At 72.6% G+C, this 57,671-nt stretch carries 46 protein-coding genes and 1 tRNA gene (1 of these 47 running past the window's edge); 16 read left to right on the top strand and 31 right to left on the bottom strand.

The features are described from left to right. On the top strand, positions 1-1,562 hold the 3' portion of the coding sequence (locus ACFWV2_RS01865; RefSeq protein ID WP_384400143.1) for a bifunctional 3'-5' exonuclease/DNA polymerase. The gene continues 130 nt to the left of window position 1, outside the view; 1,562 of the gene's 1,692 nt are visible here — the last part of the coding sequence; its start codon lies off the left edge, out of view; it ends in the stop codon at positions 1,560-1,562. An 80-nt stretch (positions 1,563-1,642) separates the two neighbouring features. Here the strand turns inward: ACFWV2_RS01865 and ACFWV2_RS01860 are convergent, their stop codons facing one another. Further along, the gene (locus tag ACFWV2_RS01860) at positions 1,643-2,953 is read right to left on the bottom strand and encodes a hypothetical protein (protein ID WP_384400140.1); all 1,311 of its coding nucleotides are present in this window, start codon (positions 2,951-2,953) and stop codon (positions 1,643-1,645) included. A gap of 259 nt (positions 2,954-3,212) precedes the next feature. Beyond that, entirely contained in the window at positions 3,213-3,722 is a 510-nt protein-coding gene (locus tag ACFWV2_RS01855) for a SigE family RNA polymerase sigma factor (RefSeq protein WP_384400137.1), read from the bottom strand. A gap of 151 nt (positions 3,723-3,873) precedes the next feature. Between ACFWV2_RS01855 and ACFWV2_RS01850 the strand changes: the two genes are divergently transcribed. From ACFWV2_RS01850 to ACFWV2_RS01840, 3 genes are all read left to right on the top strand, one after another. After that, positions 3,874-4,266 (top strand): DUF6479 family protein, encoded by a 393-nt coding sequence (locus tag ACFWV2_RS01850; protein ID WP_360795560.1) that lies wholly within the window; start codon positions 3,874-3,876, stop codon positions 4,264-4,266. Between the two features lie 53 nt (positions 4,267-4,319). After that, positions 4,320-4,739, top strand: a complete 420-nt coding sequence (locus ACFWV2_RS01845; RefSeq protein ID WP_384400133.1) for a hypothetical protein — start codon at positions 4,320-4,322, stop codon at positions 4,737-4,739. Between the two features lie 376 nt (positions 4,740-5,115). Continuing rightward, positions 5,116-5,589, top strand: a complete 474-nt coding sequence (locus tag ACFWV2_RS01840; RefSeq protein WP_384400130.1) for a DUF3052 domain-containing protein — start codon at positions 5,116-5,118, stop codon at positions 5,587-5,589. A 17-nt stretch (positions 5,590-5,606) separates the two neighbouring features. On the opposite strand, the gene ACFWV2_RS01835 is transcribed toward ACFWV2_RS01840, so the two are convergent. From ACFWV2_RS01835 to ACFWV2_RS01785, 11 genes are all read right to left on the bottom strand, one after another. Then, positions 5,607-5,680, bottom strand: a tRNA-Thr gene (locus ACFWV2_RS01835). Positions 5,681-5,759: 79 nt separating this feature from the next. Then, entirely contained in the window at positions 5,760-7,313 is a 1,554-nt protein-coding gene (locus tag ACFWV2_RS01830; protein ID WP_384400126.1) for an alpha/beta hydrolase, read from the bottom strand. A 224-nt stretch (positions 7,314-7,537) separates the two neighbouring features. Next, positions 7,538-8,740 (bottom strand): DNA polymerase III subunit delta', encoded by a 1,203-nt coding sequence (locus ACFWV2_RS01825; RefSeq protein WP_384400123.1) that lies wholly within the window; start codon positions 8,738-8,740, stop codon positions 7,538-7,540. A gap of 303 nt (positions 8,741-9,043) precedes the next feature. Then, entirely contained in the window at positions 9,044-12,673 is a 3,630-nt protein-coding gene (gene tmk / locus ACFWV2_RS01820) for a dTMP kinase (RefSeq protein WP_384400120.1), read from the bottom strand. A gap of 137 nt (positions 12,674-12,810) precedes the next feature. Further along, entirely contained in the window at positions 12,811-15,663 is a 2,853-nt protein-coding gene (topA, locus tag ACFWV2_RS01815) for a type I DNA topoisomerase (protein ID WP_384400117.1), read from the bottom strand. A 269-nt stretch (positions 15,664-15,932) separates the two neighbouring features. Continuing rightward, positions 15,933-16,130, bottom strand: a complete 198-nt coding sequence (locus ACFWV2_RS01810) for a hypothetical protein (RefSeq protein WP_384400114.1) — start codon at positions 16,128-16,130, stop codon at positions 15,933-15,935. A gap of 475 nt (positions 16,131-16,605) precedes the next feature. Next, positions 16,606-18,129: a methyltransferase gene (locus tag ACFWV2_RS01805; RefSeq protein ID WP_384400111.1), complete on the bottom strand. Its 1,524-nt coding sequence runs from the start codon at positions 18,127-18,129 to the stop codon at positions 16,606-16,608. A gap of 346 nt (positions 18,130-18,475) precedes the next feature. Beyond that, entirely contained in the window at positions 18,476-19,171 is a 696-nt protein-coding gene (locus ACFWV2_RS01800) for a small secreted protein (protein ID WP_384400108.1), read from the bottom strand. Between the two features lie 176 nt (positions 19,172-19,347). Next, positions 19,348-21,657, bottom strand: coding sequence for a sodium-translocating pyrophosphatase (locus ACFWV2_RS01795; protein WP_384400105.1), 2,310 nt, complete (start codon positions 21,655-21,657; stop codon positions 19,348-19,350). A gap of 248 nt (positions 21,658-21,905) precedes the next feature. After that, positions 21,906-22,364: an ATP-binding protein gene (locus ACFWV2_RS01790; protein ID WP_360795594.1), complete on the bottom strand. Its 459-nt coding sequence runs from the start codon at positions 22,362-22,364 to the stop codon at positions 21,906-21,908. 15 nt (positions 22,365-22,379) lie between these two features. Continuing rightward, entirely contained in the window at positions 22,380-22,733 is a 354-nt protein-coding gene (locus tag ACFWV2_RS01785; RefSeq protein WP_015034520.1) for an STAS domain-containing protein, read from the bottom strand. An 80-nt stretch (positions 22,734-22,813) separates the two neighbouring features. Here ACFWV2_RS01785 and ACFWV2_RS01780 point away from each other — a divergent pair, with 80 nt between their 5' ends. After that, entirely contained in the window at positions 22,814-25,297 is a 2,484-nt protein-coding gene (locus ACFWV2_RS01780; protein WP_384400102.1) for a DEAD/DEAH box helicase, read from the top strand. On the opposite strand, the gene ACFWV2_RS01775 is transcribed toward ACFWV2_RS01780, so the two are convergent. The 7 genes from ACFWV2_RS01775 to ssd form a co-directional block, all read right to left on the bottom strand. Next, positions 25,233-25,604, bottom strand: a complete 372-nt coding sequence (locus tag ACFWV2_RS01775) for an Rv3654c family TadE-like protein (protein WP_384400331.1) — start codon at positions 25,602-25,604, stop codon at positions 25,233-25,235. The two genes, ACFWV2_RS01780 and ACFWV2_RS01775, sit on opposite strands and share 65 nt — an antisense overlap. Before the next feature lie 155 nt (positions 25,605-25,759). Then, the gene (locus ACFWV2_RS01770; RefSeq protein ID WP_384400099.1) at positions 25,760-26,287 is read right to left on the bottom strand and encodes a TadE family type IV pilus minor pilin; all 528 of its coding nucleotides are present in this window, start codon (positions 26,285-26,287) and stop codon (positions 25,760-25,762) included. Continuing rightward, on the bottom strand, positions 26,274-26,480 hold the full coding sequence (locus tag ACFWV2_RS01765; protein WP_360795606.1) for a DUF4244 domain-containing protein: 207 nt from the start codon (positions 26,478-26,480) through the stop codon (positions 26,274-26,276). The genes ACFWV2_RS01770 and ACFWV2_RS01765 overlap by 14 nt, the downstream gene beginning before the upstream one ends. A gap of 80 nt (positions 26,481-26,560) precedes the next feature. Next, positions 26,561-27,325: a type II secretion system F family protein gene (locus tag ACFWV2_RS01760; RefSeq protein ID WP_384400096.1), complete on the bottom strand. Its 765-nt coding sequence runs from the start codon at positions 27,323-27,325 to the stop codon at positions 26,561-26,563. Next, entirely contained in the window at positions 27,322-28,218 is an 897-nt protein-coding gene (locus ACFWV2_RS01755) for a type II secretion system F family protein (protein WP_384400093.1), read from the bottom strand. Before ACFWV2_RS01755 ends, ACFWV2_RS01760 begins: the two co-directional genes overlap by 4 nt. Beyond that, positions 28,218-29,378, bottom strand: coding sequence for a TadA family conjugal transfer-associated ATPase (locus ACFWV2_RS01750; protein WP_384400090.1), 1,161 nt, complete (start codon positions 29,376-29,378; stop codon positions 28,218-28,220). The genes ACFWV2_RS01755 and ACFWV2_RS01750 overlap by 1 nt, the downstream gene beginning before the upstream one ends. Further along, complete coding sequence (ssd, locus tag ACFWV2_RS01745) at positions 29,375-30,520, bottom strand: septum site-determining protein Ssd (protein WP_384400087.1); 1,146 nt, start codon at positions 30,518-30,520, stop codon at positions 29,375-29,377. Before ssd ends, ACFWV2_RS01750 begins: the two co-directional genes overlap by 4 nt. A 448-nt stretch (positions 30,521-30,968) precedes the next feature. Between ssd and ACFWV2_RS01740 the strand changes: the two genes are divergently transcribed. Beyond that, on the top strand, positions 30,969-31,835 hold the full coding sequence (locus ACFWV2_RS01740) for an HAD family hydrolase (RefSeq protein WP_384400084.1): 867 nt from the start codon (positions 30,969-30,971) through the stop codon (positions 31,833-31,835). A gap of 493 nt (positions 31,836-32,328) precedes the next feature. Here ACFWV2_RS01740 and ACFWV2_RS01735 read toward each other — a convergent pair whose 3' ends face one another. Next, a complete protein-coding gene (locus tag ACFWV2_RS01735; RefSeq protein WP_384400081.1) occupies positions 32,329-33,147 on the bottom strand; it encodes an oxidoreductase in 819 nt (272 codons plus the stop codon). A gap of 102 nt (positions 33,148-33,249) precedes the next feature. Between ACFWV2_RS01735 and ACFWV2_RS01730 the strand changes: the two genes are divergently transcribed. Further along, positions 33,250-34,236 carry an ATP-binding protein gene (locus ACFWV2_RS01730; protein WP_384400078.1) on the top strand — a complete coding sequence of 329 codons (987 nt, stop codon included), beginning with the start codon at positions 33,250-33,252 and terminating at the stop codon, positions 34,234-34,236. On the opposite strand, the gene ACFWV2_RS01725 is transcribed toward ACFWV2_RS01730, so the two are convergent. Continuing rightward, positions 34,214-35,515 (bottom strand): hypothetical protein, encoded by a 1,302-nt coding sequence (locus ACFWV2_RS01725; RefSeq protein ID WP_384400075.1) that lies wholly within the window; start codon positions 35,513-35,515, stop codon positions 34,214-34,216. The two genes, ACFWV2_RS01730 and ACFWV2_RS01725, sit on opposite strands and share 23 nt — an antisense overlap. Positions 35,516-35,865: 350 nt before the next feature. Here ACFWV2_RS01725 and ACFWV2_RS01720 point away from each other — a divergent pair, with 350 nt between their 5' ends. The 5 genes from ACFWV2_RS01720 to ACFWV2_RS01700 all read left to right on the top strand — a co-directional run bounded on the left by ACFWV2_RS01720 (position 35,866) and on the right by ACFWV2_RS01700 (position 43,574). Beyond that, complete coding sequence (locus ACFWV2_RS01720; protein ID WP_384400072.1) at positions 35,866-38,271, top strand: SulP family inorganic anion transporter; 2,406 nt, start codon at positions 35,866-35,868, stop codon at positions 38,269-38,271. Between the two features lie 205 nt (positions 38,272-38,476). Beyond that, a complete protein-coding gene (gene acs / locus ACFWV2_RS01715) occupies positions 38,477-40,432 on the top strand; it encodes an acetate--CoA ligase (RefSeq protein WP_384400069.1) in 1,956 nt (651 codons plus the stop codon). 236 nt (positions 40,433-40,668) lie between these two features. Then, on the top strand, positions 40,669-42,105 hold the full coding sequence (nhaA, locus tag ACFWV2_RS01710) for a Na+/H+ antiporter NhaA (protein WP_384400066.1): 1,437 nt from the start codon (positions 40,669-40,671) through the stop codon (positions 42,103-42,105). Between the two features lie 36 nt (positions 42,106-42,141). Further along, positions 42,142-42,639: a phage holin family protein gene (locus ACFWV2_RS01705; RefSeq protein WP_384400063.1), complete on the top strand. Its 498-nt coding sequence runs from the start codon at positions 42,142-42,144 to the stop codon at positions 42,637-42,639. After that, a complete protein-coding gene (locus ACFWV2_RS01700) occupies positions 42,636-43,574 on the top strand; it encodes an alpha/beta fold hydrolase (protein ID WP_384400060.1) in 939 nt (312 codons plus the stop codon). The genes ACFWV2_RS01705 and ACFWV2_RS01700 overlap by 4 nt, the downstream gene beginning before the upstream one ends. Before the next feature lie 361 nt (positions 43,575-43,935). On the opposite strand, the gene ACFWV2_RS01695 is transcribed toward ACFWV2_RS01700, so the two are convergent. The 3 genes from ACFWV2_RS01695 to nth all read right to left on the bottom strand — a co-directional run bounded on the left by ACFWV2_RS01695 (position 43,936) and on the right by nth (position 46,842). Next, on the bottom strand, positions 43,936-45,135 hold the full coding sequence (locus ACFWV2_RS01695) for a MarP family serine protease (RefSeq protein ID WP_384400057.1): 1,200 nt from the start codon (positions 45,133-45,135) through the stop codon (positions 43,936-43,938). A 47-nt stretch (positions 45,136-45,182) separates the two neighbouring features. Next, entirely contained in the window at positions 45,183-45,860 is a 678-nt protein-coding gene (locus ACFWV2_RS01690) for an NUDIX hydrolase (protein WP_384400327.1), read from the bottom strand. A gap of 157 nt (positions 45,861-46,017) precedes the next feature. Next, complete coding sequence (nth, locus tag ACFWV2_RS01685; RefSeq protein WP_384400054.1) at positions 46,018-46,842, bottom strand: endonuclease III; 825 nt, start codon at positions 46,840-46,842, stop codon at positions 46,018-46,020. A 252-nt stretch (positions 46,843-47,094) separates the two neighbouring features. On the opposite strand from nth, the gene ACFWV2_RS01680 reads away from it, so the two are divergent. Then, positions 47,095-47,769, top strand: coding sequence for a Crp/Fnr family transcriptional regulator (locus ACFWV2_RS01680; RefSeq protein ID WP_015034542.1), 675 nt, complete (start codon positions 47,095-47,097; stop codon positions 47,767-47,769). 173 nt (positions 47,770-47,942) lie between these two features. Here ACFWV2_RS01680 and ACFWV2_RS01675 read toward each other — a convergent pair whose 3' ends face one another. The 5 genes from ACFWV2_RS01675 to ACFWV2_RS01655 all read right to left on the bottom strand — a co-directional run bounded on the left by ACFWV2_RS01675 (position 47,943) and on the right by ACFWV2_RS01655 (position 51,676). After that, the gene (locus ACFWV2_RS01675; protein WP_384400051.1) at positions 47,943-48,827 is read right to left on the bottom strand and encodes a prohibitin family protein; all 885 of its coding nucleotides are present in this window, start codon (positions 48,825-48,827) and stop codon (positions 47,943-47,945) included. Positions 48,828-48,981: 154 nt separating this feature from the next. Beyond that, positions 48,982-49,818 carry an MBL fold metallo-hydrolase gene (locus ACFWV2_RS01670; RefSeq protein WP_384400048.1) on the bottom strand — a complete coding sequence of 279 codons (837 nt, stop codon included), beginning with the start codon at positions 49,816-49,818 and terminating at the stop codon, positions 48,982-48,984. Beyond that, positions 49,815-50,777 (bottom strand): NUDIX hydrolase, encoded by a 963-nt coding sequence (locus tag ACFWV2_RS01665; protein WP_384400045.1) that lies wholly within the window; start codon positions 50,775-50,777, stop codon positions 49,815-49,817. Before ACFWV2_RS01665 ends, ACFWV2_RS01670 begins: the two co-directional genes overlap by 4 nt. Before the next feature lie 273 nt (positions 50,778-51,050). Beyond that, entirely contained in the window at positions 51,051-51,521 is a 471-nt protein-coding gene (locus tag ACFWV2_RS01660; protein WP_360795665.1) for a RidA family protein, read from the bottom strand. Beyond that, positions 51,518-51,676, bottom strand: coding sequence for a DUF4177 domain-containing protein (locus tag ACFWV2_RS01655; RefSeq protein WP_015034547.1), 159 nt, complete (start codon positions 51,674-51,676; stop codon positions 51,518-51,520). Before ACFWV2_RS01655 ends, ACFWV2_RS01660 begins: the two co-directional genes overlap by 4 nt. A 148-nt stretch (positions 51,677-51,824) precedes the next feature. Between ACFWV2_RS01655 and ACFWV2_RS01650 the strand changes: the two genes are divergently transcribed. Both ACFWV2_RS01650 and ACFWV2_RS01645 read left to right on the top strand, forming a co-directional pair. Continuing rightward, complete coding sequence (locus tag ACFWV2_RS01650) at positions 51,825-52,787, top strand: ArsA family ATPase (protein ID WP_384400041.1); 963 nt, start codon at positions 51,825-51,827, stop codon at positions 52,785-52,787. Positions 52,788-52,984: 197 nt separating this feature from the next. After that, positions 52,985-54,382, top strand: coding sequence for an ArsA family ATPase (locus tag ACFWV2_RS01645; protein WP_384400325.1), 1,398 nt, complete (start codon positions 52,985-52,987; stop codon positions 54,380-54,382). Positions 54,383-54,408: 26 nt separating this feature from the next. Here the strand turns inward: ACFWV2_RS01645 and ACFWV2_RS01640 are convergent, their stop codons facing one another. Then, complete coding sequence (locus ACFWV2_RS01640; RefSeq protein WP_030206027.1) at positions 54,409-54,753, bottom strand: WhiB family transcriptional regulator; 345 nt, start codon at positions 54,751-54,753, stop codon at positions 54,409-54,411. A gap of 416 nt (positions 54,754-55,169) precedes the next feature. Here ACFWV2_RS01640 and ACFWV2_RS01635 point away from each other — a divergent pair, with 416 nt between their 5' ends. Next, positions 55,170-57,416: a transglycosylase domain-containing protein gene (locus tag ACFWV2_RS01635; protein WP_384400036.1), complete on the top strand. Its 2,247-nt coding sequence runs from the start codon at positions 55,170-55,172 to the stop codon at positions 57,414-57,416. Positions 57,417-57,671 lie beyond the last annotated feature (255 nt).

Raw genomic sequence — 57,671 nt, 5'->3', positions numbered from 1 at the left:
GGCCCGAGGTGGCCCGCTGGGTGTGGCGGTCGACGGCCGAGGTGTATCCCCGGCTGCTCGCCGCCGGTGTCCGGGTCGAGCGGTGCTACGACATGGAGGACGCCGAGCAGCTGCTCCTGGGCCACGAGGGACGCCTCGGCGAACCCCGTTCCGCGGCGGCGGCCTGGGCGCGCCTGCGGAACGCGCCGGTGCCCCCCGATCCGCCCCAGCGCGGCGCCGAGCCGGGCTCGCAGGACTCCCTGTTCGAGCCGCGCCCGGTGGTCTCCGTACCGTTCGACGGCCTCCTCGCGGTCTACGCGGAGCAGCTGCGCCGTCACGACCGGGCGGAGCACCCGGGCAGGATGCGGCTGCTCACGGCAGCCGAGTCGGCGGGGATGCTGGTGGCGGCCGAGATGCACCGGGCGGGCCTGCCCTGGCACGCGGATGTGCACCGGGACCTGCTGCACGAGCTGTTGGGCGAGCGGTACGCGGGCGGGGGCGAGCCGCGCCGGCTCGCCGAGCTGGCGGACGAGGTGTCCGCGGCGTTCGGCCGCCGGGTCCGGCCGGATCTGCCCGCCGACGTGGTGAAGGCCTTCGCGCAGGCCGGTGTCCGGCTGCGGTCCACCCGCCGCTGGGAGCTGGAGGAGATCGACCACCCGGCGGTGGAGCCCCTGATCGCGTACAAGAAGCTGTACCGGATCTGGACGGCGCACGGCTGGTCGTGGCTCCAGGACTGGGTCCGCGACGGACGTTTCCGGCCGGAGTACCTGCCGGGGGGCACGGTCAGCGGACGCTGGACGACGAACGGCGGCGGGGCGCTGCAGATCCCGAAGGTGATCCGGCAGGCGGTGGTCGCGGACCGGGGCTGGCGCCTGGTGGTGGCCGACGCCGACCAGATGGAGCCGCGGGTGCTCGCCGCGATCTCGCGGGACCCGGGTCTGATGGAGGTCGCGGGGCACCCCGACGATCTGTACACGCGCCTCTCGGACCGGGCGTTCTCCGGCGACCGCGACCACGCCAAGATCGCGCTCCTGGGCGCGATCTACGGGCAGACCAGTGGCGACGGCCTGAAGAACCTGGCGGCGCTGCGGCGTCGTTTCCCGCGCGCGGTGGCCTATGTCGACGATGCGGCGAAGGCGGGCGAGGAGGGCCGGCTCGTGCGGACCTGGCTGGGCAGGACCAGCCCCCGTGCGGTGGGCGCGGGCGAGGACGAGGAGGCCGGTCTGCCGCAGGAGGGCGGTGAACCAGCCGCGGCGGAGGGTGAGTTCGTCCCCGGGTACGCGTCGGGGAACGCGCGGGCGCGGGGCCGGTTCACGCGTAACTTCGTGGTGCAGGGCAGCGCGGCCGACTGGGCGCTGCTGATGCTGGCGGCGCTGCGGCGGTCCTTGGTGGGGATGCGGGCGGAGCTGGTGTTCTTCCAGCACGACGAGGTGATCGTGCACTGTCCGGCGGGGGAGGCGGAGGCGGTCACCGAAGCGATCCGCACGGCCGGGGACGAGGCGGGGCGGATCGCCTTCGGTGAGACCCCGGTGCGGTTCCCGTTCACGACGACCACGGTCGAACGGTACGCGGACGCCAAGTAGCCGCACCGGCAGGGGAACGGCGGAGGCAGGCTCTCGCCCGCCCCCGCCCCCCGTATCGCCGCCCGTCCCTCCCCGCTCGCCTACTTCGGCGGCTCCTGCAGCCGCAGCCAGTCGGTGCTGAGCGCGATCGTCTTCAGCTGCTCCATGGTCAGAGCGGGCTCGGCGCGCGTCGCGTCCTCGTGCTGGGCGCCGGTGTTGAAGGCGGAGACGACGACCCGGAAGCCGTCCGGCGTGATGGTGTCCACGGTCCACCACACGACGCCCGAGCCGCCCTTCTCACCCGGCTGCTGGGTGAGCTTGACCAGGCGGCCGTCGGGGAGCGTGGTGACGTCCCCGCTGCCGAAGAGGCCCCCGGCCACGTCCCCCATGTTCGGCTGGACGTTGATCTGGACGAGGCTCTTGCCCTTGCCGTCGTCGACGACGGCGAAGCCGTAGCCGGAGTCCGCGCTCTTGTCGGAGACCTTGAGGCCCTTGGGCAGGAGGCGGAGCAGGGTGCTCTGGACGGCGGGGCCGCTCGGTTCGCCCGGCGGCCGGTCGGCGGCGGGCGGCCTCTTGGTCTCGGGCAGGGCGGGGATCCGCTGGAGGAACACCTGCCAGGCGTCGGCGGTGACGAGGGCCTTCAGCTGGGCGGGGCTGAAGGGCGGGTTCTCCCGGCTGATCGCGGCGCCCTTCTCCGCGGGGGCGTTGTACTCGCCGGCGTCGATGAGGAAGCCGTCCTTGGTGAGCAGGACCGCCCGCCAGTGCTTGGTCTCCTCGCGCTTGTCGGGGTACTCGTACCCCTGGAAGACCATCAGCCGGGAGCCGTTCGGCAGCCGCTCGCTGGAGCAGTCGTCGAAGGGGACGTGGGCCTTCGAGGGGCACGTCACCTGGTCCTCCCCCGCCTCGCCGGTGTGGCCGGCACGGTAGAGGGCGACGGAGACGGCCGCCTTGCCCTTGCCGTCGTCGTAGACGCCCCGGACGGACTGGCCCTTGCCGTCCAGGCCGTCGATCTCCCACGTGCCGGGCGGGGTGTTGGCCTGGAGGACGGCCGCGAGGCGCTTGACCGGGATCTGCCCCTGGTTCGGCTTGTTCGGCGTGGTCTCGGCCGAGTCCGTGGCGCCGGCGGTCGGCTTGGCGCCCGTGGGGGCGCCCGCCACGGAGACGCGCTCCGGTGCGCCGGTCGGCGAGAGCACCGAGCCGCCGTACACCCCGCCGAGGCCGACGGCGGCGAGGGCGAGGGCGCCGCCGGTCACCGCGAGGCGGCGGCGGAGCAGGCGGCGCCGGCCGCGCTGGAGGCCGCCCGCGACCAGCTCGCGCCGGTCGTCCACGGCGAAGCCGTCACCGGTGCGGCGCAGGACCGCGCCGAGCTCCTCCTCGAATCCCTCGTGCTGGGGGTCTGCGTTCTGGGGCATGTCGAATTCACCGTCTCCGGTTGATGGAAGGCCAGGGGGGGTGCGGGTGGTGCAGGTGGTGCGGGTGGTGCAGGTGGTGCACGTGGTGCGGGTGGTGCGCGTGGTGCGGCTGGCGCGGGTGGCGCACATGGTGCGGCTGGTGCATGCGATGTGAGTGGTGCGGGAGGTCACGGGCGATGCGGGTGCGTCGGTGGTCGGCGGCCGGTGCGGACGGCGCAGACGCGGCGCGGTCGCGGGCGCGGGCCGTCCGCGTCCGCGATCAGCGGGCGGCGAACTCGGCGATGCTGCCGCCGAGCCGCTGCCGCAGCTTCCCGAGCGCCCGTACCGAGCGGGTGCGTACCGCGGCGGAGCTGACATGCAGGGCGTCGGCGGTCTCCTCGATGCTGCGGTCCTCCCAGTACCGCAGCACCACGACCGCGCGGTCCTTCGGCGCGAGTCCGGCGAGCGCGTCGAGCAGTGCGATCCGGAGCGCCGGATCCTCGCCGGCGTCGGGGGCGCGGTCGGGCAGTTCGCCGAGCGGGCGCTCGGTGGCCGAGCGGCGCCGCTGGTGGCTGAGGAACGTGCGGACGAGCACGGTCTGGGCGTACGCGGCGGGGTTGCCGATCCGGGCGACGCGCCCCCACAGGGCGTACATCCGGCCCAGCGTCTCCTGCGTGAGGTCCTCGGCGAGATGCGTGTCTCCGCTGGTCAGCAGGCACGCCGAGCGGAACAGCTGACCCGAGCGTGCGGAGGCGAACTCCATGAACTCGTCCGCGCGGGACTTTCTCATACCCCTCCATTCCCTCGTGGTCACATGGTGTGGTCGCCGTACACCTCATTGACGCGACGGGGGCGGGGAAATGTTTCAGCACGCGTCCGAGATTTTTCCGACGTGTCCCGCCGAACGCATCCAAAGAAGCGGAATCGGGTAATCCCCTTGTATGAACACTCTCAGCGCAGCCCAGACCCTGGCCGCGGGAGTCTGGCAGTCAGGCCTCGGACAGTTCCTCGCCGGACTCGTCGTCGTCTTCGTACTGATCGGGGCGGTCTGGCTCGGGTTCCGGGTCCGTGACCGCGAGTCCCGTACGCCCAAGCCGGACGAACACCCGCGCCGGCCGGAGACGGACCGGCTGCCCGGTGAGATGTCCGAATACCGCAGGCCGGTAGAGATGCCGCAGAACGACGGCGAGCACCGGCTCATGCCGTACCAGCTCAAGAACGCGGGCACGTCGGGAACGGAGACCTCGCCCGAGCCGCCTAGCGAGGAGAAGCGCAAGTGGGGCGGGATCTCCAGCGGTGGCTTCGGCAGCGGGGGCACCGGCCACGGCGACTGACGGCAGACGCGGGCGCGTCCGCGCCCGTACCGAACCCCTCGAAGGCCACACCCGTGGACGACACAAGCACTCCCACCCCCACCGCTCCGGAGGCGCGCCTCCGGGCGGTGGCGTACCGCCTGCTCGGCACGCTCCCGGAGGCCGACGAGGCGGTGGCCGCCGCGCGGAGGACGCGGCGATGGCCGGAGGATCCGACCCTCGCCGTGGCCGCGGCATGCCTGACCCGCCTCCGCGCCCGAGAGACCCACGGACACGCCCACGCCGAGCCGGTTCCCGGGACCTCACCCTTCGCGGAGGCCGTGGACGGTCTGACACCCCCGGAGCGGCTGGCGTTCGTCCTCCACGACGAGTTCCAGGTGCCGTACGAGAGGATCGCCCCGGTCCTGGAGCACGCCCCGGTCGCCGCCCGTCGCCTGGCGGGCCGCGCCAGACACCGGCTGCGGGACGCGGAGGAGATGCCGGAGGCCGTCTGACCCGGGGTTCACGCCCCCAGGAGGCGCCCCGCGCGCGAGGCCACGTGGGCGGGCGGCGCGGAGTCCGGGGGAAGGACGGGGTGGGTGACCGGTTCACCGAAGATGGTCACGACCGGCAGCACCCCCGCCCACGGACCGAGCGCCGCGTCCTCGGACCCCCGTCGTGGGGCGGGCCGCCGCGGGCCTTGAACGAGGCCTCGGTCAGGTCGAGCGCGATGACCGCCGTCGCGGCCGGCTCCTTGCGGCCCTCCCCGCTGTCGGACGTGACCGTACTGCTCGCACTTCCCCCCGGTTCGTCTGGTTCACGCGTCCCGGGTTCCGGCAGAGTGTTCGGTGAGCGCGGTACGCGCGGGCGTCGTGACAGGGAGAGGACACGATGACAGCAGCTTCCGAGCAGGAGGAGACGCGGGAAGAGCCGTGGCAAGAGAGCGACTACGGCGCCCGGTTGGGGTTCTTGCACGGCCTGGTGGTGCAGGAGCTCGGGGAGGATGACGATGTCGACGACAGCCTGCGGGAGTCGGTCGAGGAGACCATCGGCCAGAGCCTTGTCCGTTACGACCACGAGGGCCCGGTCGATGTCGCGCTCCTGTGGTTCCGGGAGGGGGACGGCGACCTCGTCGACCTCCTGACGGAGGCGGCCGACCCGCTGTCCGCCGACGGCCACATCTGGGTCCTGACGCCGAATCCCGGCAAGCCGGGCCACGCGGACCCCAGCGAGATCGCGGAGGCCGCTCCGGAGGCAGGCCTGTCACAGACCGGCACCGTCACGGCGGGCGCCTGGACCGCCTGGCGGCTGGCTCGCCCCACGGCACCCTCCGGGCATGAAAAAGCCCCAGGTCACGGCGAGTGAGTCCTGGGGCAATTCCGAGCCGCCTTCGGGATTCGAACCCGAGACCTACGCATTACGAGTGCGTTGCTCTGGCCAACTGAGCTAAGGCGGCGTGCCGTGCAGACCCATGGTGGGTGCAGCAGCGCCGCCAAGTCTACACAGTTTCCCAGGGTGCTCCGACCACCCTTGGATCATGCCTGCGAGCAGCGCTTTCCGTCTTGCGGAGGGGTGCCTTCCAGGAGGTAGGTGTTGATCGCCGTGTCGACGCAGTCGCTGCCCCGGCCGTACGCCGTGTGGCCGTCGCCCTCGTAGGTCAGGAGGGTGCCGGAGGAGAGCTGGTCGGCCAGGGACCGGGCCCACTTGTACGGGGTGGCCGGGTCGCGGGTGGTACCGACGACCAGGATCGGGGCGGCGCCCTCGGCGGTGATGCGGTGGGGGCGGCCGGAGGCCGGGGTCGGCCAGGAGGTGCAGTTGAGGGCCGCCCAGGCGAGGCCCTTGCCGAAGATCGGGGAGGCCTTCTCGAAGGACGGGACGGCCTTCTCCACGTCGGCGGGGCCCGTGTAGGCCGGCGGCAGGTCCAGGCAGTTCACGGCGGCGTTAGCGAACATGAGGTTGGCGTACGTGCCGTCCGCCTCGCGCTCGTAGTAGCTGTCGGCCAGGGCCAGGAGGCCGGAGCCCTCGCCGCCCATCGCCCGGGTGAGGGCCTCGCGCAGCTGGGGCCAGGCGCCCTCGTCGTACATCGCCGCGATCACGCCGGTGGTGGCCAGGGACTCGCCGAGCGGGCGGCTTTCGCCGGTGGGCACGGGCTCGGCGTCCACGTCGCGGAAGAACTTCTTCAGCGCCTCGCCCGCCGCCTCGACCGACCCGGTGCCCAGGGGGCAGTCAGGCGTCCGGACGCAGTCGGCGGCGAAGGCCCGGAACGAGGTCTCGAAGCCCGCCGTCTGGTCGCGGTTCAGGTCGATCGCGGACAACGAGGGGTCCATGGCCCCGTCGAGGACGAGGCGCCCGACCCGGTCCGGGAAGAGTTCGGCGTAGGTGGCGCCGAGGAACGTGCCGTACGACGCCCCCACATAGCTGAGCTTCGCGTCGCCGAGCACCGCCCGCAGGATGTCCATGTCCCGGGCCGTCTCGACGGTGGAGACGTGCGGCAGGATCTTCCCCGAGCGCTTCTCGCAGGCGGCCGCGAAGTCCTTGAAGGCGGCGCTGAGCGCGTCCGTCTCCGCACGGTCGTCGGGGGTCTGGTCGACCTGTGTGTACGTGTCCATCCGCGGGCCCGTCAGACATTCGACCGGCTCACTGCGGGCCACTCCGCGGGGGTCGACGGCCACCATGTCGTAGCGGGCCCGGACGGGTGCGGGGTACCCGATGCCCGCGTACCCCTGGAGGTAGCCGACGGCGGAGCCGCCGGGACCGCCCGGGTTGACCAGGAGGGAACCGAGCCGCTTGCCCGGGCCGGTCGCCCGGACCCGGGAGACGGCCAGCTTCACCTCGGGCCCGTCCGGCTTCGCGTAGTCGAGGGGCGCGCGCAGGGTCGCGCACTGGAAACCGGCGACTCCGCAGTCACGCCACATCAGCTTCTGGGAGTAGAACGCCTTCAGGGCCTCCGGCGAGGAGGAGGCGGCGGCCGGCCGGGCCGCCGTGGTGCGGGACGGCGCCGCGTCGCTGCCTCCCGTGCAGCCGGAGAGGATCAGCCCGGCGGCCGCGAGGGCCGTGGCGGACGTACGGAGCAAACGCCTGGAGTCCATCCCCGGAGCGTATCCGGACCGGTACGTACCGTGTCCAATCGCGCCGTCTCCCCCCATCCGCCCGCCCCGTCCACCCCGCGCCTACCCGTCCGGTCGGCGTCCACCTGCCCGCGTGGTCGGCCTCCACCTGCCCGCCCGGTGGGCCCCCGCCTGCCCGCCCGGTGGACCCCCGCCTGCCCGTCCGGTCGGCCGGCCCCGTCAGCCCACCTCCCCAGCCCGGCAGGTCAGCCGCGCAGCTCCATGGTCATCGCCTCCACCGCGAGCAGCGGTGCCACGTTCCGGTCGAGGGCCTCGCGGCACGCCAGGACGGCCTCGATACGGCGGAGGGTGCGCTCGGGAGTGGTGGCGAGGGCGATCCGCTCGATCGCGTCCCGCACGTCCGTGTTCGCGAGGGCCGAACGCGAGCGCAGCTGGAGGGCGAGGACATCGCGGTAGAAGCCGGTCAGGTCGGTGAGCGCGAGGTCCAGGCTGTCGCGCTGCGTACGCGTCCTGCGCCGCTTCTGCCGCTCCTCTAGCTCCTTCATCGCACCGGCCGTGCCGCGCGGCATCCGCCCGCCCTGGGACGCGCCGAGCGCCGTCTTCAGCTCCTCGGTCTCCTTGACGTCGACCTCCTCCGCGGCCTGCTTCGCGTCCTCCGCCGCCGCGTCCACCAGCTCCTGGGCCGCCCTGAGGCAACCGCCGATGTCGTCGACGCGCAGCGGCAGCTTGAGGACGACGGACCGGCGCGCGCGGGCCCGCTCGTCCGTCGCGAGCCGCCGGGCCCGGTCGATGTGGCCCTGCGTGGCACGGGCCACGGCCTGTGCCATCTCCGGCTCGATGCCGTCGCGGCGCACGAGCACGTCCGCGACCGCCTCCACGGGCGGGGTGCGCAGGGTCAGGTGCCGGCAGCGGGAGCGGATCGTGGGCAGCACGTCCTCGAGGGAGGGCGCGCAGAGCAGCCAGACCGTGCGCGGGGCGGGTTCCTCCACGGCCTTCAGGAGGACGTTGCCCGCGCCCTCGGTGAGCCGGTCGGCGTCCTCCAGGACGATGACCTGCCAGCGCCCGCCGGCCGGGGAGAGCTGCGCGCGGCGGACGAGCTCGCGGGTCTCCTTCACGCCGATGGACAGCAGGTCCGTGCGGATGATCTCCACGTCCGCGTGGGTGCCGACGAGGGTGGTGTGGCAGCCGTCGCAGAATCCGCAGCCCGGTGCGCCGCCGAGCGCCCGGTCGGGGCTCACGCACTGCAGCGCGGCGGCGAACGCCCGCGCCGCCGTCGCCCGGCCCGATCCCGGCGGGCCGGTGAAGAGCCAGGCATGGGTCATCCTCGACGCCTCGGGGTCGGGCTCTCCTGCGGCATGGGCGGTCACGCGCGCGTCGGCGTCCCGCGCGGCGGCGGCGAGCTGCTCCTCGACCCGTGTCTGTCCGACCAGGTCGTCCCATACGGACATGTCTGCCCCTCCTCAGGTACGTCCTCCATTGTGGGGCAGCCCTCTGACACGCCCCGCCGGAGTTCGGGCCTGCGGCGCTCTCGGGCCTCACCACGCGCGCGGGTGCGGGTGAACCAGGGGCCGACCGCGGAGCGGAGCACCGCGACCGCCCGTGCCGGCGGCCGCCGTGACGTGGGCGGCGCCGGTCCGGTCGGCGAGGGGGGACGTAGGCGTTGCCGAAAAGCGCAGGTCACGACGGTACGGGGCCGGCTTCCGGAATGGGGGTGGAGCGAGCTCCACCCCCACCGGGCGTCAGCGGCGACCTCAGCGGCGCCGGGGGCCGTCGCCCTCGTCGTCGTGCGGGCCGAACAGCTCGTCCGCCAGGGTCGGCAGATCGTCCAGCGGGGTGTCCTCGGCCCAGTCGGAGCGGCGCGGCCGGCCGTTCTCGTCGAGCTGGGGCAGCTCACGGGTCCGGTCGTTGGCGCCCTGCGGCTCCTGCGGCGCGTCCCGGAAGATGCCCTGCGGCACCCGGTCGACGGGATCGGCCGCCGCGGGGTTCCGTACGGGCGGGAGCACGGCGGTGTCCTCGGCGTCCCTCACGGGCCGGGACACCGCGGAGTCCTCAGCGTCCCGAACGGGCGGGAGCACCGCGGTCTCCTCCGCGTCCCGTACCGGCCGGAGCACCGCGGTCTCCTCCGCGTCCCGTACCGGCCGGAGCACCGCGGTCTCGTCGGCGCCGCGGGTCTCCCGGACACGGGGCAGAGCGGCCGTCTCGGCCTCCGGCTTCGCGATCTCCACGATCGGGGTGGCCACGGTGACCTCGTCGGGCGGGACGGTCGCCGCGTCCGCCGCCGCGCCCCGCGCCCGACGCGCGCGCGGGTCCGGGGAAGGGCCCCCGCTCCGGTCCGGGACACGACCGGCCCTCGGGTCCGACGCACGGTCCCCGCGCGGGTCGGACACCCGGTCGGCCCGCGGGTCCGACGCACCGTCCGCCCGCGGGTCCGACGCACGGTCCGCGGGTGCGTCCATCCTCACGATGGGGGTGGCCACGGTGACCTCGTTCGCGGACACCTCGGCGGCGCGCGCGGCGCGGGCGGCCTGCTCGGCGGCCCGCTCGGCCGTCGCCGTCTCCGCGGCCTTCCTCGCCGCGTCCCGCTCGGCGGCCGCCTTCTCCTCCGCCGCGGCCTTCGCCGCAGCCGCCTTCTCTGCCGCCTTCTTCTCGGCCGCGGCCCGTTCCCTGGCGGCCTTCTCCATCTCGGCCCGCTGAGCCGCCGCCGTCGCCTCCGCGTCCCGCTCGGCCGCCGCGCGCTCCGCCGCGGCCTTGGCGGCGGCCTCGGCCGCGACCTTCTCCGCGGCGGCCTTCGCCGCTGCTTCCTCCGCCGCCTTCGCGGCGGCGGCGGCCTCGGCCATCCGGCGGGCCTCCTCGGCCCGGAGCAGGGCCTCCTCCGCCTTGCGCTGCTTCTCCAGGCGGCGTTCCTCGGCCTCGGCCCGCAGCCGGGCCTCTTCCTCGGCCTCCTTGCGGAGTCGTTCCTGCTCCTCTTGGCGGGCCTTTTCCTCGGCCGCGAGCCGCTTGCGCTCCTCCTCGGCGGCGAGGCGGGCCTCCTCGGCCTTCCGCCGGGCCTCCTCGGCCTGCCGTTCGGCCTCCAGGCGGCGCGCCTCTTCCTCCTCGCGCCGCTTGCGTTCCTCCTCCTCGGCGCGGAGCTTGGCGAGCTGCGCCTGGCGCTCGCGCTCCAGACGCTCCTCCTCGGCCTTGCGGGCCGCTTCCTCCTCGGCCTTCCTGCGCGCCTCCTCCTCGGCCTTGCGGCGGGCCTCCTCGACGGCCTTCACCTCGGCCTCGGAGAGGGGCAGCATCCGGTCGAGCCGGTGGCGTACGACGGTGGTGACGGCCTCGGGCTCCTGCCCGGCGTCGACGACGAGGTAGCGGCCGGGGTCGGCGGCTGCGAGGGCGAGGAATCCGGCCCGTACGCGCGCGTGGAACTCCGGCGGCTCCGACTCCAGACGGTCGGGCGCCTCGGTGAAGCGTTCCCTCGCGGTCTCGGGCGCGACGTCGAGGACCACGGTCAGATGGGGTACGAGGCCGTCCGTCGCCCAGCGCGAGATGCGGGAGATCTCGGTCGGGGACAGGTCACGGCCCGCGCCCTGGTAGGCGACGGACGAGTCGATGTACCGGTCGGAGAGGACGATCGCGCCCCGCTCCAGGGCGGGCCGGACCAGGGAGTCGACGTGCTCGGCGCGGTCGGCCGCGTACAGCAGGGCCTCGGCGCGGTTCGACAGCCCCGCCGACGACACGTCGAGGAGGATCGAGCGGAGCCGCTTGCCGATCGGGGTGGCGCCGGGCTCACGGGTGACGACGACCTCGTGGCCCTTGGCCCTGATCCACTCGGCGAGCGCCTCGACCTGGGTGGACTTGCCGGCCCCGTCGCCGCCCTCCAGGGCGATGAAGAAGCCGGTCGGGGAGGGCGCCTGCGCCGGATCGGAGCCGCGCAGCGCGTCCCGCAGGTCGCGTCGGAGCGGGACGCCCGCCCGGTCGTCGGTCTTCGCGAGGACGAGCGCGGCGACGGGCAGCAGCAGGGCGCCGACGAGGGCGAGGGTGAAGGCCGCGCCGCCGTGGGCGAGGACGAGGTCGCCGGCGGCGAGGCGGTGCGGGCCGATCGCGGCGGCGAGCAGGGGCGCGGCGAGCGCCCCGAGGCCCATGCCGACGCGGGCGGAGGCCTGGAGGTGCTCGGTGGTCCGGGCCCTGCGGGGCTCCTCGGTCTCCTGGTCGACGAGGACGTGGCCGGTGTTCGCGGCGACACCGGCGGCGTATCCGGCGAGGACGGCGAGGAACAGCACGGTCGCCGTGTCCGGCACCAGGCCCATCGCGATCAGGGCGACGCCGGTGACGGCGGTCACGAGCGCGAGCAGCCGGCGCCGGGAGAGCATGGGCAGGACGGAGCCCGCGGTGCGGATGCCGACGGCGGTGGCGCCGCTGAGCACCAGGATCAGCAGGGCGTACGTGACGGGGCCGCCGCCCAGGTCGTACGCGTGGAGGACGGCGACGGACGCGGCCGCGGCGATGGCGCCGGCGACCGTGGCGCAGGTCAGGACCAGGGGCTTGAGCGCGCCCGTACGGCCCTTCTCGGCGGCCGGGCGACGCAGGCCCTCCAGGGGCGAACGGGGTCGGGGCGTCTCCCCGCCGGGCAGCGCCATCGCGTACAGGACGGTGACGGAGGCGGCGAAGAGCCCGGCGGCGACGTACGAGCCGAGGGCGGCCTGGTGGAGCGAGAACCAGTCGATTCCGGCGCCGAGCGCGTTGCCGACGAGTGTGGCGACGAGCAGCACGGCGGCGGCGGCCGGGACGGCGAGGAAGCCGGTGCGCTGGGAGAGCCGCCGCAGCGCGGCGAGGTGGTCGGGCAGCGGTCGTACGGCGCCGCCCTCGATCGGCGGGGCGGGCAGCAGCGCCGGGGCGGCGCCCTCGCGGCTGATCGTCCAGAGCCGCTCGGCGGCGCCGGTGACGAAGACGGTGCCGAGGAGGTACCAGAGGGCGCTGCCGGGGGTCCAGTCGATCCACAGGGGCGCGATGACGAGCAACGCGATCCGGACGCCGTCGGCGCCGAGCATGGTCCAGCGCCGGTCGAGCGCGCCGCCCGGCCCGGTGAGCGCGGTCAGCGGGCCGAGGAGGACGGCCCCGAAGAGGACCGAGGCCAGCAGGCGCGCACCGACGACGGCGGCCACGGCGAAGGCGGCGCCCCGCGCGCCCCCTCCGAACGCGCCCTCGGTCACCGCGGCCTGGAGGCCGAGGAGGACGAGGACCAGGAGGGCGAGGGCGTCTCCGGTGCTGCCCGCGACGTGGGCGCTCCACAGTCTGCGCAATGGCTGATGGCGCAACAGGGCGCGTACGGCACGCTCCCTGGAATCCGCGACGAGTGCGGCGTCGGAATCGCCGAGGCGGTCTGGCTGCTCTGCTCGCGTCATCCGTCCACCCTATCCGGACGGTCTTGCTCCCCGCGGCCTGCGCCCGAACATCAGGACGAGCCTGTGACGAAGGCGGGGGCGGGGGTGCTCACCCCCCGCCCCCGCCCTCTCGCGAGCCGCGTCTGCCGCTCGTGCGCCTACTCCGGCTTCGCCGCCGCCGTCTTCTTGGCGGCGGTCGTCTTCTTCGCGGCGGTCTTCTTGGCGGCCGTCGTCTTCGCGGCCGTCGTCTTGGTGGCGGTGGTCTTCTTCGCCGCCGTCTTCGTGGCCGTCTTCTTCGCGGTGGTCGTCTTCTTCGCGGGGGCCTTCTTGGCGGTCTTCTTCACCGGACCCTTGGCGCGCTTCTCCGCGAGCAGTTCGTAACCGCGCTCCGGCGTGATCGTCTCCACGCTGTCGTCGGTCCGCAGGGTGGCGTTGGTCTCGCCGTCCGTCACGTACGGGCCGAAACGCCCGTCCTTGACGACCACGGGCTTCTCGCTGACCGGGTCGGTGCCCAGCTCCTTCAGCGGCGGCTTGGCCGCGGCCCGGCCCCGCTGCTTCGGCTGGGCGTAGATCGCGAGCGCCTCTTCGAGGGTGATCGTGAAGAGCTGCTCCTCGTCGGTGAGCGACCGCGAGTCCGTGCCCTTCTTCAGGTACGGGCCGTAGCGGCCGTTCTGCGCGGTGATCTCGACGCCCTCGGCGTCGGCGCCGACGACCCGCGGCAGGGACATCAGCCGGAGCGCGTCGTCCAGGGTGACGGTGTCGAGGGTCATCGACTTGAAGAGGGAGGCCGTGCGCGGCTTCACCGCGTTCTTGCCGGTCTTCGGGGTGCCCTCGGGCAGGATCTCCGTGACGTACGGACCGTAGCGGCCGTCCTTCGCGACGATCTGGTTGCCGCTGACCGGGTCGGCGCCCAGCTCGAAGTCGCCGCTCGGCTTGGCGAGCAGCTCCTCGGCGAGCTCGACGGTCAGCTCGTCGGGCGCGAGGTCCTCGGGGACGTCGGCACGCTGGTGGCCCTCGGCCTCCTTCTCACCGCGCTCGACGTAGGGGCCGTAGCGGCCGACGCGCAGCACGATGTCGTTGCCGACGGGGAAGGAGGAGATCTCGCGGGCGTCGATCGCACCGAGGTCGGTGACGAGTTCCTTGAGGCCGCCGAGGTGGTCACCGTCGCCGTTCCCGGCGTCGGCGGCACCGCCGGAGGCGGCCTTGCCGCCCTGGGTGTCACCGAAGTAGAAGCGCTTCAGCCACGGCACGGACTTGGCCTCGCCGCGGGCGATGCGGTCGAGGTCGTCCTCCATCCTGGCCGTGAAGTCGTAGTCGACGAGCCGCCCGAAGTGCTTCTCCAGGAGGTTGACGACGGCGAAGCTCAGGAAGGACGGCACGAGCGCCGTGCCCTTCTTGAAGACATAGCCGCGGTCGAGGATCGTGCCGATGATCGACGCGTACGTCGACGGGCGGCCGATCTCGCGCTCTTCCAGCTCCTTGACCAGCGAGGCCTCGGTGTAGCGGGCCGGCGGCTTGGTCGCGTGGCCGTCGACGGTGATCCCGTCGGCGGTCAGCGCGTCGCCCTCGGCGACCTGCGGCAGGCGCCGCTCCCGGTCGTCGAGCTCCGCGTTCGGGTCGTCGGCGCCTTCGACGTACGCCTTCATGAAGCCGTGGAAGGTGATCGTCTTGCCGGACGCGCTGAACTCGGCGTCACGGCCGTCGGACGCCCGGCCGCCGATCTTGACGGTGACGGAGTTCCCGGTCGCGTCCTTCATCTGGGAGGCGACGGTCCGCTTCCAGATCAGCTCGTAGAGGCGGAACTGGTCGCCGGTGAGGCCGGTCTCCGCCGGGGTGCGGAAACGATCACCCGAAGGTCGGATCGCCTCGTGCGCCTCCTGGGCGTTCTTGACCTTGCCCGCGTAGACACGCGGCTTCTCCGGCAGGTAGTCGGCCCCGTACAGCTGCGTGACCTGCGCGCGCGCCGCCGAGACGGCGGTGTCGGACAGCGTCGTGGAGTCCGTACGCATGTAGGTGATGAAGCCGTTCTCGTACAGCTTCTGCGCCACCTGCATGGTCGCCTTCGCACCGAAGCCCAGCTTGCGGCTCGCCTCCTGCTGGAGGGTGGTGGTGCGGAAGGGGGCGTACGGGGAGCGGCGGTACGGCTTCGACTCGACCGAGCGCACCGCGAACGCGGTGTCGGCGAGCGCGGCGGCCAGGGTCCGGGCGTTCGCCTCGTCCAGGTGGAGCACGGCGTCGCTCTTCAGCCGCCCGTCGGCGCCGAAGTCACGGCCCTGCGCGACCCGCTTGCCGTCGACCGCCGCGAGGCGTGCGACCAGCTGGGACGGGTCGGACGCGTCACCGGAGCGACCCGTGCCGAAGGTGCCGGTGAGGTCCCAGTACTCGGCGGAACGGAAGGCGATGCGCTCGCGCTCCCGCTCGACGACGAGCCGGGTGGCGACGGACTGCACGCGGCCGGCGGACAGCCGCGGCATGACCTTCTTCCACAGGACCGGCGAGACCTCGTAGCCGTAGAGCCGGTCGAGGATGCGGCGGGTCTCCTGGGCGTCGACCATGCGCTGGTTCAGCTCGCGCGGGTTGGCGACGGCCTCGCGGATCGCGTCCTTGGTGATCTCGTGGAAGACCATCCGGTGGACCGGGACCTTGGGCTTCAGGACTTCCTGGAGGTGCCACGCGATGGCCTCGCCCTCGCGGTCCTCATCGGTGGCGAGGTAGAGCTCGTCGGACTCGGCGAGCAGCTCCTTGAGCTTCCTGACCTGCGCCTTCTTGTCGGCGTTGACGACATAGATGGGCTGGAAGTCATGCTCGACGTCGACCCCGAGGCGGCGCACCTCTCCGGTGTACTTCTCGGGCACCTCGGCGGCGCCGCTGGGAAGGTCACGGATGTGCCCGACGCTCGCCTCGACCACGTAGCCGGGGCCGAGGTAGCCCTTGATCGTCTTCGCCTTGGCAGGCGACTCGACGATGACGAGTCGGCGGCCGCCGTGTGCGGTCTCGCTGGTCGGGGACAACTTCGCTCTTCTCTCCGGATCGGCACTCTCTGGCACGTAGCTCTGGCACGCACGGCAGCGGCACGGACGGTGACGCTCCCGTCGCTGCGGAGTGTGACGGTACAACCCGCCCCCGTGTCAAACGGCGAAAGCCCGCAACGGCCACTCGAACGGTAACCCGAGTCCTGGCATTCCTGCCGCCCGGACTCCCGGTCGGGCGGGGCGGGACGCCGGAGCCGGAGGCCGGCGGCGAAAGATCACGAAGGTCCGGGCGCGGTCCGGGAGAAGATTCAGAGCCTGGCGAAGCACCAGACGCCGAGGACGACGAATCCGGCGCCGAAGAGGCTCGTCAGCGCGACGGCGGCACGGGGGGCGACCCCGTACGCGACGGGTTCACGGTGCAGCGTCCGCACGGTGGTCCACAGCAGCAGCGCGCCTCCGAACAGCGTGAACGCCGTCCCCGCGAAAATCGCCGGCCCGCTCTCCATGCCGTTCCCCGTTCCGTCCCTGTGCGATGTTCGTCTCCCGGTGCCGAGGCTGGCACCTCCGGGCGTCGAAGGTGCGAATTCCGGGTGAACGACGCGGAGCGTCCCGTACGGTTTCACGAAGATGGCCGGTAGTGATCCCGCCGAAGGCATCCTCGCGGGGCTCTCGCGGGGCTCTCGCGGGGTTCTCTCTGGGTTCTGGCGGGGTTCTCTCTGGGCGGTGAAACGCTTCGTCGTGAGAGGCGGAAGCCGCATGGCGGCGTTCCCGACGCGGGGGCCGTGGCCGTGAGCGACACAGGAATCTCCGTCCGGGCTGGCGGGGCGGAGAACCCGGGCAGGCGGCCCCACCAGGGGAATTCCGGCGTACGGGAGCGAGGCGGCCCGGCCGGGCGGGGTCCGTCAGAGGGCCACCCCGCCGAGGCCGAGGAGCCGCGCCGCACCCGGAAACGGAACGTGCCTGCCCGCCCCCGGCCCGGGTTCAGTCCGCGGGAAGCAGGAAGCCCTCCTCCACGAGCAGCCGGATCGCCTGCGGGGTGCGGTCCCGCAGTATCACCGGGTCCTCGCCCATCAGCTGACCGATCGCGTCGAGGATGCGGCCCGCGCTGAGCGTGCCGTCGCACACACCGGCGAACCCGGCGCCGACGTGGTCCACCTTGGTGGCGCGGCGCATGCCCCGGTTCTGCCGGAGCACGACGTGCTCGGGGTCCTCGGCGCCCGGCAGCCCGACCTGCTCCTGGACCACCTCGGGCGCGAGCGTGAACCGGTCGGCGAGGAGGGCGGCGTCGTCGTGACCGCGCAGATAGTCCTGGCGCTCGAAGTGGGCGAGGACGGTGGGCCCGAGGGGCTGCTCGACGGGGTGCGGCCACTCCTCGATGACGATCGACGGCTCGACGGACCCCGAGGCCACGGCCTCGTTCCGCCGGATCGTGATCCAGCCGAAGCCCACCGCGCGGGTCTTGCGGGCCTCGAACTCGTCGAGCCACGCCTCGTACGCCCGCCGGTACGCGTCCGGGTCACCGCGGTGGTCGCCGCTGTCCCGCAGCCACAGCTCCGCGTACTGGGTGACGTCCTGGACCTCCCGCTGCACGATCCAGGCGTCGCAGCCGCGCGGCACCCAGGACCGCAACCGCTCCTGCCACTCCTCGCCCTCGACGTGCTGCCAGTTGGCGAGGAACTGGGCGTATCCACCGTCGTTGAGCCGCTCGCCCGCCTGCTGCACGAGCGTCCGGCACAGGTCGTCGCCGCCCATCCCGCCGTCCCGGTAGGTGAGCCGGGCACCGGGGGAGATCACGAACGGCGGGTTCGAGACGATCAGGTCGTACGTGTCGCTTCCGACCGGCTCGAACAGCGAGCCCGGGACCAACTCGGCCTCCTGGGCCCCGGAGAGAGCGAGCGTCAGCCGGGTGAAGTCCAGGGCGCGCGGGTTGAGGTCGGTCGCGGTGACCCGGGTGGCGTGCTGGGCGGCGTGCAGCGCCTGGATGCCGGAACCGGTGCCGAGGTCGAGCGCGGAGGAGACCGGCGTACGGACCGTGAGGCCGGCGAGCGTCGTGGACGCCCCGCCGACACCGAGGACGACACCTTCGTCCTTCCTGCCGATGCCCCCGGCCCCGCCGACGGCGCAGCCGAGGTCGGAGACGATGAACCAGTCCTCGCCGTCCGGCCCGCCGTACGGCCGGATGTCGACCGTCGCGGACACGGCGTCGTCCTCGCGGACCACCCAGCCGTCGGCGAGGGCCTCTTCGAGCGGGAGCGCGGCGGCGGCCCGGTCGTACGCGACGGCCTCCTGGAGCAGGAAGAGCCGGACGAGGATCTCCAACGGGGAGTCGCCGCGGGTGGCGCGCAGGGCGGGCACGGTCTCGCTGCGGGCGAGGGCCGCGTAGGCCGCGGCGCCGAGCAGGTCGAGCAGCCCGTCGGCGGTGAAGTCGGCGGCGAGCAGGGCCTCGCGCAGACGGGTGGCGTGCGCGGGCACCGGGAGGCGGGGAGGCAGGCTGGTCGTACTCACCGCTCCATTGTGACCGCCGCCACCGACATCGGGGCGGCCGACCCGTCGACGGCACCGGATCGGCGACACCACGGCCCCCGCCCACGCCATGGGTCCGCCCGCCGCGACTGCTGCGCCCGCCGCCATCTACCGGGCGGGTGTGGTGACGACGGGCGGACGCTGATGACGGCGAGCGGGTGTGGTGACGGCGGGCGGGCGCTGATGACGGCGGGCGGGTGTGGTGACGGCGGGCGGGCGCTGATGACGGCGGGCGGGCGCCGTGACGGCGGGCGGGCGCCGGTGGAGCGACAGCAGGGCGCGGGCCGGGCCGACGGCCCCGTCCGCGCCCGGACCTCGCGCCGCGCCGCTACTCCGCGCGCTTGGTCGCCGGGGCCTTCTGGCTCGGCTTCGCGGAGGGCTTGCCCGAGGGCTCGGCGTCCGACCCCTTGTCCGAGTCCGAGTCCGAGGAGGTGGAGCCGGGCTGCGGGGAGGGGGAGCCGGAGGTCTTCGGCGGGACCGAGGCCGTGGGCTTCTGGCAGCCGGGCTGCTTGGCCATCGCCTGGCCGAGCTCGCCGTCCTCCAGCTTGGACAGGGCGTTCTGGTCCATCTTCTCGATCTTGGTCAGACCGTCGGCGACGCCCTGGAGGCCGTCCGCGAACTTCTGCTGGTTCGTCGGGTCCAGCGCGTCGACCTGCTTCTTGAGCCCCTCGTACGCCACCGCGGTGGCGTTGAGCTCCTTGATCGCGTCCTGCTGGATCTTCTGGCCGTTCTCGACGGGCGGGGCCCCGGCGCTCTCGACGGCCTTGGCCAGCGCCCGGTCGGCGTTGGCGATGTCCTGGAACGCCTTCGAGTCGGCGGCCTGGATCTCGGCGGGCTTGCTGTCCGCGGCCGTCGAAATGATGATCTGGTGGGCGTCGGCCCGCTTCTGGATCTGGGGCTTCGCCTGGTCGCAGAACGTCTTCGCCCAGTCGCCCACCTTGTCGCCCTCGTCGTCGCTGCAACCGGACAGCGCGAGCACCAGTACCGCGCCGCCGGACAGTGCGGCCGCAAGCTTCTTGTTCACCGGATCGGTCCCTTCCAAGGCTCTCGGCCCCGGAACATACACGCCGAACGGGCTACTTCCACCTATCGTACGACCGATTCACCCCGGATTGCAGCCTTTTGAACCAAGGGAGACACCCCTCACTCCCGTCGGAAACGCGCGGCAATGAGACGGACGACACGTCAGGAGAGCGAACGTCAGGACACGCTCACCGAACGCCTCTTGGAGACGCTCACCGCGGCGATCACCACGAGCAGCGCGACCCCGGCGACCGCAGCCCGCAGCCCGGCACTGGCGTCGCCCCCGTGACTGAACCGGACGACCGCCGGGGCGATGAGCAGCGCCACCAGGTTCATCACCTTCAGGAGGGGGTTGATCGCCGGGCCCGCGGTGTCCTTGAACGGATCTCCGACCGTGTCCCCGATGACGGTCGCCTCGTGCGCCTCGCTGCCCTTGCCTCCGTGGTTCCCGTCCTCGACCAGCTTCTTCGCGTTGTCCCAGGCACCACCGGAGTTGGCGAGGAAGACCGCCATCAGCGCGCCCGTGCCGATCGCTCCGGCGAGGTACGCGCCGAGGGCGCCGACGCCGAGCGCGAAGCCGACGGCGATCGGGGCCATCACGGCGAGCAGTCCGGGCGTGGCGAGTTCCCGCAGCGCGTCCTTGGTGCAGATGTCGACGACCCGTCCGTACTCCGGTTTCTCCGTGTAGTTCATGATTCCGGGATGCTCGCGGAACTGCCGCCGCACCTCGTACACCACCGCTCCCGCCGACCGGGAGACGGCGCTGATCGCGAGCCCCGAGAAGAGGAAGACGACCGCCGAGCCGAGGATCAACCCGAAGAGGTTGTTGGGCTGCGAGATGTCCATCGAGAGTGTCAACTCGCCCGCCCTCGCGCCGACCTCGGCGACCGAGGTGGCGATGGCGTCCCGGTACGAGCCGAACAGCGCCGCGGCCGCGAGGACGGCGGTGGCGATGGCGATGCCCTTCGTGATGGCCTTCGTCGTGTTGCCCACGGCGTCCAGATCGGTGAGGACCCGGGCTCCGGAGCCCTGGACGTCCCCGGACATCTCCGCGATGCCCTGGGCGTTGTCGGCGACCGGGCCGAAGGTGTCCATGGCGACGATCACCCCGACGGTGGTCAGGAGGCCGGTACCGGCGAGGGCGACCGCGAACAGCGCCAGCATGATGGAGCCCCCGCCGAGGAGGAACGCCCCGTACACGGTGAGCCCGATCAGGAGGGCCGTGTAGACGGCGGACTCCATGCCGAGGGCCACGCCCGCGAGGACGACGGTCGCGGGGCCCGTGAGCGAGGACTTCCCGATGTCCCGGACCGGCCGCCGGCTCGTCTCCGTGAAGTAGCCGGTGAGCTGCTGGATGAGGGCGGCGAGGACGATGCCGAGGGCGACGGCGACCAGCGCGAGGACCCGGGGGTCGCCGGGGTGGTCGCCGATGCCCGGCTCGGTGACCCCCCGGAGCTCGGCGTACGAGGACGGCAGGTAGACGAAGGCGGCGACGGCGACCCCGACGAGGGAGATGACCGCCGAGACGAGGAAGCCGCGGTTGATCGCGGTCATCCCGCCGCGGTCGGTGCGCCGCGGAGAGACCGCGAAGATGCCGATGACCGCGGTGACCACGCCGATCGCCGGCACGATCAGGGGGAACGCGAGCCCGTGGTCGCCGAAGGCCGCCTTGCCGAGGATGAGCGCGGCGACGAGGGTCACGGCGTACGACTCGAAGAGGTCGGCGGCCATGCCCGCGCAGTCACCGACGTTGTCGCCCACGTTGTCGGCGATCGTGGCCGCGTTGCGCGGGTCGTCCTCCGGGATGCCCTGCTCGACCTTGCCGACGAGGTCGGCGCCGACGTCGGCGGCCTTGGTGAAGATGCCGCCGCCCACCCGCATGAACATGGCGATGAGCGCGGCACCCAGGCCGAATCCCTCCAGGACCTTGGGCGCGTCGGCGGCGTAGACGAGGACGACACAGGCGACACCGAGGAGCCCCAGGCCGACCGTGCACATGCCGACGACACCGCCGGTACGGAACGCGATCCGCATGGCCCGGTGCGCGACCTCCGTCAGACCCTTCTCCGGTTCGCCCGGCCCCGGGGTGGCCTCCCTGGCCGCCGCGGCGACCCGTACGTTGGCCCGTACGGCGAGGCGCATGCCGATGTACCCGGTGAGCGCCGAGAAGAGCGCTCCGACCAGGAAGAACAGGGAGCGTCCCGCGCGCTGCGACCAGTTGTCCGCGGGCAGCAGCATCAGCAGGAAGAACACGGCGGCCGCGAACACGGCGAGGGTCCGCAGCTGTCGCGCGAGGTAGGCGTTGGCCCCCTCCTGCACGGCCGCGGCGATCTCCTTCATCTTCTCGGTGCCCTCACCCGCTCTGAGCACCTGGCGGACGAGGATCCGGGCGACGACCAGCGCGGCCAGGGCGACGGCGCCGACGACGACCACGATCGTCCGGTTCCCGCTCGTGAGCACCGCCGCGGCGAGAGAAGTGGCGTACATGGAGACGGATCATAGGGAGAGGAAACGGCACATACGGGGATGCCGAAGGCTCACCCGCGCGGATGCACCAATCCGGAGCGGCAGGCGGTACGGGGGCGCGGCGCGCCTGCGGGCGACGGTGCGGGTAGGGCGGCAGCGCGGGTACCGGCGGTCGCGGCGGCGGAGATGGAGGCGTTGGCGCAACGAGAAGAGGCCCTGCGGGGCAGGGCCTCTTCTCGTGGAGCTTCACGTCGCCGTGCGCGTACGGGTCAGGACAGGACGTCCGCCGAACTCACCGGCCAGGTCATCCGGATCGTGCCGCCGTCTGCGCCGGCGCTCACCTCGACGTCGTCGACGAGCCCGCGGATCACCGCGAGCCCCATCTCGTCCTCACCGTCGGCGTCGTCGAAGTCCTCGGCCGGAGCCGAGGACCGCGCGCCGGGAACACCGGCGGCATCGGCCGCCGCCACCCCCGCGCCGGGCACCTCGTCGCCGACCTCGATGGAGAACGACTTCTCCTCCTCGGTCAGCACGACCCGGATGGGCGTCGTGACGTCGTTGCTGCGGTGCAGCCCGACCGCACGGGTACAGGCCTCACCCACGGCGAGACGCACCTCGTCGAGGACCGCCTCGTCGACACCGGCCCGGCGCGCCACCGCGGCCGCCACCAGGCGGGCCGTGCGGACGTGCTCGGGCTGAGCGCTGAAACGGAGTTCAACGGTGGCCATGCGAACCCCCTGGGCTCAGTCGACGGCGTTGACGGCCTCGTCGACCGAGGTGTGGATCGGGAACACCTTGGTGAGACCCGTGATCCGGAAAATCTTGAGAATGCGCTCCTGGTTGCAGACGAGACGCAGCGAGCCCTCATGGGCACGGACGCGCTTCAGGCCACCGACGAGCACACCGAGGCCGGTGGAGTCGAGGAAGTCCACGCCCTCCATGTCGACGACCAGGTGGTAGCTGCCGTCGTTCACCAACTCGACCAACTGCTCGCGCAGCTTGGGCGCGGTATACACATCAATCTCGCCACCGACCTCGACGACCGTACGGTCGCCACCAGCGCCGGACACATTGCGAGTCGACAGGGACAGGTCCACGGATCCTCCAGCACCTTGCTATCGAACGATCGTTCCCCGGGGTCTCCCGGACGGAGTCAGAGAACTGATCGTCAGCCGCGATGGCATTCAATCACTTACCAGCAGCCATGCACGACGCCTTGGAAGCATTGTCCGTCATGGCAGTGACACACTCGGTGCCGATGGCCAAGAAACACCACCCCAGTCGTCCAGCCGGGGACACGGGCAACCGACCCTCCCCCGGCATGGTCCTCGACCGGCTCTCCTCGGGCGAGAGCCGGGCCGCGCGCATCACTCATACGGAGCACATGCCCGCCCGGGAGGGCCGTCATGCAGTCTGGCCGCACCGCATCCGTCCGGAGGTGATCGCGGCGATCGAGGCGGCCGGGATCGCGCACCCCTGGGCACATCAGGCGGAGGCCGCGGAGCACGCCTTGGACGGCGAGTCCGTGGTGATCGCCACCGGCACCGCCTCGGGCAAGTCGCTGGCTTACCTCGCCCCGGTCCTCAGCACCCTCCTGGACGGCGCCGAGGCCCCCAACGGGCGCGGCGCCACCGCCCTGTACCTCTCGCCCACCAAGGCCCTCGCCGCCGACCAGCGACGCGCCGTGAGGGAGCTGGCCGCCCCCCTCGGCACCCGGATCCGCCCCGCCGTCTACGACGGCGACACCCCCGTCGAGGAACGCGAATGGGTCCGGCAGTACGCGAACTACGTGCTGACGAACCCCGACATGCTGCACCGGGGTCTACTCCCGTCCCACCCCCGGTGGTCCTCCTTCCTGCGCTCCCTGCGCTACGTCGTGATCGACGAGTGCCACACCTACCGGGGCGTCTTCGGCTCCCACGTCGCCCAGGTGCTGCGACGACTGCGCCGGATCTGCGCCAGGTACGGCTCCCAGCCGGTCTTCCTCCTCGCCTCCGCCACCTCCGCCGAGCCCGCCCTGGCCGCCGGGCGCCTCACGGGACTCCCGGTCACCGAGGTCTCCGACGACGCCTCCCCCCGCGGTGAGCTGGTCTTCGCCCTGTGGGAGCCGCCGCTGACCGACCTGCACGGCGAGCGCGGCGCGCCCGTGCGCCGTACCGCCACCGCCGAGACCGCGGACCTGCTGACCGATCTGACCCGGCAGGGCGTCCGCTCGGTCGCCTTCGTCCGCTCCCGGCGCGGCGCCGAACTGATCTCGGTGATCGCCCAGGAACGGCTCGCCGAGACCGACCGCTCCCTCGCCCGGCGTGTCGCCGCCTACCGCGGCGGCTACCTGCCCGAGGAGCGCCGCGCCCTGGAGCGGGCCCTGCACTCCGGGGAGCTCCTCGGCCTGGCCGCCACGACCGCCCTCGAGCTGGGCGTGGACGTCTCGGGCCTGGACGCGGTCCTGATCGCCGGCTATCCGGGCACCCGGGCGTCCCTGTGGCAGCAGGCGGGCCGGGCCGGCCGCGGGGGCGAGGGCTCCCTCGCGATCCTGATCGCCCGTGACGACCCGCTGGACACCTTCCTGGTCCACCACCCGGAGGCGATCTTCGACCAGCCGGTCGAGTCGACCGTCCTGGACCCCGACAACCCATACGTCCTCGCCCCCCATCTGTGCGCCGCCGCCGCCGAGCTCCCGCTGACCGAGCCGGACCTGGCGCTCTTCGGCCCGGCCGTCCCCGGACTGCTGCCGCAGCTGGAGGGCGCCGGTCTGCTGCGCCGCCGCTCCGCCGGCTGGTACTGGACCCGGCGCGAGCGGGCTGCGGACCTCACCGACATCCGGGGCGGCGGCGGCAGCCCCGTCCGGATCGTCGAGGCCGGCACCGGCCGACTGCTCGGCACCGTGGACGAGGCCGCCTCCCACACCGCCGTCCACGAGGGCGCCGTCCACCTCCACCAGGGCCGCACCTATCTGGTGCGGGAGCTCGACCTAAGGGACTCCGTGGCCCTCGTGGAGGAGGCCGTCCCGCCGTACTCCACCACCGCCCGCGACACCACCTCCATCACCGTCCTCGACACCGAGACCGAGATCCCCTGGGGCACCGGCCGACTCTGCTTCGGCTCCGTCGAGGTCACCAACCAGGTCGTCTCCTTCCTGCGCCGCCGCCTGATCACGGGCGAGGTCCTCGGCGAGACCAAGCTCGACCTGCCGCCCCGCACCCTGCGCACCCGGGCCGTCTGGTGGACGGTCACCGAGGACCAGCTCGACGCCGCCCGGATCAGCCCGGAGATCCTCGGCGGCGCCCTGCACGCCGCCGAGCACGCCTCCATCGGCATGTTGCCGCTGTTCGCCACCTGCGACCGGTGGGACATCGGCGGTGTCTCCGTACCGCTCCACCCGGACACCCTGCTGCCCACCGTCTTCGTGTACGACGGCCATCCCGGTGGCGCGGGCTTCGCCGAGCGGGCCTTCCACACGGCCCGCGCCTGGCTGACGGCCACCAGGGAGGCCATCGCCTCCTGCGAGTGCGAGGCCGGCTGCCCGTCCTGCATCCAGTCCCCGAAGTGCGGCAACGGCAACGATCCGCTCCACAAGCGGGGCGCGGTGCGCCTCCTCACGGAGATCCTGCGGGAAGCCCCGGGGGGCCTTGAGGGCCCGGGGGCCCCGCCCGCGACCTGATCCCGGGCCGGTAGGGGCCGGAGGCGACCCGGGCGGTCACCTCCGCGATGTCTCCCCGCACCGCGCACCGCACCACCTCGGCGCGCTGCGCCGCGGCCACCCGTGAGGCGACGGCGCACGCCTCGGCCTCGCCCCACAGGGCGCGGTCGGCGGCGGCGAGGGCAGCCAGGTCCGCGGCCCCACCGGCCCGGTGCCGGGCCGCCACGGCCTGCCCCAGCGCGAGCACGACCCCGAACACCACACAGAGCGCACAGGCCGCGAACGCCACCCACACGGTCGCCGCACCCCGGTCGGACCGGGGGCCGATACGCCGATCCCGCAGACCCGGGGCCGGTGCTCCATCCCGGACCCGGCCCAGGTGCCGGACCCGGCCCAGGCGTCGGCCCAGGCGTCGGCCCAGGTGCCGGCCCCGGGCCACGCCACGAGCCCGGCGCGCGCGGCGGCTCCCAGCAGCTCCGGCCGTCACGGCGTGCCCCCGGACTCCGCACCCCCGACGGCCGCAGCGCCGGTCGCCGGGCCCTCTGACACCGGTCCGCCTCCTGACTCCGCACCGCCAGCGGTCGCCGCACCGCCGGTCGCCACGCCGCCGGTCCCCGCGCCCCCGGTCGACACGCCACCAGTGGCCGCCGTGCCGCTCGTCGTGCCGGCGAGTGTCGCGTCCTCGGCGAGGGCCGCCGCGTCCGCTCTCAGGGTGAGCCCCATGCCCCCGGGGCCCGGGGCGGCGGCCTCCACCGTCACCCGCCACAGCTCCCCCGACCGCGTCACCGACACCCGGGCGCCCTCGGGCGCGGCTGACCGTGCGGCCGCCTCGGCGGCGGGCGCCGGCTCGGAGCGGGCCGCGGCTCGTGCCCCGGCCCGTGCCGCGTCCACGCAGCGGATCTGCGCGGCGGCCGCGGCCAGCGCCCAGAGCAGCGTCACCGTGAACAGCGCGAGGACGGGCAACACCATCGCCGCCTCCACGGTCACGAACCCCCGGTCAGAACGGCGCATCGAGGGCCTTCCCGATCACCGACTCCAAGGCGCCGGAGACCGCCCCACTGGTCACGATCTTGTAGAGAACCGCGGCGAACCCCGCCGCCGCGATCGTTCCCACCGCGTACTCGGACGTCGTCATCCCCTCGTCGCCACGGGCGGCCGCCCTTCGCGTCCGCCACCAACCGCACACCGTCGCCCTGCCTGCCATGCCGACCTCCTCGAATCGTCGTGTCTTGTCGTGTGTCGTCGTGTGTCGTGTCTCGTCGCACGTCACTCCGGCCTCGCGCTTCATCCGTCCAGGAGCCCCGTCGCGAGACCGATGACCACCGGGGCCACTCCCACCGCCAGGAAGGCGGGCAGGAAGCAGAGCCCTACGGGGGCGCTGATCAGCACCTGCGCGCGGCGCGCCCTGGCCTCCGCCGCGCGGGCGCGGGCCGACCGCAACGCCGCCGCGTGCCGCGCGACTGCCTCCGCCGCGGGCGCTCCCGAGGAACCGGCCCGTTCCATGCAGCGGGCCAGTCCCGCGGCGCCCGGTATCGCGCCGAACCTCCGCCACACCTCGGCCGGTTCGCCACCGAGCCGCAGCTCGGCCGCCGTACGGGTCAGCCGCTCGCCCAGCGGGCCGCCGAGGGACCGGCCGACGGCCTCCGCCGCCTCCCCGGGCCCCGCTCCGACCGAGGCGCAGGCCGCCAACAGATCGGCGGCGAGCGGAAGATGGCGCGTCACCTCCTCCCCGTCGACCTGCGGTGCGGCTCTCCTCGCCGCATCCCGTCTGAGGCCCGCCAGGACCAGGACGCCCGCGAACAGGCCGCCGAACCCCCCGAACAGCTCCCAGCCGAGGCCGACCGCCACGAGCGACGCTCCCCACCGCACCACCCACGCCGGCAGCCCCGCCCGGCCCTTCGGGGGCCGTGGTTCCGGTGCCTCAAGGAGGCTTTCCAAGCGTCGTCGCATCCCTCTCGCCCGGCGCTCGCCGATCATCTCCCGGGCGACCTGCGCACAGCAGACCAATGCCAAGACCACGGCCGCCGCCAGGTGGAACGCCCCGATCACGCCCGCTCCCCTCCTCGTACGATCCGCGCGGCCCACCACAGGCCGACGGCTTCGAGAGCACCGCCCACGACGAGGCAGCCCAGACCCGCCGGTGTGTGCAGCAGCACCCGCAGCGGCTCGGCACCGAGCACGGCACCCAGGGCGACTCCAGCCCCCGGAAGCAGCGCGAGCACCGCCACCGTGGCCCATGCGCCCGCCAGTTCGGCCCGCAGCCGCTCCCGCTGCTCGTGGTGGTCCCGCAGGGCCGTTTCGAGCCGGTCGAGGCCGGCGGCCAGGCCCGCGCCGCCGTCCACGGCCACCTGCCAGCAGGCCGCCATGCCCGCGAGTCCCTCGGCGCCGTCCTGTCCCGCGGCCTTCCGCAGCGCCTCCGGCACGTCCCCGCCGAAGCGGGCCGCCGCGAGCACCGCCGCCTCCTCACTCCCCAGCGCACCCGTCTCCCGGGCCGCGAAGGCCAGGGCATGCGCGGGCTGCCATCCGGCTCTCAGCTCCCCGACGACCGCCCCGCACAGCGCCGCCACCCGCGCGGCCCGCGCCTCACGCCCCTTGCGGCGCTCGGCCGCCCGCAGTCTCCGCCCCACCAGCGGCACCGCGACCGCCCCCGCAACGAGCGGCAGCGGCGACTCGCCGAGCAGCGCGAGGGACCCCGCCACGGGCAGGCACAGCAACGCACGCCGTCCGCGGGCCACCGTCCACCAGCGCGCGACCGCCGCCCGCCACGCCACCCCGGGACCGCCCGGAGCGTCGGGTGCGCCAGGTCCGCCCCGTAAGAGAACGGCCGTGGCCCTGTTCACACCGCGTCGCCGCTCGATCGCCCCCCACAGCGCGAGTCCCACGCACAGCGCCGCCAGCCCCTGGGCCAGCGCCCTTACCGGCACCGGTTCCGTCGTCGTCATCACCCTCCCCCTCCGATCAGCGACCGCAGCCGCTCCCAGCCCCGGTCCCGCTCGAACCCGGACGCGCCCCACCGCAGCGCCGGAACCGTCCGCACGAGGCCGTCCCTGTCCCGCTCCAGGACGTGCACCTCCGCGATCCGCCGCCGCCCGAGCCGGTCGCGGGCCAGGTGCAGCACGACCGACAGACCGGCTCCCAACTGGCTGTGCAGGGCGGCCCGGTCGAGCCCCGCGGCTGTCCCCAGGGCTTCGAGCCGGGCCGGCACGTCCGCAGCGGTGTTGGCATGGACCGTTCCCGAACCGCCTTCATGGCCCGTGTTGAGGGCGGCGAGGAGGTCCACGGCCTCGCCGCCCCGGACCTCACCGACGACCAACCGGTCGGGCCGCATCCGCAGCGCCTGGCGGACCAGGTCCCGGAGGGTCACGAGTCCGGCGCCCTCCTGGTTCGCCGGCCGCGCCTCAAGGCGCACCACATGCGGGTGGTCGGGCCTCAGCTCCGCGGAGTCCTCCGCGAGCACGATCCGCTCCCGCTCCCCCACCAGTCCGAGGAGGGAGGCGAGCAGCGTCGTCTTTCCCGTCCCCGTGCCACCGCTGACCAGGTACGACACCCGGGCGTCGATCAGGGCGCGCAGGATCGACGCGCCGCCCGGCGGAACGGTGCCCGCCGCCGCCAGCTCCTCCAGGGTGAAGGCGCGGGGCCGCACCACCCGTAGCGACAGGCACGTCGAGCCGACCGCCACCGGCGGGAGTACGGCGTGCATCCGGGTGCCGTCGGGCAGCCGCGCGTCCACCCAGGGCCGGGCGTCGTCGAGCCTTCGTCCGGCCACCGCCGCGAGCCGCTGGGCGAGCCTGCGCACCGCCGCGGCGTCGGGGAAGGACACCGGGGCCCGCTCGAGTCCGGCGCCGCGGTCCACCCACACCCGGTCGGGCGCCGAGACCAGGACGTCGGTGACGGCCGGGTCGGCGAGCAGCGGTTCGAGGGGGCCGGTGCCGATCAGCTCGCACCGCAACTCCTCGGCCGCACCGAGGACTTCCGCGTCACCGAGCAGCCGTCCCTGGGCCCGCAGTGCCGCCGCGACCCGGGCCGGCGTGGGCTCGGACCCGCTGGCCGCGAGGCGCTGCCTCACCGCGTCGAGCAGTCCCGCGCCTCCCTCCCCGGTCATGCCGCACCGCCGGGGCCGAGGGCGCACGCCCAGAAGGCGTCGCAGAACCGGCCGAGCGGACCGCGGGGCTCGGCGCCCGGGGGCAGACCCGCGTCCTGGTCGGCCACGATCCCCGGGTCGTAGGGGAGTTCACCCACGAGCGGCAGCCGCAGCGCGTCGGCGACCCATCGCTCGTCGAGCCCCGCCGCGTACGGACCACGGACCACGGCCCGCAGGTCGCGCACGCTCATGGAGAGCGTCGAGGCCACCCGGTGGGCCGCCGCGACGGCCCTCAACTCGCCGGAGACGACGAGGAGTCCGAGATCGAGCTGAGTGAGGGCCTCGGTGGCCGCCTCGTCGGCTGCGCGCGGCAGGTCGACCACCACGACCCCGCCACGGCGGCGGGCCGCGGCGAGCACGGACCGGACGGCTTCGGGCGGCACCGGCACCGCGGGCTCCATGCCCCAGCTGAGCACCCGGACCCCCCGCACGGACGGCAGGGACTCCTCCAGGGCGCCGCCGGCGAGGCGGCCCTTGGACGCGGTGAAGTCGGGCCATCGTCTGCCCTCCTCGCGCTCGCCGCCGAGCAACACGTCGAGTCCCCCACCGAGCGGGTCGCCGTCGACGAGCAGGGTCCGCCGTCCGGTCCGGGCGGCGGCGAGCGCGAGTCCGCAGGCCAGGGTGGAGGCGCCCGCGCCGCCGCGCCCACCGACGACGCCCACGGTCAGCGCCTGCCGTCCCACGCCCTCGGCCGCGTCGGCGAGGCGGTCGACGAGGACGCCTTCGGCGTCCGGCAGCCGCAGCACGCACTCCGCCCCGATCTCGACGGCCAGCCGCCACACTCCCGGGTCGTCCCGGTCGCGGCCGACGAGGACCGTCCCCGGGCGGCGCGCCGCTCCCCGGCAGCGGGCGGCGGCGTCGTCGCCGACCAGGACGAGCGGTGGATCGGTCCAGCTCGTCCGTCGCTCAGGCACCCCGTGGTGCACCTCGGGCTCGACCCCCGCGGCGGCGCACAGCCGGAGGAGGTCGTCGAGCAGCCCGAGGTCCTCCGTGACGATCAGCGGCCCCGTCCTGCGCGGCTCGTCGGCGGCGGAAGCCTCCGGCCCGCTCGGCGGCGAAGTCCGCGCCCTCCGGCCGGTGCCGGAAGTCCTGGTGGTCTCCATGTCCCACGCCCTCTCGTGATTCCTGCCGTTCGCGAACTTCGCGACAGGAATCACCGTGGGGCCGTGCCGGGAATCCCGGGGATCTCGTCGAAAAACTGGGGATATCCCAAGGCCTGTGAATAACTTCGTCATCCGTCCAGGGACTGCCCGGAACGCAGCCCGCCGGTTACTGTGGGTGATGAATCAGGGGTCCACTCGCGTAGGGACCGAATCGCGGCGATGGCCGGAGGGAAGGGAGCAGACGATGTCACACGGCGCCGAAACGGCTCCGGACATGCGACGACCCCCGCCGGGGGGGAGAGCGGGGGTCGTCTTTCCGGCCGACTCGGGGGGGGAGGAGCCGGGCCGGGTTAGCACGGTCGCGAACGATCCGTGACTTCCATGGTGTACCCGAGAGCCTTCTCAGGCAAACCCACGCGCCCCAGCGTACGCCGAATGGCGGGCACCTATGCTCAGCCTTGTGGAAAACCACTCCTTGCCGCGCACAGCCGCCTTCTTTGACCTGGACAAGACGGTCATTGCGAAGTCCTCGACGCTCACCTTCAGCAAGTCCTTCTACCGTGGCGGACTGATCAGCCGCCGCGCCGCCCTGCGGACGGCCTACATCCAGTTCGTCTTCCTGGCGGGTGGAGCCGATCACGACCAGATGGAGCGGATGCGCGAATATCTTTCCGCGCTCTGCAAAGGCTGGAACGTCGCCCAGGTGAAGGAGCTCGTCGCCGAGACCCTTCACGACCTGATCGACCCGATCATCTACGACGAGGCGGCCTCCCTCATCGAGGAGCATCACGCCGCCGGCCGCGACGTCGTGATCGTCTCGACCTCCGGCGCCGAGGTGGTCGAACCGATCGGCGAGATGCTCGGGGCCGACCGGGTCGTCGCCACCCGCATGGTGGTCGGCGAGGACGGCTGCTTCACCGGTGAGGTGGAGTACTACGCCTACGGGCCGACGAAGGCCGACGCGGTGCGGGAGCTGGCGGAGTCGGAGGGCTACGACCTCTCGCGCTGCTACGCCTACAGCGACTCGGGGACCGACATCCCCATGCTGGAGGCCGTAGGTCACCCGCACGCGGTCAATCCCGACCGGACGCTGCGCCGGGAGGCCGCGGCGCGCGCCTGGCCGGTTCTCGCCTTCGAGAAGCCGGTACGGCTCAAGCAGCGACTGCCCGAGTTCCGGATGCCGCCACGGCCCACGCTCGTCGCGGCGGCGGCCGTCGGTGCGGCCGCCGTGGGCGCGGGACTCGTCTGGTACGCGTCCCGGCGTCGACAGGCCGCCCTCGCTCATCGGGTGGCGGATGACTTTGCCCGAATGTGAGCAGTGAGCAGAGAAGTGGAGCCAGCACTTTCGCTTCTACTCCGAGAGGAGTAGAAAGGAATCAGGCCCGCGAGACCAAGGACATCCGAGAGGATCACCTGTTGAGCATGAAGGCCCCACGGACCTAGCACGGAAACCGGGCACCCACGCGACGTCGACCCGTCGATTACGGGCCAGCCGCACCAGGCCACGGGCAAAGTTCCCGGCCTGATGGGCACATATCGAGGACGCTTGGTAACTGGGTGGACGTGCCAGCGGCGGTACCAGAACTTGGTACCGCCGCAACCCTTCGCCCGGACGGTCCTCGCGAAACCCTTCCCGCCCGGACTGGCCCGCGGGACGACCCTTCGACAGACCCGCGCCCCCGGGATCACCCCTACGCCCGGACCGGCCGTCGCGGGTCCGCCCCTGTGCCCGGACCGGCCGTCGCGGGCCCACCGTGCGCCCCGACCGGCCCTAGCGGGACCGCCCCCTCGCCCCGGACGAACCTCCGTCAGGCCGCGCCGCGCTGGAGCGCCTCGCAGACGGCGGTCGACTCCCGGACTCCCAGCTCGACCGAGCGGCCGCAGTGGGCGATCCAGCCGCCGACGCCGTCCGGCGTCCCCGACAGGTACCCCTCGAACGCGGCCAGGTACGCGTCCCGGCCCTGCTCGGCGTGGCCGACCTCGGCCGGACAGATCGCCTTGGGGTCGAGACCGCTGCCGACGAGGACGATCCGCTCGGCCGCCCGCGCCACCAGACCGTTGCACGAGGTGAACGGCCGCAGCGCGAGCAGTTCACCGTGCACCACGGCCGCCGTCACCAGCGCGGGGGCCTCGCCGCCCGCGACGATCAACTCGGCGAGGCCGTCGAGTCGCCCCGCGACCTCGGAGGGGGACGGCGCCGGAGCCGCGATCAGCGGCTCATCGACCGTCTCGCCGTCCAGTCGGGGCCGTCCCACCGACTCACCCGGCTCGCCCGCGGCGACCAGGTGGAGCCGGGCGAGCACCCGCAGCGGCGACTGGCGCCAGATGGAGAGCAGCTGTCCCGCCTCGGAGCCGAGCCGCAGGGCGGCGCCGACCGTGCGGGCCTCGGGGTCGGCTCCGAAGTCGGTGCGCCGTCGGACCTCTTCCAGGGCCCAGTCGGCGCCGGACAGGGCGGCGGAGCCGCGGGCGCCGCGCAGGGCCGCCTCGGACGAGATCTCGTTGCTGCGGCGGCGCATCACGCGGTGGCCGTAGACCCGGTCGACGGCCTTGCGTACGGAGTCCACCGCGTCGGCGACGCCCGGCAGGGAGCCGAGGGCGGCCAAGGGGTCAGAGGCGTGCGTACTCATAAGTAGGGAGGCTACGCGCCCCCGCCCTCCGCCCCACGTTGGAGTGGTCTTCTTCACGCACCTCGACCACGCGCGGCGCTCATGCCACTACGCTAGGTGAACATGAAGATCGCTTTCGTGGGGAAGGGCGGCAGCGGCAAGACCACGCTGTCCTCGCTCTTCATCCGCCACCTCGCCGCCAACGAAGCCCCGGTCGTCGCCGTCGACGCCGACATCAACCAGCACCTGGGGGTCGCGCTCGGCCTGCCCGAACCGGAGGCCGCCGCGCTCCCCGCGATGGGGGCGCATCTGCCGCTCATCAAGGAGTACCTGCGGGGCAGCAACCAGCGGATCGTCTCCGCCGACACGATGATCAAGACGACGCCGCCCGGGGAGGGTTCGCGGCTGCTGCGGGTCCGCGAGGAGAACCCGGTGTACGAGGCCTGCGCCCGGCCGGTCATGCTCGACGACGGCGAGATCCGTCTGATGGCGACCGGCTCCTTCACGGAGTCGGACCTCGGGGTCTCCTGCTACCACTCGAAGGTCGGCGCGGTGGAGCTCTGCCTCAACCACATGGTCGACGGCGCCGACGAGTACGTGGTCGTCGACATGACGGCGGGCTCGGACTCGTTCGCCTCCGGCCTCTTCACCCGCTTCGACATGACGTTCCTGGTCGCCGAGCCGACCCGCAAGGGCGTCTCGGTCTACCGCCAGTACAAGGAGTACGCCCGGGACTTCGGCGTCGCGCTCAAGGTCGTCGGCAACAAGGTGCAGGGGGAGGACGACCTCGACTTCCTGCGGGCGGAGGTAGGCGACGACCTGCTCGTGACGGTGGGCCACTCGGACTGGGTCCGCGCGATGGAGAAGGGCCGCCCGCCCCGCTTCGAGCTCCTGGAGGCGGAGAACCGGATGTCCCTCCAGGCCCTCCAGGACGCGGCGGACGACTCGTACGCCGATCGCGACTGGGAGCGCTACACCCGCCAGATGGTCCACTTCCACCTGCGCAACGCGGAGAGCTGGGGCAACGCCAAGACCGGGGCCGACCTCGCGGCGCAGGTCGACCCCGGGTTCGTGCTGACCGAGGACCTCAGTGCCGTGCAGCCTGCTTAGCGGGAGCGGGCGGGGCCGCGGGGGCCGCCGGCTGGGGGGCGAGGAAGGCCTTCCAGCCGCCCGGCGGCGCCTCACCGACCTTCAGGGTGCGCATCTTGGCGATGACGTCGGGGTCCTGGGCGTCGAGCCAGTCGGCGAGCTGGCGGAAGGACACGCACTTGACGTCCTTCTGCACACACACCGTGGCGATGGTCTCCTCGATGGCCCGCATGTACGTGCCGCCGTTCCAGGACTCGAAGTGGTTGCCGATGATGACCGGCGCCCGGTTGCCCCGGTAGGAGCGCTCGAAGGCCTCCACCAGGCCGTCCCGCATCTGGTCGCCCCAGTACCGGTGCTGGGACGGGTCGCCCTGGGTGGTGCCGGGTGACTGGTTGACGAGGAAGTTGTAGTCCATGGCCAGCGTCTGGAAGGCGCGACCGGGGACGGGCACGAGGTGCATCGACAGGTCCCACAGGCCCAGGTCCTTCTCGGGCCAGATCTGGTCGTTCACGCCGCTCGTGTCGTAGCGGAAGCCCATCTGCGCCGCCGCCCGGACGAAGTTCTTCCGGCCTTCGAGGCAGGGGGTGCGGGCGCCGACGAGTTCCTTGTCGTAGTCGAACGGCAGCGGCTGCTCCGCGCGCAGGCCCGCGTTGGTCTTCCAGTTCTTGACGAAGGACTTGGCCTGGTTGATCTCGCTCTTCCACTCCTCGACCGACCAGTTGCCGACGCCCCCCTCCTTCCCGCAGAAGTGACCGTTGAAGTGGGTGCCGATCTCGTTGCCCTCCTGCCACGCCGCACGCAGTTCGCGGACGGTGGCGCGGATGCCCTCGGTGTCGTTGAAACCGATGTCGGACCGCCCGGGGCTGTGCTGCGGCGGGTCGTACAGCTTCCGCTTCTCCTCCGGCAGCAGGTACACCCCGCTGAGGAAGTACGTCATGGTGGCGTCGTACTTCCTGCCCACGGAGCGGAAGTGCGAGAAGAGCTTCTGGCTGTCCTCGCCGGCGCCGTCCCAGGAGAAGACGACGAACTGCGGCGGGGTCTCGCCCGGCTTGAGGCGCTGCCAGACCGGCTGGTGGGGCTGGGCTCCGGTGAAGGCCGTGGAGCCGTCGCCGATCAGGCGGACCGTGTTCGGCGGGGCGGCGGCCGGTCCCTTCTTGGTGCCCGCGCCTCCCTGCGTGCCCTTCGTGGCGGCGTCGTCGGAGCCCGAGCAGCCGGCGAGGCCGGTGATCAGGGCGACGGCGAGGGCGCCGGCTGCGAGCGTCTTCCTCTGGGCAAAGGTCCTTCTCCCGGCGGCTGTCATCCGCCCACCTCTCCTCGGTTCCGTGCGAGATTGCGTGCGAGCTTCCGTACGAGCTGCCCGGCGAGCTTCCGTACGGGCCGCGTCAACGTCGCACCGCCACGGCCGGAAAGATGAAACGACAAGCGGCAAAGCGTTCGCCCTTCACCGGAATCGGTGAATCATTGCCCTGTTTGCCCCGAAAATAATGCCGGAGACTTTACTCTCCATTACGATCCATTTACCGAGCGTTGATCCTCGTCCAGGCGGGGACCCCGCTCGGATCCCGCCGCTGCACGCCGTGACCCACGGCCGCGAGCCCCCATGTTCGTCCTCGCACGAACCGCGACCGCGCTGCCCCGGAGGAGACGGGAATGACCCTCTGCACCCCCGCCCGCACCACCACCCGGCCCCCAGTCCAGCGGCCCCACAGCCCGCCGGAGGGGCCCCGCCGCTTCCGTATCGCCGGCGCCGACCTCTCCGCCTCGGTCGCCGTCTTCCTGATCGCGCTGCCCCTCTCGCTCGGCATCGCGCTCGCCACCGGAGCCCCGCTCCAGTCCGGTCTGGTCGCCGCCGCCGTCGGCGGCCTGGTGGCCGGCCGCTTCGGCGGCTCCCCGCTCCAGGTGAGCGGACCCGCCGCCGGCCTCACCGTCGTGACGGCCGAGATCATCCAGCTCTACGGCTGGCGCACCACCTGCGCCGTCACCGTGCTCGCCGGTCTGGCGCAACTCGGCCTCTCCGCGCTCCGGGTGGCCCGCTCGGCGCTCGCCGTGTCGCCCGCGATCGTGCACGGCATGGTGGCCGGCATCGGCGCGACCATCGCGCTCGCCCAGCTCCACATCGTGCTCGGCGGGACTCCGCAGAGCTCCGCCGTCGACAACGTGCTCGGCCTCCCGGCCCAGTTGGCCGACATCCACGGGGCGGGGCTCGCCATCAGCGCCCTCACGGTGGCCGTGCTGCTGTGCTGGCCCCGGCTGCCGGGCCGCGCCGGGCAGCTCGTACGGAAGGTGCCGGCCGCACTCGTCGGGGTGGCCGGGGCGACGGCGGCGGCGACGTTCGCCGGGCTCGCCGTGCCCCGGGTCGACCTGCCGTCCTGGAGCAGCCACGCGCTGCCCGGGATGCCCGAGGGCCCGGTGCTCGGCATCGCGGCCGCGGTACTGACGATCACCCTGGTCACGAGCGTGCAGTCGCTGCTCTCCGCCGTCGCGGTCGACAAGCTGGTCGCCGCCCGCCCGGACGGTGGCCGGGGCGTGCCGCGTTCGGTCCTCGATCGCGAACTCGCCGGTCAGGGCGCTGCCAACATGGTCTCGGGGGCGCTCGGCGGACTGCCGGTCGCCGGGGTGGCGGTCCGCAGCGTCGCCAACGTGTCGGCGGGTGCGGTGAGCCGCGCCTCCACGATGCTGCACGGCCTGTGGATCGTGCTCGCGGCCCTGCTGCTCGTCCCCGTGATCGACCTGATCCCGCTGCCCGCGCTCGCCGCCCTGGTCATGGTGGTCGGCATCCAGATGGTCAGCATCACCCACATCCGTACGGTCACCCGGCACCGCGAGGTCGTCGTCTACGTGGTGACGCTGTCCGGTGTGGTCCTCGTCGGCATCCTGGAGGGCGTCGCCCTCGGCATCGCCGTGGCCATCTCGGTCTCCCTGCACCGGCTGGCCCGCACCCGGATCACCCGCGAGGAGCGGGACGGGCGCCACCTGCTCCACGTCCGGGGCCAGTTGACGTTCCTCGCCGTCCCCCGGCTGAGCCGCGCCCTGCACCAGCTGCCCCACGGTTCCGACGTGGTGGTCGAGCTGGACGGCTCCTTCATGGACCACGCGGCGTACGAGACCCTGAGCGACTGGTCGTCGGGGCACGTCGCCCACGGCGGTACGGTCGAGATGACCGGCCCCTCCGGTGTCCGGATCACCGATCCGACGCCCACCGCCGACACCGCCTCGGCCTCCGCCGCGCACGCCTGCTGCCGTCCCTGGACGCCGTGGCACAACCACCAGTGCGGGGAGCAGCCGGCCGAACGGACCGCCGGGTCCGCCGGGCCCGGCGGACCCGCCGAGGCCACGGAGGCCGCCGCGTCCCGGCGTTCGCCCGGGTTGCATCTGGCGAGCGGCATCGGCAAGTTCCAGCGGAACACGGCCCCGCTGGTACGGGACGAGCTCGCGCGGCTCGCCCGGGAGGGCCAGCGCCCCTCGCAGCTGTTCCTGACCTGCGCCGACTCCCGCCTGGTCACCAGCATGATCACTTCGAGCGGCCCCGGTGACCTGTTCACCGTGCGCAACGTGGGCAATCTCGTCCCGCTCCCCGGTGAGGAGAGCGGTGACGACTCGGTGGCCGCGGCGATCGAGTACGCGGTGGAGGTGCTGCGGGTCGATTCGATCACCGTCTGCGGTCACTCCGGCTGCGGCGCGATGCAGGCCCTTCTGAGCGGCGGTCCCGACGACCCGCCGACCCCGCTCCGCCGCTGGCTGCGTCACGGGCGGCCCAGCCTGGAGCGGATGGCGAGCCGGAGACACGCCTGGGCCCGGATCTCCGGACGGCTCCCGGCGGACGCGGTCGAGCAGCTCTGCCTGACCAACGTGGTCCAGCAGCTGGAGCACCTGCGGGCGTACGAGCCGGTGGCGCGGCGGCTCGCGGAGGGCACGCTCACGCTGCACGGCATGTACTTCCACGTGGGCGAGGCGCAGGCGTACCTGCTGGCCGGGGCGGACGAGGTGCACAGCTACGACGACGTGTTCACCCAGGTCATGCCGACGGGACCGCGGGAGCCGGCTCGCGCGTCCTGAACCTTCCGTCTCCGTCGTCCGTGAGACTGTGTGGCCCCTTCTCCCACCGCTCGGGAACACCGCCCGGGACGAAGGGGCCCCCGTCCCCACTCGCCCAACAGGTCTAAACCAATTGTCCGGAGACTCTTGTCACCCGGGCATCTGACTGATGAGCTAGGACGCGGGACACATACGCACAGCGGACGCCCTGGGAAAGGGAGATGTCGTGAGCAACGAAAGCCTGGCCAATCTGCTTCGGGAAGAGCGTCGATTTTCGCCGCCCGCCGAGCTGGCCGCGCACGCCAACGTGACGGCGGAGGCGTACGAGCAGGCCAAGGCGGACAGGCTGGGCTTCTGGGCCGAGCAGGCCAAGCGTCTGACCTGGGCCACCGAGCCGACCGAGACCCTCGACTGGTCGAACCCGCCGTTCGCCAAGTGGTTCGCGGACGGCGAGCTGAACGTGGCGTACAACTGCGTCGACCGGCACGTCGAGGCCGGCCACGGCGACCGGGTCGCCATCCACTTCGAGGGCGAGCCGGGCGACAGCCGCGCGATCACCTACGCCGAGCTCAAGGACGAGGTCTCCAGGGCCGCCAACGCCCTGACCGAACTGGGTGTCCGCAAGGGCGACCGGGTCGCGGTCTACCTGCCGATGATCCCCGAGGCCGCCGTCACGATGCTGGCCTGCGCCCGCGTCGGCGCCGCCCACTCGGTGGTCTTCGGCGGCTTCTCGGCCGACGCCGTGGCGAGCCGTATCCAGGACGCCGACGCCAAGCTGGTCGTCACCGCCGACGGCGGCTACCGCCGGGGCAAGCCGAGCGCGCTGAAGCCCGCCATCGACGAGGCCGTCGCCAAGTGCCCGCAGGTCGAGCACGTCCTCGTGGTCCGCCGCACGGGCCAGGACACCGCCTTCACCGAGGGCCGCGACGTGTGGTGGGACGACATCGTCGCCCGCCAGTCCGCCGAGCACACCCCGGAGGCCTTCGAGGCGGAGCACCCGCTCTTCATCCTCTACACCTCGGGCACCACGGGGAAGCCGAAGGGCATCCTGCACACCTCCGGCGGCTACCTCACCCAGGCCGCGTACACCCATCACGCCGTCTTCGACCTGAAGCCCGAGACCGACGTCTACTGGTGCACCGCCGACATCGGCTGGGTCACCGGGCACTCCTACATCGTCTACGGCCCCCTGGCCAACGGCGCGACGCAGGTCATGTACGAGGGCACCCCGGACACCCCGCACCAGGGCCGGTTCTGGGAGATCGTGCAGAAGTACGGCGTCACGATCCTCTACACGGCGCCGACCGCGATCCGCACGTTCATGAAGTGGGGAGACGACATCCCCGCCAAGTTCGACCTGTCCAGCCTCCGGGTCCTCGGCTCGGTCGGCGAGCCCATCAACCCCGAGGCCTGGGTCTGGTACCGCGAGCACATCGGCGCCGGCAGGACCCCGATCGTGGACACCTGGTGGCAGACCGAGACCGGCGCGATGATGATCTCGCCGCTGCCGGGCGTCACCGAGACCAAGCCGGGCTCGGCCCAGCGCCCGCTGCCCGGCATCGCCGCGACCGTCGTCGACGACGAGGCCAACGAGGTCCCGAACGGGGGCGGCGGCTACCTCGTCCTCACCGAGCCGTGGCCGTCGATGCTCCGCACCATCTGGGGCGACGACCAGCGCTACATCGACACGTACTGGTCCCGCTTCGAGGGCAGGTACTTCGCCGGGGACGGAGCCAAGAAGGACGAGGACGGCGACATCTGGCTGCTCGGCCGGGTCGACGACGTCATGCTCGTCTCCGGGCACAACATCTCGACCACCGAGGTCGAGTCGGCCCTCGTCTCCCACCCCTCGGTGGCCGAGGCGGCCGTCGTCGGCGCCGCCGACGAGACCACCGGCCAGGCGATCGTCGCCTTCGTCATCCTGCGCGGCAGCGCGAGCGAGGACGCCGGTCTGGTCGCCGAGCTGCGCAACCACGTCGGCGCGACCCTCGGCCCGATCGCCAAGCCCAAGCGGGTCCTGCCGGTGGCGGAACTGCCGAAGACCCGCTCCGGCAAGATCATGCGCCGACTGCTGCGCGACGTCGCCGAGAACCGGGAACTCGGTGACGTCACCACACTGACCGACTCCTCGGTCATGTCGCTCATCCAGACCCAGCTGCCGGCAGCCTCCAGCGAGGGCTGAGCCCCGGCGCCCGTACGACGCGAACGCCCGCCCCGAGCCAGTGGGGGCGGGCGTCCCCGTTCCACGCTTCCCGACGGGACGAAACGGACAATAGTTTCTAGAGTGAATCTCGCCGGACGCCACCCACGCTCCATGGGTACACACGCTCGACGGGACCACGCGCTCTATGGATAGAGTAAGAATCGCGTCAGTGACGCGACAGGAAGACCCAGGTGCGCCGGGAAGTCTGGTCGGCAATGTGTTCCACGCTGCCCACCCGACCGGAGGATCCCCCCGTGGCCCCGCCCTCACCGACCGACCGTAAGTTCCTCGGCCGTCTCTCCCTGCCCGAGCGGCGCTACCTCACCGACGCCCTGCGCACCGAGACCGTCGGCGGCGTCCTGCTCCTCGTCGCCGCCGTCGCCGCCCTCGTCTGGGCCAACACCCCGGTCAGCGCCAGCTACGAGTCCGTCAGCGACTTCCACCTCGGCCCGGCCGCCCTCGGTCTCGACCTGTCGATCCAGCACTGGGCCGCCGACGGCCTCCTCGCGATCTTCTTCTTCGTGGCAGGCATCGAGCTCAAGCGCGAGCTCGTCGCGGGCGAGCTGCGCGACCCCAGGGCCGCCGCGCTCCCCGTCATCGCCGCCCTCTGCGGCATGGCCGCGCCCGCCCTCGTCTACGTCCTGGTCAACGCCGTCGGCGGCGGCCGGATGGACGGCTGGGCCGTCCCCACCGCCACCGACATCGCCTTCGCACTCGCCGTCCTCGCCGTCATCGGCACCTCCCTGCCGTCCGCGTTGCGCGCCTTCCTGCTCACCCTCGCCGTCGTCGACGACCTCTTCGCGATCCTGATCATCGCGGTCTTCTTCACCCATGACCTGAACTTCGCCGCGCTCGGCGGCGCCTTCGCCGGACTCGCCCTCTTCTGGCTGCTGCTCCGCAAGGGCGTACGCGGCTGGTACGTGTACGTGCCGCTCGCCCTGGTCGTCTGGGCCCTGATGTACAACAGCGGAGTCCACGCCACCGTCGCCGGCGTGGCCATGGGCCTGATGCTGCGCTGCACCACCCGCGACGGCGAGCGGCACTCCCCCGGCGAACACATCGAGCACCTCGTACGCCCGCTCTCGGCCGGCCTCGCCGTCCCCCTGTTCGCGCTCTTCTCCGCCGGCGTGAGCGTCTCCGGCGGCGCGATCCACGACGTCTTCACCCAGCCGGTCACCCTCGGCGTGGTCCTCGGCCTCGTCGTCGGCAAGGCCCTCGGCATCTTCGGCGGCACGTGGCTCGCCGCCCGCTTCACCAAGGCCGAACTCAACCCGGACCTGGCCTGGCCCGACGTGTTCGCCGTCGCCTCCCTCGCCGGCATCGGCTTCACCGTCTCGCTCCTCATCGGCGAACTCGCCTTCGTCGGGGACGCCGCCCTCACCGACGAGATCAAGGCGTCCGTCCTCGTCGGCTCACTGATCGCGGCCGTCCTCGCCTCCGTCCTGCTGAAGCTGCGGGTCCGCAAGTACCAGGCCATCTACGATGCGGAGAACCGCGACGAGGACGAGGACGGCATCCCCGACATCTACGAGGAGGGCGACCCGGAGTACCACCTCCGCATGGCCGCGATCCACGAACGGAAGGCCGCCGAGCACCGGGACCTCGCCCGAGCGGCGGGGGCACCGCGCGACGAGGCCGACCGTCCGGCATGATCTGAGTCGGACCGCAGAAGACAAGAGGGAGCACCGATGAGCGACCCGTTCGACGGAACCGAGCGCAGCCTCGGCCAGCTGGTCGCCTCGGCGACAGCCGAGATGTCCGCGCTGGTGCACGATGAGATCGCCCTGGCCAAGGCCGAACTCCGACAGGACGTCAAGCGCGGAGCGCTCGGCAGCATCCTGGGAATCGGCGCCCTCGTGGTGCTGCTGTTCTCGCTGCCGATGCTGAGCTTCGCCCTCGCGTACGCCATCAACACCTGGACCGGCGGGCACAACGGCCACGGGGGCTGGAACCTCGTCTGGTGCTTCCTGCTGTCCTTCGCCTTCAACGTGCTGGTCGCCGGCCTCCTCGGGGCGATCGCCGTCGCCAAGTTCAAGAAGGTCAAGCCGCCGGAGAAGAGCATCGCGTCCGCCAAGCAGACGGCGGCGATCATGCAGAACGTCAAGCCGCACCCGCGCCCCGAGTACGACAAGGCGCTCGACAAGGCGCTGGGCAGGCCCTCCGCTGTGGCACGCTCGTCCGTATGACCCTCCCCGAGAGCAGCAACGGCGGGCCCGTACGGCTCGACGGGCCGTGGACCCATCGCGACGTCGCGGCCAACGGCGCCCGCTTCCACATCGCCGAGATGGGCGACGGCCCGCTGGTGCTGCTCCTGCACGGCTTCCCGCAGTTCTGGTGGACCTGGCGCCATCAGCTGCCCGTCCTCGCGGAGGCCGGTTTCCGGGCCGTCGCGATGGACCTGCGCGGCGTCGGCGGCAGCGACCGCACGCCCAGGGGTTACGACCCCGCCAACCTCGCCCTCGACATCACCGGTGTCATCCGCTCCCTCGGCGAGCCGGACGCGGCGCTCGTCGGGCACGACCTCGGCGGGTACCTGGCCTGGACGGCGGCCGTGATGCGGCCCAAGCTGGTGCGCCGGCTCGTGGTCTCCTCGATGCCGCATCCGCGCCGCTGGCGCTCGGCGATGCTCTCCGACTTCGCCCAGTCGCGGGCCGGCTCGCACGTGTGGGGCTTCCAGCGGCCGTGGCTGCCGGAGCGTCAGCTCGTCGCGGACGACGCCGCACTCGTGGGGGAGCTGATCCGGGACTGGTCGGGGCCGCAGCCCCGGCCCGCCTCGGACGACGAGGCCGTCGAGGTGTACCGGCGGGCGATGCTGGTCCCGTCGACGGCGCACTGCTCGATCGAGCCGTACCGCTGGATGGTCCGCTCCCTCGCGCGCCCGGACGGCGTCCAGTTCAACCGGCGGATGAAGCGGCCGGTGCGGGTGCCGACGCTCCATCTGCACGGCTCCCTGGACCCGGTGATGCGGACCCGGAGCGCTGCGGGATCGGGCGAGTACGTGGAAGCGCCGTACCGCTGGCGGTTGTTCGACGGTCTCGGTCACTTCCCGCACGAGGAGGACCCGGTGGCCTTCTCGACGGAGCTCGTCAACTGGCTGAAGGACCCCGAGCCCGACCGCTGACGGTCCCTCCGTTCCGGGGGGGTACAGACATTCCCCGAACGGCCATGTGCCTCGCGCATACTCCGATTGGCGGCCCCCCAGGTGGTTACCGACCTTGGGCCACGGGCACACGTCGGAGTATGGGCTGGACGCACGACTTCGCTGACACGACAGCACGCAACCGCCGCTCGGCCGCTGGGCCGGGCCCCCGCGAGGGGGGTGGCCCGCCGGACTCCGGCGGCTCGCACGCCGTGCAGGAGGTGGGGATGTCAGGCATGCAGGAGGTGGGCATCTCGCTCATTCTGCGTCGCCGGGCCCGCTGGGTCTCGGCCCGCCTCCGGCACCCCCGCGTCACCCCCTGAGAGGGCACGCGGGGCCTGGATCACAGGGCGCAGGCCTGGGTGTCGACCTGCTGGCCGGCGGTCCGGCCGCGCTCGATGTCCTCGCGGATCTCGTCGACCGTCAGGGCGTAGCCGGTGTTCGCGTCGTCGAGTGAGCGGGCGAAGATCACGCCGTACACCTTGCCGTCCTCGGTGAGGAGCGGCCCGCCGGAGTTGCCCTGGCGGACCGTCGCGTACAGCGAGTACACGTCCCTGCGCACATCACCCCGGCGGTAGATGTCGGGTCCGTCGGCGTTGATACGGCCCCGGACACGGGCGGAGCGCACGTCGTACGAGCCGTTCTCCGGGAATCCGGCGACGATCGCGCCGTCGCCGCTCCTGGCGTCCTCTTCGGTGAAGACGAGCGGCGGGGCCTTGAGGTCCGGCACGTCCAGAACGGCGATGTCACGCTGCCAGTCGTAGAGGACGACCTTGGCGTCGTAGAGCTTGCCCTCGCCGCCGATCTGGACGGTCGGCTCGTCGACGCCGCCCACCACGTGGGCGTTGGTCATGATCCGGCGGTCGGCGAAGACGAAGCCGGTGCCTTCGAGGACCTTGCCGCAGCTCTGCGCGGTGCCGACGACCTTGACGATGGAACGCTGGGCGCGGGCGGCGACGGGGCTGTCGGCGAGAGCCGGATCGGGCGGCAGGACCGGGGTGATCGGCTCGCTCGCGAAGGAGTCGAAGACCGGGGGGAAGCCGCTGCGGGCCAGGGTGGAGCTGAAGTCGTCGAACCAGCGGGACGTCTGATCCGGTATCACCAGGTCGACTCCGCGCAGGACCTTGGAGCTCCGCACCTCCTTGCCCACGGTGGGCATGGAGGTCTCGGCGAGCAGGGAGCCCAGCAGCCAGGCCACCAGCAGCATCGCGACGACGTTGACCAGGGCGCCGCCCGTGGCGTCGAGGGCGCGCGCGGGGGACCAGACGATGTGGCCCCGCAGCTTGTTGCCGAGGTGGGTGGTGAAGGCCTGGCCGACCGAGGCGGAGACGATGACGATCATGACGAAGACGACCGTCGCCGTGGTCGAGACCTCGCTGTGGTCGGTCAGCTGGTTCCAGATGACCGGGAGCAGCAGGACGGCGGCGAGACCGCCGCCGAGGAAGCCGATCACCGACAGGATGCCGACCACGAATCCCTGGCGGTAACCGATGATCGCGAACCACACGGCGGCGAGCAGCAACAAGATGTCCAGCACGTTCACCGTCTAATGCCTCGCAGATTCGATTGCGGTCGCCGGGGTTCAGCCTGTCATGACCGCCAGTCGAGCGGGACCTGCTTGGCCCGGTCCCAGGGGCGCTCCCAGCCGGAGAAGTGCAGCAGCCGGTCGATCACACCGGCCGTGAAACCCCAGACCAGAGCGGACTCGACCAGGAAGGCGGGGCCCTGGTGGCCGCTGGGGTGGACCGCCGTCGCGCGGTTCGCCGGGTCCGTGAGATCCGCCACGGGGACGGTGAAGACCCGGGCGGTCTCTCCCGGGTCCACGACTCCGACCGGGCTCGGGGATCGCCACCAGCCGAGGACCGGGGTGACGACGAACCCGCTGACCGGGATGTAGAGCTGGGGCAGTACGCCGAAGATCTGGACGCCCGCCGGGTCGAGCCCCGTCTCCTCCTGGGCCTCGCGCAGGGCGGCCCGGAGGAGCCCGCCGTCCGCCGGCGTGCCGTCCTCGGGGTCGAGGGCGCCACCGGGGAAGGAGGGCTGGCCGGCGTGCGAGCGCAGGCTTCCGGACCGCTCCATCAGCAGCAGCTCGGGGCCGCGCCGTCCCTCGCCGAAGAGGACGAGGACGGCGGACTGGCGTCCCGCGCCACTCGCGGGCGGCAGGAAGCGGCTCAGCTGCTCGGGGGCGACCGTACGGGCGGCCCGGTCGACGGGCGCGAGCCAGTCGGGCAGCCCGTCCCGGCTGAGCAGCCCCCCGGTCCCGGGCAGCGGGGCGGCGGCGTTCGCGCCGTGGACCCGTCCGTCGTGGACGTCCTCGTCGTGGAGCTCTTCGTCAGTGCGCGTCACAGGCACCCCCGTGTTTCACAACGCCATCGATGGACGGGTTCGTTCCCCGGATTCTCCCGGGGCGGGCTCGGGGCGGGGCTCAGTCACCGGCACCCAGCGGGGGCGCGGGGAGGCCCGGGTAGCCGGGCGGCGGGTTGAGCCGCTGGCCGGGGAAACCGCCCTTCTCGTACTTGAGCAGCTTCCTCGCCTTCTCGGGGTCGGTCTCGCCCTCCCCGTACGAGGGGCAGAGGTGGGTGATGGGGCAGGCGCCGCAGGCCGGCTTGCGGGCGTGGCAGATGCGGCGGCCGTGGAAGATCACCCGGTGCGAGAGCATCGTCCACTCGCTCTTCGGGAAGATCTCGGCGATCTCCGCCTCGATCTTCACCGGGTCCTCCTGCTCGGTCCACTTCCAGCGCCGGGCGAGCCGCATGAAGTGGGTGTCCACGGTGATGCCGGGGACCCCGAAGGCGTTGCCCAGGACGACGAAGGCGGTCTTGCGGCCGACGCCGGGGAGCTTGACGAGGTCGTCGAGGCGGCCGGGGACCTCGCCCCCGAAGTCGTCCCTGAGGGCGGCGGCGAGGCCCATGATCGACTTGGTCTTGGCGCGGAAGAAGCCGGTGGGGCGGATGAGCTCCTCGACCTCCTCGGGGACGGCGGCGGCGAGGTCCTCGGGCGTGGGGTACTTCGCGAAGAGGGCGGGGGTGGTCTGGTTGACCCGCAGGTCGGTGGTCTGCGCCGAGAGGACCGTGGCGACGAGCAGCTCGAAGGGGCTGCGGAAGTCGAGCTCCGGATGGGCGTACGGATAGACCTCCGCCAGCTCACGGTTGATCTTGCGTGCTCTGCGCACCGTCGCGAGCCGCGACTCGGGCTTCCCCGGCTTCCGATTTACGCCTTTTGCCTGTTTCGATACATCGTGTTCGCCCACGGCGGAATTCCCTTCGGCCGACACTCTTCCAGCCCCCTTGGCCTGCGCTGTCACCCGCGAGTTGGACACCCGACCAGCCTAGGGGCCGCCACCGACATCTGCCCCGGGCATGGCCGATCAGCCCCCAATCGGGGCCCTGACGTACGGACGGGCGACTCGGTACGTCAAACTTGTTGTGATTGATCGCACTGTTTGCACGTCCGGCATCATGGGACGAGGTTCCTGAGCCGGTCGACAGTATGGAGAGAACTCGTGGACGACGTTCTGCGGCGCGCCCCGCTCTTCGCGGCGCTCGATGACGAGCAGGCAGCCGAGCTGCGCGCCTCGATGAGTGAGGCGACGCTCGCCCGTGGCGACGCGCTCTTCCACGAAGGCGACCCCGGCGACCGCCTGTACGTGGTCACCGAGGGCAAGGTGAAGCTGCACCGCACCTCCCCCGACGGCCGCGAGAACATGCTGGCCGTCCTCGGCCCCGGCGAGCTCATCGGAGAGCTTTCGCTGTTCGACCCGGGCCCGCGCACCGCCACCGCGACCGCGCTCACCGAGGTCAAGCTGCTCGGCCTCGGCCACGGCGACCTCCAGCCCTGGCTGAACGCCCGCCCGGAGGTGGCCACCGCGCTGCTGCGCGCCGTCGCCCGCCGCCTGCGCAAGACCAACGACCAGATGTCCGACCTGGTCTTCTCCGACGTCCCGGGCCGTGTCGCCCGCGCGCTCCTCGACCTGTCGCGCCGCTTCGGCGTGCAGTCGGAAGAGGGCATCCACGTCGTCCACGACCTCACCCAGGAGGAGCTGGCCCAGCTGGTCGGCGCCTCCCGCGAGACGGTCAACAAGGCACTCGCCGACTTCGCCCAGCGCGGCTGGCTGCGCCTGGAGGCCCGCGCCGTGATCCTGCTCGACGTGGAGCGCCTCGCGAAGCGCTCGCGGTAGGCACGCGCGTACGTACCGGTACGCGCCCGCGTACGCATGGGCCCACGTGCCCGCGCACGTACCGGTAGACGTGCCCGCGCACGTACGGAATCCGCGCACGTACGGAAACGGAAAAGGCCGCCCCGGTCATCGGACCGGGGCGGCCTTCCGCGTCCGTACGGACGGACCGGCCGTCAGCGCTTCGAACCGTCCACGATCACCGGGGCGGAGGCGCCGTTCGCGCAGGGCACGGTGTAGATCGGGTTCTTCGCCGCGGCCTCCTTGAACGCGTCGATGCACTGGTTCGTCAGGACCTTGTCCGTCAGCGACTCGTTGAGGATCTTGTTGGCGCGGGCGATGCCCTCCGCCTCGATCCGACGGCGGTCGGACTCGGCCTTGGCGGTGCGGGCGGCCTCAAGGGCACGCTCGGTGGCCTGCTGCTGCTGGATCTTGCGGTCGATCTGACCCTGGAGGGCGTCCGAGGGCTTCACGTTGCGCAGGTTGACCGTGGTCACGTCGATGCCGCGCGGAACGAGACGCTCCTTGATCAGGACGCCGATCTCGGCGTTGATCTTCTCGCGGTCGGTGGCGTACCCCTGCTCGCTCGTGTAGCGGGCGAAGACGTTACGGACGATCTCCCGGCTGTCGGGGTAGACGAGCCGCTGCTGGATGGCGTCCTCGCTGCCGGCGAGCTTGTACAGCTCGACGGACTTGGACGGGACGACGGCCCACTTGACCGTGACCTCGACGTACATGACGCCGCCCTGCGAGGAGCGGACCTCGACGACGTCCTTGTCGGAGAGGTTGAGGTCGACGGGGCGGGTGGAGAAGGTCGTGACATCGGTGAAGGGCGACTTCACGTGCATGCCCGAGGTCATGGGCGAGCCGACCTTGCCGAAGGCGACCGGCACACCGACCTCGTACGCGCTGATCACGTACGTCATGCTGAAGACGAGCGAGAAGAGGCCGGCGACCGCGGCGCCGACGGCGCCGAGCTTCAGCCCCTTCGAGTCGTTCGAGCGGGCGACGAAGTAGAGCACCACTGCGGCGATGAGCAGCAGGATGGCGATGACGAACACGGGCGTTCCCCCCGAAAGCTACGGCCAGAAGTAAGCGGAGCGTAAAACACGGGTCAAGAACGCCACAGGGCCGGGGTCCGCCTCGGGACAGGATCGTGACGTCCGCCCGCACCGGGCCGACGGGAGCACCACGTCCCGGAGCGGGCCCCCCCGCCTACTCCCGCCCCCGCTCCCGCTCCCGCAGGTACTCCAGCTGGGCCCGTACGGACAGCTCGGCCGCCGGCCACAGCGAGCGGTCCACATCCGCGTACACATGGGCGACGACCTCCGCCGCCGTCCGGTGACCGCTCCCGACCGCCGCCTCGACCTGCGCGAGCCGGCCCGCCCGGTGCGCCAGGTAGAACTCCACGGCCCCCTGCGCGTCCTCCAGGACCGGCCCGTGCCCCGGCAGGACCGTGTGCACCCCGTCGTCGACCGTGAGGGAGCGGAGCCGCCGCAACGAGTCCAGGTAGTCGCCGAGCCGGCCGTCCGGATGCGCCACCATCGTCGTCCCGCGCCCCAGGATCGTGTCCCCCGTGAGCACCGCGCGGTCGGCCGGCAGGTGGAAGGAGAGCGAGTCCGAGGTGTGGCCGGGCGTCGGGACCACCCGCAGCTCAAGACCGCCGACCGTCACCACGTCCCCCGCGCCGAGGCCCTCGTCGCCCAGGCGCAGCGCCGGGTCGAGGGCCCGCACGGCCGTCCCCGTCAGTTCGGCGAAACGGCCGGCGCCCTCCGCGTGGTCCCAGTGGCCGTGGGTCAGCAGGGTGAGCGCGATCCGCTTGCCGAGCTTCCCGGCCGTGTCGATCACCCGGCGCAGATGGGTCTCGTCGAGCGGGCCGGGATCCACGACGACGGCCAGGTCGGAACCGGGCTCGGACAGGAGCCACGTGTTGGTGCCGTCGAGGGTCATCGCGGACGGGTTCGGCGCGAGGACGTTCACGGCGCGGTCCGTCGCGGGCCCGGAGGCCACGAGTCCGCGCGGCTGTCCCGGCAGCGCGGCGGCGTCGCTCACCGCTCACCGCCCGCCGGGATGATCTTCGTGAACTCCTCGTGCCCCGGCCAGCTCAGGACCAGCTCCTCGCCCTCCAGGCGCGCCCGGGCGAGCACCGGGGTCAGATCCTGCGCATCCGCCGCCGCGAGGGCCTCGGCCGCCGTGCCGTACGGCTCCAGGGCGCGCAGGGTCGAGATCGTCGGCGGCATCATCGTCAGCTCACCCCGGTCGTAGCCGGCGGCGGCGTCCGCCGGACGGATCCAGACGGTGCGGTCGGCCTCCGTGGAGGCGTTCCGGGTGCGCTGCCCGGCAGGGAGCGCGGCCACGAAGAACCAGGTGTCGTACCGGCGCTGTTCGAACTCCGGCGTGATCCAGCGCGCCCACGCCCCGAGCAGGTCGGAGCGGAGCACGAGCCCGCGCCGGTCCAGGAAGTCGGCGAAGGACAGCTCGCGGGCGACCAGCGCCTCCCGGTCCCGTTCCCACTCCTCACCGGTGGTGTCGCCCACCACGGTGTCCGGGGCCTCCCCCGCGAGCAGGACGCCCGCCTCCTCGTACGTCTCCCGTACGGCGGCGCAGACCACGGCCTGGGCCTGCGCGGGGTCGTAGAGGCCGAGCCGGGCCGCCCAGGTCTCCCGTGCGGGCCCCGCCCAACGCACCGGGTGCTCGTCGCGCGGGTCGACACCGCCGCCGGGGTAGGCGTACGCGCCGCCCGCGAAGGCCATGGAGGTACGGCGGCGCAGCATGTGGACGTCGGGCCCCGCGGCCCCGTCCCGCAGGAGCATGACGGTCGCGGCGCGCCGGGGGGTCACCGGGGTGAGTTCACCGGCGGCGAGGGCGCGGATGCGGTCGGGCCACTCGGGCGGGTACCACTGACCGTTCGACCGCTCGGGCCGGACCGGCCGCCCGGGCGGAATCGACGGCTCCGTCGGACCCGGCTGCTCCGGCTGACCACTCGGTTGCTTCGGCTGACCATGGGACATGGGCGGATGCTATGCGCAAGCACCGGAATGCACGAGAGCCCCCCACGGGCAGGGCAGCGCTCGGGAGCCCGCCCCCAGGCGGAGGTCCGCGCACGCGGCCGGGAACGCACGGGAGCCGGCCCCCAGGCGGAAGTCCGCGCACGCGGCCGGGAACGCACGGGAGCCCGCCCCCAGGCGGAAGTCCGCGCACGCGGCCGGGAACGCACGGGAGCCGGCCCCCTCACGCGGAGGGAACCGGCTCTGCACGTACGGCGACGGGTCTAGGGGACGAGGTCAGGCCTCGACCAGCTCCACCTGGACCTCGACCTCGACCGGGGCGTCGAGCGGCAGCACGGTCACACCGACGGCGCTGCGCGCGTGCACGCCCTTGTCGCCGAGGACCGCGCCCAGCAGCTCGCTCGCGCCGTTGACGACGCCGGGCTGCCCGGTGAAGTCGGGGGCGGAGGCGACGAATCCGACGACCTTCACGACCCGCTTGATCCGGTCCAGGTCACCGGCGACCGACTTCACGGCCGCGAGCGCGTTCAGCGCGCAGGTGGCCGCGAGCTTCTTGGCCTCCTCCGCGGTGACCTCCCCGCCGACCTTGCCGGTCAGCTGGAGCTTGCCGTCCACGATCGGCAGCTGCCCCGAGGTGTAGACGTACACGCCGGACTGCACGGCCGGCTGGTAGGCGGCCAGCGGCGGCACGACCGCCGGCAGGGTCAGGCCCAGCTCGGCGAGCTTCGCCTCGACGGTCCCGCTCACGACTTGGCCCGCTTCAGGTAGGCCACGAGCTGCTCGGGGTTGTTCGGCCCGGGCACGACCTGGACGAGCTCCCAGCCGTCCTCGCCCCAGGTGTCCAGAATCTGCTTGGTCGCGTGCACCAGAAGCGGCACCGTGACGTACTCCCACTTGGTCATGGGCCCGACTGTATCCGCTGCCGCCGGGCAGCCTTCAGAGGCGGCCCCCCGAAGCTCCCGCCGGCGCACCCCCCGGGGCGTCCCCTAGGGAGCTTCTCCGGGGCGGCCACCTGATTGGGCGCCGCCGCCAGTGGTTAGGCTCGACAACGTGAGCAGGCTTCAGGTCGTCAGCGGCAAGGGCGGTACCGGTAAGACGACGGTCGCCGCCGCCCTCGCCCTCGCCCTCGCGACGGAGGGCAAGCGGACCCTCCTCGTCGAGGTCGAAGGCAGACAGGGCATCGCACAGCTCTTCGAGACGGAGACCCTTCCGTACGAGGAGCGCAAGATCGCCGTCGCCCCGGGCGGCGGGGAGGTGTACGCGCTGGCGATCGACGCCGAGCGCGCGCTCCTCGACTACCTCCAGATGTTCTACAAACTGGGCAGCGCGGGGCGCGCCCTGAAGAAGCTCGGCGCGATCGACTTCGCGACGACGATAGCGCCGGGCGTACGGGACGTCCTGCTGACCGGCAAGGCGTGCGAGGCGGTCAGGCGGCGCGAGAAGCACGGCGGCCACACGTACGACCACGTGGTCATGGACGCGCCGCCCACCGGCCGCATCACCCGCTTCCTCAACGTCAACGACGAGGTGGCGGGCCTGGCGAGGATCGGTCCCATACACAACCAGGCGCAGGCCGTCATGCGGGTCCTCAAGTCCCCGGAGACGGCGGTCCATCTGGTGACCCTCCTGGAGGAGATGCCGGTCCAGGAAACCGCGGACGGCATCGCGGAGCTGCGCGCGGCCGAGCTGCCGGTGGGGCGGGTCGTGGTGAACATGGTCCGGCCGCACGTCCTCGACGAGGCGGCGGTACGGGCCGCCTCCGGGGACCACCGGGACGCGATCGCCAGGACCCTGGTCTCCGCCGGCGTCACGGGTGGCACGAGGCTCGTCGAGCCGCTGCTCGACCAGGCGGCCGAGCACGCGCGGCGGGTGGAGCTGGAGCGGACGCAGCGCGCCGCCCTCGACGGCATCGGCGTCCCCTCGTACGAGCTCCCCTTCCTGGGGGACGGGGCGGACATCGCCGGGCTCTACCGGCTGGCGAAGGAACTGCGGAAGCAAGGGGTGGGCGCGTGACGGAGAAGGCCGCGGGCTCAGCCGAGAGCGAGCCCGACAAGGTTCCGGCCGTGGAGCGCGACGTCCCGGACGTCCCGGCCCGCGAGCACGACGTCCCGGCCCTGGAGGCAGACGTCCCGGCCCCGGAGCGCGACGTTCCGCTCCGGGAGGCGGACGTCCCGGCCCCGGAGCGCGATCCGCTCCTCGACGTCCCGGCCCTGGAGCTCGACCCGCTCCTCGACGACCGGGGCACCCGCATCATCGTCTGCTGCGGCGCCGGCGGCGTCGGCAAGACGACCACGGCCGCGGCCCTCGGCGTACGGGCGGCGGAGCGCGGCCGACGGGTCGTCGTCCTCACCATCGACCCGGCCCGCCGTCTCGCCCAGTCGATGGGGATCGACTCCCTCGACAACACCCCGCGCGAGGTCGCCGGGATCAAGGGGTCCGACGGCGGTCGACTGCACGCGATGATGCTGGACATGAAGCGGACCTTCGACGAGATCGTCGAGGCGCACGCGGATCCCGAGCGGGCGCGGGCGATCCTGGACAACCCCTTCTACCAGTCCCTGTCCGCCGGGTTCGCCGGTACGCAGGAGTACATGGCGATGGAGAAGCTGGGCCAGCTCAGGGCGCGCGACGAGTGGGACCTGATCGTCGTGGACACCCCGCCGTCCCGGTCGGCCCTGGACTTCCTCGACGCACCGAAGCGGCTCGGGTCGTTCCTCGACGGGAAGTTCATCAAGCTGCTGATGGCGCCGGCGAAGGTGGGCGGCCGGGCCGGGATGAAGTTCCTCAGCGTCGGCATGTCGATGATGACGGGGACCCTCGGGAAGCTGCTCGGGGGTCAGTTCCTGCAGGACGTGCAGACGTTCGTCGCGGCGATGGACACGATGTTCGGCGGTTTCCGGACCCGCGCCGACGCCACGTACAGGCTGCTGCAGGCCCCGGGCACGGCTTTCCTCGTGGTGGCCACGCCGGAGCGGGACGCGCTGCGCGAGGCCGCGTACTTCGTGGAGCGGCTGGCCGCCGAGAAGATGCCGCTGGCGGGTCTCGTCCTCAACCGGGTCCACGGAAGTGGGGCTTCCCGGCTGTCGGCCGAGCGGGCGCGGGCCGCCGCGGAAAATCTTGAAGAGGCGCGAATTGTGGATCAGGGGGGTGGGAAGACTGAGCGAGGTGGCTCCCCGACCAAGGAGCCCGAGCCGTCCGACCTCGCCACCGCCGCCGCAACTCCCGTACCCGGGGCTGCCCCCACAGCCGACCGGGGCACACCGCACGACAGCACGGACGAGAGCACCGACGCGAGCAGCACACACCGTCTCGACGACCGTGTCATCCCCAGCGCCATGCACAGCTCTGCCGACCGCACGGCCGACCCGGACGTGCGCCGGCTCACCGCGGGGCTTCTGCGCCTGCACGCCGAGCGCATGCGGGTGCTCACGCGTGAGCAGCGCACGCGTGACCGCTTCACCGCGCTCCACCCCGAGGTGGCGGTGGCCGAAGTGGCGGCCCTGCCCGGCGATGTGCACGACCTCGCCGGACTGCGGGCCATCGGTGACCGGCTCACGGCGGGGCGCAGACCGTCGCCTGACGCGGCCCAGGCTCTTTCCTCCGGATGAGCCCGGCCTGATCCGAACGAGAGGCGCTAACCCACCGCGGCGTACGCCTCGTACGTGGCGTCGTCGTCCATCGCCACGGGCAGCAGGCCCGCTCCCCGCTCGTACTCCGTGCGCGCGGTCTCCAGGAGCCGCCGCCACGAGGTGACGGTCGGCCTGCGGCGCAGCAGGGCGCGGCGCTCGCGCTCCGTCATGCCTCCCCACACGCCGAACTCCACCCGGTTGTCGAGGGCGTCGGCGAGGCACTCGGTCCGCACCGGGCATCCGGTGCACACCGCCTTTGCCCTGTTCTGTGCCGCTCCCTGCACGAAAAGTTCATCCGGATCGGTAGTGCGGCAGGCCGCCTGCGCACTCCAGTCAGCTACCCAGCCCATACCGGCGCCGTCCTCTCCCGAATCGAGGCTCCCCCACGGCGGCAGCGGCATATTCACCGCTGCCAGTTGGGACGTTACGGAAGGTGGGCACAGCGCAACACCCCCTTCGGGCCCAATCTTGGATGGCCCGAACGGACTATGCGTGCGCGTCAGATCACCCAGGGGAGTGATCGAAGGACATGCGTGTGATAGCGGACATACCGCGCGGATATGCCCTTCTCCGACGGGGCCACTTCGGGCACCACGTGACGCATGAGCCGGAATCGGACAGGAGATTCCCATGTTTCGGGTTCACGGGAATTCATGCCGCTGTCACACCCGGGTCTTGATGCGGGACCACACTGCTGTGACAGTTGGGAGCAGCTTAGGCCAAGGCATATACGTGTGTCCGGCGATTGAGAACGTAGGCTGCCCCCATGGCAAAGAAGCGCTCGGGCGGTGGTCTGACCGGGACCCAGCAGGCCGCCAAGTTCCTCGGTGTCAGTGTGCTCTCCGGAGCCGTGCTGGCAGGCATCGCCCTGCCCGCGGCGGGGGCACTCGGACTGGCCGCGAAGGGGACGGTCGAGGGGTTCGACGAGATCCCCTCCAACCTGAAGACCCCGCCGCTGAGTCAGCGCACCACGATCCTCGACTCCGAGGGCGGGCTCCTCGCCACGGTGTACTCGCGGGACCGCAAGGTCGTGCCGCTGGAGAAGATCTCCCCGTACATGCAGAAGGCGATCGTCGCGATCGAGGACGGACGCTTCTACGAGCACGGGGCGATCGACCTCAAGGGCGTGCTGCGCGCGATCAACCGCAACGCGCAGGAGGGCGGGGTCGCGCAGGGCGCGTCCACCCTCACCCAGCAGTACGTGAAGAACGTCTTCGTCGAGGAGGCGGGTGACGACCCGGAGAAGGTCGCGCAGGCCACCCAGCAGACCATCGGCCGCAAGGTCCGCGAGCTGAAGTTCGCGATCCAGGTCGAGGAGGAGCTGGGCAAGAAGAAGATCCTGGAGAACTACCTCAACATCACGTTCTTCGGGCAGCAGGCCTACGGCATCGAGGCCGCCTCCCAGCGGTACTTCTCCAAGCACGCCGCCGACCTGGACCTGGGCGAGGCGGCGATGATGGCCGGTCTCGTCCAGTCGCCGAGCCGCTACGACCCGATCAACGACATCCAGGAAGCCACCAAGCGCCGGAACGTGGTCCTCCAGCGGATGGCCGACGTGAAGGACGTCAGCCAGGCCGAGGCGGACAAGGCGAAGGCCGCACCGCTCAAGCTGAAGGTGAAGACCCCGAAGAACGGCTGCATCACCGCCGTTCACGGCGCCGGCTTCTTCTGCGACTACGTCCGCAAGACGATCCTCTCCGACCCGGTCTTCGGCAAGACGGCCGAGGAGCGCCAGAAGCTGTGGAACCTGGGCGGTCTCACCGTCAGGACCACGCTCGACCCGCGCGCCCAGGCCGCGGCCAACGAGGCCGCCGTCGCGAAGATCCACAAGGACGACCCGGTCGCCGCCTCGGTGGTGCAGGTCCAGCCCCGGACCGGCAAGATCCTCTCGATGGGCCAGTCCCGCCCGTACGGCCTGGACCAGAAGCAGCACCAGACCACGCTCAACCTCGCCGTCGGCAGCAGGATGGGCGGCACGACGTACGGCTTCCAGGTCGGTTCGACCTTCAAGCCGATCACGGCGGCGGCCGCCCTGGAGAAGGGCATCAGCCCGGCGACGAGCTTCGACACCCCGGCTCAGATCAACATCCCGGAGAGCGACTTCAGGCTCTGCGACGGCAAGCCTGCGGGGTACGCGAACTGGGAGGTCAACAACGAGGTCGAGTCGGAGAAGGGCGCCTATGACATGACCAGCGCGCTCGGCAAGTCCATCAACACGTACTTCGCCAAGCTGGAGCAGATGGCCGGCCTGTGCGAGACGTTGACGATGGCGAAGAGGGTCGGCTACGAGCGCGAGCTGGGCAAGCCCATCAAGCAGAGCCCGTCCGCCACCCTCGGCAGCCTGGAGAGCACCCCGCTCGACATGGCCGCCGTCTACTCGACCTTCGCCAACCGCGGCATCTACTGCTCCCCGGTCGCCATCGAGTCCGTCAAGGCCGCCAACGGCGACAAGCTGAACGTGCCGCAGACCAAGTGCACGCGGGCGATGAGCGAGCGCACGGCCGACCTGATCAACCAGATGCTGAAGGGCGTCGTCGAGGACGGCACGGGTACGAAGGCCGGACTCAGCGACCGCGACAACGCGGGCAAGACCGGTACGACGAACGACCGCAAGGACGCCTGGTTCGTCGGCTACACCCCGAACCTGTCGACCGCCGTCTGGGTCGGTGACGACGTCGGCGAGAAGCGGTCGATGTACAACATCACCATCGGCGGCGAGGTCTACGACAAGGTCTGCGGCGGCTGCCTCCCCGGCCCCATCTGGAAGATCGCGATGACGGGCGCCCTGGACGCCTCCGAGACCCCGCGCTTCGCCCCCATCTCCGTACCGCGGGCCGAGAAGCCCAAGGACAAGGAAGACGGCGGGGCCGGCCCGAACAAGCCGGCCAAGCCGAACGACGGCAAGCCGGGCGACAGCAAGCCCCCGACCAATCCGTTCCCGGGGATCTCCATCCCTGAGGACCTGCTGGGCGGCGGAAACGGGAACGGGAACGGCCGCGGCGGAAACCGCTGACGTCCCTGACGCGGTCACGTCCTGACCCAGTCACGTCCTGACCCGGTCCCGGACTGACGTATCGACACGAGAGAGGGGGGCCCCCCCCCGGGGGGGCGCGAGCAGGTTGGGGGGGCGCCGGGGGGTGTGCCCGCGGGGGGGGGGGCGGGGGCGCCGGGGGGGGGGGGGGCGCGCCCCGGGCCCGCGGGGGGGGGGGGGAGCTCCGGATGCGGCATGGGTCAAGGCTCGGGGCAGCGGGCCGGGCGGGTCCAACAC

The sequence above is a fragment of the Streptomyces sp. NPDC058671 genome (assembly GCF_042716475.1).
Classification (GTDB): domain Bacteria; phylum Actinomycetota; class Actinomycetes; order Streptomycetales; family Streptomycetaceae; genus Streptomyces.
Note: the sequence above shows the minus strand (reverse complement) of the source record. Positions and strands in the feature narration are given on the sequence as shown.

Excerpts from the sequence above, each read along its gene's own strand:
- ACFWV2_RS01825 (WP_384400123.1), bottom strand. The coding sequence starts at position 8,740 with ATGTCCGTATGGGACGACCTGGTCGGACAGACACGGGTCGAGGAGCAG.
- ACFWV2_RS01720 (WP_384400072.1), top strand. The coding sequence starts at position 35,866 with ATGACCCTCTGCACCCCCGCCCGCACCACCACCCGGCCCCCAGTCCAG.
- ACFWV2_RS01855 (WP_384400137.1), bottom strand. The coding sequence starts at position 3,722 with ATGAGAAAGTCCCGCGCGGACGAGTTCATGGAGTTCGCCTCCGCACGC.
- ACFWV2_RS01705 (WP_384400063.1), top strand. The coding sequence starts at position 42,142 with ATGAGCGACCCGTTCGACGGAACCGAGCGCAGCCTCGGCCAGCTGGTC.
- ACFWV2_RS01725 (WP_384400075.1), bottom strand. The coding sequence starts at position 35,515 with ATGACAGCCGCCGGGAGAAGGACCTTTGCCCAGAGGAAGACGCTCGCA.
- ACFWV2_RS01830 (WP_384400126.1), bottom strand. The coding sequence starts at position 7,313 with ATGGACTCCAGGCGTTTGCTCCGTACGTCCGCCACGGCCCTCGCGGCC.
- ACFWV2_RS01840 (WP_384400130.1), top strand. The coding sequence starts at position 5,116 with ATGACAGCAGCTTCCGAGCAGGAGGAGACGCGGGAAGAGCCGTGGCAA.
- ACFWV2_RS01750 (WP_384400090.1), bottom strand. The coding sequence starts at position 29,378 with ATGACCGGGGAGGGAGGCGCGGGACTGCTCGACGCGGTGAGGCAGCGC.
- nhaA (WP_384400066.1), top strand. The coding sequence starts at position 40,669 with ATGTGTTCCACGCTGCCCACCCGACCGGAGGATCCCCCCGTGGCCCCG.
- ssd (WP_384400087.1), bottom strand. The coding sequence starts at position 30,520 with ATGGAGACCACCAGGACTTCCGGCACCGGCCGGAGGGCGCGGACTTCG.
- ACFWV2_RS01770 (WP_384400099.1), bottom strand. The coding sequence starts at position 26,287 with ATGCGCCGTTCTGACCGGGGGTTCGTGACCGTGGAGGCGGCGATGGTG.
- ACFWV2_RS01740 (WP_384400084.1), top strand. The coding sequence starts at position 30,969 with ATGCTCAGCCTTGTGGAAAACCACTCCTTGCCGCGCACAGCCGCCTTC.
- ACFWV2_RS01810 (WP_384400114.1), bottom strand. The coding sequence starts at position 16,130 with ATGGAGAGCGGGCCGGCGATTTTCGCGGGGACGGCGTTCACGCTGTTC.
- ACFWV2_RS01755 (WP_384400093.1), bottom strand. The coding sequence starts at position 28,218 with ATGACGACGACGGAACCGGTGCCGGTAAGGGCGCTGGCCCAGGGGCTG.
- ACFWV2_RS01640 (WP_030206027.1), bottom strand. The coding sequence starts at position 54,753 with ATGGGCTGGGTAGCTGACTGGAGTGCGCAGGCGGCCTGCCGCACTACC.
- ACFWV2_RS01735 (WP_384400081.1), bottom strand. The coding sequence starts at position 33,147 with ATGAGTACGCACGCCTCTGACCCCTTGGCCGCCCTCGGCTCCCTGCCG.
- ACFWV2_RS01655 (WP_015034547.1), bottom strand. The coding sequence starts at position 51,676 with ATGACCAAGTGGGAGTACGTCACGGTGCCGCTTCTGGTGCACGCGACC.
- ACFWV2_RS01795 (WP_384400105.1), bottom strand. The coding sequence starts at position 21,657 with ATGTACGCCACTTCTCTCGCCGCGGCGGTGCTCACGAGCGGGAACCGG.
- ACFWV2_RS01850 (WP_360795560.1), top strand. The coding sequence starts at position 3,874 with ATGAACACTCTCAGCGCAGCCCAGACCCTGGCCGCGGGAGTCTGGCAG.
- ACFWV2_RS01780 (WP_384400102.1), top strand. The coding sequence starts at position 22,814 with ATGGCATTCAATCACTTACCAGCAGCCATGCACGACGCCTTGGAAGCA.
- tmk (WP_384400120.1), bottom strand. The coding sequence starts at position 12,673 with ATGACGCGAGCAGAGCAGCCAGACCGCCTCGGCGATTCCGACGCCGCA.
- ACFWV2_RS01700 (WP_384400060.1), top strand. The coding sequence starts at position 42,636 with ATGACCCTCCCCGAGAGCAGCAACGGCGGGCCCGTACGGCTCGACGGG.
- ACFWV2_RS01765 (WP_360795606.1), bottom strand. The coding sequence starts at position 26,480 with ATGGCAGGCAGGGCGACGGTGTGCGGTTGGTGGCGGACGCGAAGGGCG.
- ACFWV2_RS01860 (WP_384400140.1), bottom strand. The coding sequence starts at position 2,953 with ATGCCCCAGAACGCAGACCCCCAGCACGAGGGATTCGAGGAGGAGCTC.
- ACFWV2_RS01635 (WP_384400036.1), top strand. The coding sequence starts at position 55,170 with ATGGCAAAGAAGCGCTCGGGCGGTGGTCTGACCGGGACCCAGCAGGCC.
- ACFWV2_RS01665 (WP_384400045.1), bottom strand. The coding sequence starts at position 50,777 with ATGTCCCATGGTCAGCCGAAGCAACCGAGTGGTCAGCCGGAGCAGCCG.
- ACFWV2_RS01730 (WP_384400078.1), top strand. The coding sequence starts at position 33,250 with ATGAAGATCGCTTTCGTGGGGAAGGGCGGCAGCGGCAAGACCACGCTG.
- ACFWV2_RS01790 (WP_360795594.1), bottom strand. The coding sequence starts at position 22,364 with ATGGCCACCGTTGAACTCCGTTTCAGCGCTCAGCCCGAGCACGTCCGC.